The sequence below is a fragment of the Vallitalea sediminicola genome (genome assembly GCF_054408565.1).
The window spans coordinates 1-46,382 of the sequence record NZ_BTPT01000047.1 but is presented as its reverse complement, the minus strand read 5'-3'; the positions used below and the strand labels follow the sequence as shown (position 1 = coordinate 46,382).

The following is a 46,382-nucleotide window of genomic DNA, read 5'->3' as shown; positions in this document are numbered from 1 at the left end:
GTTCAGTTTTCAAGGTTCTGTATTATTTGCTGTTGTTGCTGTGTTTGCCGCCTTATTTGTCGGCGAAAAGAATTATATCATCCCACATAATTAAAGTCAAGCGTTTTTCAAATATTTTTTGATTATTAATTAATATTTATAAATTATATAAGTCTTAATCCCTGTTACAGACTGGCTTTACATCATTTAACAAATGTATAAAACTAATATATATTTTTTCCTATATCAAATCAAATTATGCTATTATTATGCGAAAAAATATTTTTTTTAATAATAAATTTATAGAACCACCTATAAGAAAATCGGATAGGTGGAAAAGTTAAATAACTTTTCCAACCTCCCACGGCAAAGTACATCCGGGTCTAGTATACTACGTCTCCTATTTGTATTTCCATACTTTATTGCATTTGAATGGTTATATCCAAGTTATTTGAGTAGTGCACCCATATCCATCAACATATGCCTGATGTAATTTCAGTTCATCAGAATAGAGATTTGCCGCTGGCTTCCTTCATATTCTTTGTCGCCGAAAACGCTCTTGCATTAATCTATACTGCCATAACACATAGTTTTCCCCCAATAATATAGACAGGTAATTTTGCACCATAAAGGGCATGAATACTTCTCTCATCTATAACTTTTTTAGCTTCTCCTTTAAATAAAACCCTACCATCTTTAATCCCTATTACTTCATCTGAATATGATGTAGCTTGATTTATATCATGTAATACCATCAAAATTGTTATGTTTTCTTCTACATTTAATCTTTTAATTAGTTTCAATATATCTATTTGATATTTAACATCTAGAAAAGTGGTTGGTTCATCTAGAAATAAATATTTGGTGTTTTGAGCTAAAGCCATAGCAATAAACGCTCGTTGTCTTTGCCCCCCTGATAATGTTCCTATTTCTCTATAACGTATATTTTCTAAATCAGCAAGCTTTATGGCTCTATCAACATATGATTGATTATATTCATTAAGTTTATATCTAAGTACAGATGCAAAAGGCAGCCTACCATAACTAACAAGTCTTTCCACCGTCAACCCATTGGGGACATGATTTTTTTGATGTACCATAGCAACTTTTTTTGCATAACTTTTAGAAGAAATCTGATTAATATCGTTACCTTCTAAAAAAATTTTTCCATTATTGACTTTCAAATTTTTACTTAATATATTAAGCAAAGTTGATTTACCAGAACCATTAGCTCCTAATATAGTCGTTATTTTCCCTGCAGATATTTTAGTTGTTATGTTATTTAGAACAATATTATCATCATATGAAAATGTTAGGTTTTCAAATTTCAGCATGCTTATCACTCCTTTTTAAAAGTATTATAAAGAATGGTCCACCAATAACGCTCATAATGATAGCTGCTGAAATTTCATTTGGTATTGCTATTACTCGACCTAATGTATCTGCAAGTAGTAATGTAAAACCACCTAACAACATACAAAAGGGAACCAGTATCTTATGATCAGGACCTATTATTTTTCTTGCTATATGCGGAACAATTAGTCCTAAGAAACCGATAACACCTACAACCGCTGTAATACCCGAAGCCAAAAGCACAGCAACTATTGAAATAATAAATCGTAACACATTAATGTTTACTCCAAGTCCTTTAACAGTTTTATCATTCAACTCTAAGATATTACATGCAGGCGATAAGATTATAGCTCCAATAATCCCAATAATAGAATATATAAAAAGCATTCTCACATCTTCCCATACCAGTTGTGTAAGACCACTAGTAGATATCAAAACGCCTGTTCTGTTAGCCATTCCACTTAATATTTCAGACAAACCTGTAGCTATCGCTGATATTGCTATACCTATTAAAATAATTTTTGTAGGATCAAGACTACCTTTCCACGCAAGTGAATAGATTAATAAAAATGTCAGAAATCCGCCAATAAATGCGATGATAGGCGTGTAAAAATATAAGCTTGGAAAGAAAGTTGAAATAATTAGCGCTGTTAATGATGCTCCACCAGATATACCGATAATACCAGGGTCAGCAAGCGGATTTTTAAGTATAGCTTGAAATAAAAGTCCACTCAGACTTAGGGATGCCCCTCCTAATAATGCTACAATTATTCTAGGAAAACGCAAATTATAAATGGTATAGATCTTTCTATTATACTTGATAAAAAGTCCTTCAAAAATTTCTTTATATGTTACTTCAATACTTCCTAATTTAATTGATATTAATACCAATGTGACAATTAATATTATTAGAATTATACAGCCTATAATACCTTTTAAAATTCTTGTTTTATGCATCTTCTTCTACCTCTTGTAAAAAAGACTCAGGTTTTTCTCCATAAAAGATTTCAATTAAATCTTTAAAAGCCTTTTTCCACTCAAATGTCGCACTCATACCAAATGTATTATAATCAAGTGAATATACTTTTAGTTCTTCGACAGCACGAAAATTCTTCCAAACATCGTTTGTAGAAAACTCTTTAGTGAACATTTCCATCGCCAAATCTGGAAGACCATGTGCAGTAAGCAATATTATATCCGGATCCAGTTCAATAAGCTCTTCAGTATTCCACGAAACAAAATTTTCATTTGTATCTACTTTTACAACATTTGTAGCTCCTGCAAGTTCTATGAGTGAGCCAACATACGAATTAGGTGTACAAGCTATATAAGCTCCCGGAAGCCCCATAAGTACTAAAACTTTTGGTTTATTTAAACCTTCAATACTTTTTGAGAATTCATCTATAGTCAAATTATAATCATCGATTAAACTCCTAGCTTCATCTTGCTTTCCATATTTTTCTCCAATCATTTCTATACTATCATACAATCCTTCAACACTCTGAATATCAATAAAAGTAGCGTTAATACCCACTGCATCATACTTAGGTTTAATAGTTTCTATAAGTGTATCCGGTCCTACTACATCAGATGGTTCTAGCATAGCAATAGCCTCTGAATCAGGTGCCATAGGTGTTCCAATCTCTTGTAATCCTTGATACATTTCTGGAATTTCTTTACTTGTTTTTGGTATTGCAATTAAGTTAATTCCAAGTTTGTCAAAAATCATCAATGTGGCATGAGAAGTAACAACAATTTTGGGTTCTTGAGCCATAACTGTATGTTTATTATGTTCAGTTTTTTGATTTACACAGCTTGTTAATGTTAAAGAAAGTGTAATTAAGCCAAATACACTAATAATCTTTTTAAGCATTATTTTCCCCCCTTGACTCTAAAAAACACTACCAAACCCATAAGTAATACTCCGCTAACTATATATATAGTTGTATTAGAATTCTTCTTATTATTGGTATCTTCATTCTTGCTATCATTTGTATTGATTTGAGTATCTTTATTTTGCTTCATCACTTCCTGTGTTTCTGTCTCAGGTTCTTTATTAGACTGTGTTGCATCATTTTGCTTTTGTTCTTCACTGATTTCTTCTGTGTCGAAATCTTTTTTATCCGATTCATCAGTTTTTATAGTATCATCACTTGTGATTTCACTAACTATGAAATCACCTGTATCAGTATTTAGCGTATCTTCATCCAACAAAATATACCATAATGTTTCACGTCCCATTGGAGTTACGTGCATAGTTGCTTTAATGCTATTAAAAGGATCTTCTACCTTAAATCGATAATCTATAGAATCTTCCATACCATTTTCAGCGATTATATCGTAAGTTACTTGTTCATATTTTTCAAAACCTGTACGATAATAGAAGTTCACATCTTTTGTATCACTTTGAAGTAAAAGGCGAATCGTAACAAAATACTCATCACCACTCTTTTCAATTAGCCCTTCTACATCTGTAGCTGATCTACACATTCCTTCACCTAATGCTGCATTAGCTGTTCCCCCATCATCAATTTTTTCTGTATCAGGATTATAGTAACTAGTATTAACCGACACTTTATAAGCACCATCTTCAATAGCATAGACTGAATTATTGAATCTAACGAACAATACAAGGCTTATTACTAAGGCTAGAAAAAATTTCTTTATCATTAAATCTCCTCCATATTTAAGTATCTACAAATCATAGTGGCTATCATGGCACGAGTTGCACTGCTATAGGGAGAAATTGTTGTTTTAGTTGTCCCAGTTACTATACCTTTAGTATTAGCCCATGAAAGCGCATCAACAGCCCATGATGAAACCTTATTTTTATCTGTAAAGTTTTTTAAATCACCAATCTTTTCTGGACTCTTGCTTATATTATTATACTCGTAAAGCATGCTTGCAAATTCTTCCCTAGTTACATCCTTGTTAGGGTAGAACTCATAATGCTTACCTATTATATTATTTTTATAGCACCAAGCCGCAGCCTTTTCATAATAAGAATTTTTCTCAACATTAGGTAAATCAGTTATTGAAATCTTTGGGGTATCAGCCATTCGATATAATACAGTAATTATCATTGCATTAGTCATGTTTGAACCAGGGCTGAATGTATTTTCATCTGTACCAGTAAATAATCCTTTTTCTACAGATTCTAATATACTATTTCTTGCCCAATGATTAGTAATATCTTTGAATTTATTATCAATTACTTGCTGTTTTTGATCATACGTTTTTTCACCACCAACTACTGCAAATAGTCCTGCACTTCTACTTAAGACAGTATAATCTTTAGATGATGCAGTACCTTTTAATACCGTTTTACTACCACCCTCATTTATACGATATAATTTTAGCTTTCCTTTGTAAGGAAATTTAATCATAAGAGAGCCTTTAGGAATTTGAGCTTGCTCATTATATGTTATCCTAATATTATATAAATCAAAACTCACATTCCCGAGTGCCTTTTTAGCAAGTTTATAATTATTTCCATTTGTATTTTGAGTTATTATAATTTTTGAATCCGGATGTATAATAGTTGAATCTGCACTTATAGAAATACCATATAAATCATCTGTTAAGTCTATTTTTGATACTTTTCCAGTGCTAATAGTTTTATTTGGCATTATTTTATCGGCATTTGTGTTTTCAATTTCATTCCAATTAATACGTAACCTTGCATCAAGATAACCCGTACCCACAACAACATCCATTGGTGTATGGGGAACTTTCATCTTAAATGGTATATATTCTATTCCATCTTTTTTTATATAACTTGGAATTTCTATTTCAAAACTACTTAAATATCTTACTGTATGATTGGCTCCATCATTTTTAGTACCAGTTTCTATAGTATTAATAGATAAAATTTTTACATCTTCATATTTTCCATCTTTTGTTGTAGCATATTTAGCTGAAGTAATACCTGAACGGTATCCACTTATATCTACAGGATTAGTAGCAATTTGCAGTGTATTTTTTATAGGATCATAGAGCGCTTGTGGATTGTTATCTGTAGAAATATTACCCATTGAAGGCTTATCAGAAACAGCATTCCATAAACTAATATGTACCATTTGACCACTCCCAGATGCATTTACTACAACTGATGTGGAAATTAACATTGCGCAAACTACATATAGCGCAACCTTATTCAATCTCTTTGTTGATTTTCTTTTCATCAATAACCTCTCCTCTTATAATCTATAAGAGGTTATCGGTTAATACATTTCAAATATCAATATAATGAATATAACCTAGGTTTAGCAGTAAGCGTAACCATCTCTAAAAATGTATTATTTGACAACCCCTTATATATTTCTTGACATACTAATTTACAATCTTTAAATAAAACCTTCTAAGTATTCGTGCTGCTTCAGCTCGAATTATAGTTCTTTCTGGTGAAATAGTATTACTTTCAGTAGCTTTTACTAAATTCATGGAAAATGCCCATTCCACAGCTTCCTTTGCATAAGTTGATATCTCTGTATAATCTTTATATTCTTTAAGGTTTACAGCTTGCTTCGCATAATTGTGTTTATATTTTGCATAACGATTCATTATTACAACCAGTTGTTCCATTGTTAAATCTTCATTAGGTCTAAATACGTTATCTTTATATCCACAAACAATTCCGTTTTTAATGGCCCATGCAACTGCTTTCTCATAGTATGAACCCTTAACAACATCTGTTAAACTTGCATCTGTTAAATTAATGTTAGGCGAACCTTCCATTCTCCAAAGAACAGTGACAAGCATTGCTCTTGACATATTTTCTTGAGGGGAAAATTCACTTATAGAAATTCCATTAAATAAACCTTTTTCTACAATCTGACTTATATCATCATAATAAACATCACTCTCTTTGATATCAGTAAAAGGATTTTGCCAGACTTTTTTTTCTTTATGGGCTATTGCATATATTGAGAAATGCTTTGTTTTAAATGTAACTGTTTTAGTTTTTTTATTATACGTACAGTCTATTTCTTCGATTTTTCCCTTATCATCAACATGCCACACTACTAAATTATCAGCTTTTTCATCTTTTTTAAGCGTATACGGAAGTGTTATTTCCACTTCGCCTTCACCAAAGTCAATTATTTTTTTATTATTAGCTTCTACTATAAACCTGTAAGCAGGTCTGTCTCCTACAACTGCTTTTTGCTTATTATTAAGTTGAGATGATTTAGCTTTGGATATTTCAACTGTAACTTTATTTGCTCCTGCTTTTTTTGTTATATCTTTAATTGACTTAATATCAAATTTAACTTTAACTCCACTATTATCTTCAACTATAAGTTCTTTTCCTTGTTTAATTAAATTCTTTAAATCATTTTCTTTAATTTTTTTATTAGTTTTAGTTTCAATTTTTTCTTTTTCCGATTCTGACTCTTCACTAGGCGATTCACCCTTAGTTACACCGCTGTAAGAAGTAAGATTAGTTGTAGATGTCTTAGTAAAACTATTCCAATCAATTCTTAACCTAGCATCAAAGTTACCTGTCATCGGAGAACCAGGAACAGTAACCGTAATAGGATAATATCCCTCTTTTGAATTAGTATCAAAAGTAAACTTAGAAATATAATCTTCTCCATTTGTGAGGCTCTCTGTACTTATTATTGTAAGATTATTAACAGAACTGCTAAATACACTACCTAAACCAGCGGTAACATCATCAATTTTAACAGGATTTGTGCAAACTTGAATGGAGTAACTTCCATCATCATTAACATATACTAATGCTTTGCGATTATTGCTAAAGGCAGCATCACCCATCGAAGCTTGATTATTTGATCCATGCCATAACCAAACACCAACAAAATAATAATTTCCTTTTTTAAGAGAGCTTTCTCCTGGTTGTGGATCTTCTTCTGCGTTGTCTATTTTTTTAAAATCAACATACACATTAATTTTATCATCAACTTCTTTATTGACAACATTCGAGCTACTTTCCTCATTAACACCTGACCAACTTTTAATAGTATATCCCTCTTTAGGAGTTACGGTAAATACTACTGTTTTTCCTTTTGGTACTAATTGTCCTTTATTAATAGATTGTCCATCAACATGAGCAACAATATTTCCGTTAATACCAGAATTGAACATAATTTTATAACCATTAATATCATCAATGGAAATTTTCAAGTCTGAATAGGCTTTATTAAGTTCTTCTAGCGTCGCATTATTATTATCATATCCTGCTTTTGCATTTTTATAGTTTTTGCTAAATATATCTTTTGTGACATTCGTTAATCTATCTAAAGGAATTACATCTCCTATATCAATTAGTTGTTTAAGTGCATCTTTTATAGGAACATCCTGTGTTTCATCTGAAATTTTCTTTGCTTCTCCCCAGTATAATGCTAACCATGCATTTTGGTCATTATCTCCACCAGAAATAGCGTCCATTATGGGTACACTAAACCTGACTGGCCATCTATGCTCATCACTAACTAATTGAATATATCCTGTCTTAGGATAATAATTTATTGTGTTTTCATTGTATTGATCTGTCAAAAATGATTCATCTTTATTTCTATAAAAAGAAGTAGCCACAATTGGTTTTAATGTTCCTTTTGGATTTCCAGCTTGAATAACCATATCTTCATCATATAAGTTCATTTTAGACATATATGATTCTAATTGAATCTGCTCAACTGATTTAAAATCTAAATATAAGGTCTTAACTTTATTCCTTACTATTAAAGTAGCATTCTCAACTAAGCAAGCATCAGCCATAGATATTTCATCCTCTTGTGTCATCTTAAAAACACTAACAGGAATTTCATATGTTCCATCCTCTAAACTCTCCCCTGTAACAGTATAATTCTCTGTCTGATAGAGAGCATAGCTTCCAATCGTTTTTGTTTCAATAACAAAATATGAATTATCTCCTATATCTTCTAATCGACCTTTTACATCTGGTTCAAACCCCTTATTCTCACAATATGAAAATAATTTAACCTTATGCTTCTCCCAATCATCTGGAATTTTAAATTTAACTTCAACTTTTTCAGAAAATCTTATCTCTTTTTTATTCTCTTGTATAATATGTAGATTAAACATAACCCTTTTTTTATTTTTCACTTTACTAGTTATTAAAGTATATGCGTCAAAAGGAGATGGCGTATCAACTATATTGGTTGATACTAACTTTGCTTCAGGTAAAATAACATTAGTGTTAGTACTTATTTTATTACCTGTTGCAGCCTCTTCAATTTCTATAGTTTGTTTGTTAGTAATATCTGGATAAATAGTAATATTATCACTGCAAATATATCCATCTTTATTAACTTGAATATAAATAGTTTTTCCCAAGGCAACATCTCGATAATTATTCAAATCGAATTCTACCTGAAAACTATTATCAATCACAGAATTCAGATTATCATTGTTCACACCAACTTTAATATCAGTGAATTTATTATTTATGGAACTATCTAATACAATTTTAGCCACACCAATATTATCAGATACTGTCCATTCTGCTTCTTTAATAAAATAATTATCTATTTCCTCTAGATAGACTTTGGAATAATACAATGAATACTTAATGTTATTCATTTTTTTTATTTGTTCTATGTCTATTTTTTTTGCTACTGCTTCGTTAAAATCTAGAATTCCACAAACTGTTTTATCTATCATATGTACTCTAAAATCCGTTGTTATATTATCAGGGGAAAAGTATATATATCTTATGTTATTTCCACTATTATCTGTTGTGTACGTATACCAATATTTATTATTTTCTTCTATTGCACCTTTTTTAATGTCTTCATGAATCTGACTTTCTTTAACATTGAATCCTTCTCTCCAATTAAGTGTTCCTAACTTTTGTCCCCATGAAGATGACTCCTTGAAATATTTATCTTTTAGGATTGCAAAGCCGTTTACTTTGTCACTTCCCCTAATACCTAAAGTGACTTCATATTGTCCCTCATCAACTTTTAAAAGTGCTTGTTTTTTTATAGAATTTCTAGGACTACACAATGTTGATTCAGCATTTATCATATCTATTTGCCAAGAACTCATAGGAAGTAAATAATATCCATCATCTAGATTCAAATCATTTTCACTACTTGACGTATCTTTTTTAATTAAACTGTCTTTTGCATTTATTAATCTTTCTATAGTGCCTTGAATATATTCAGTTGGAATAGCTGTTGTATCTGCTATCTGTTCCCGTATCTCTTTTAATGCTTTCCAACTCTCCTTAGTATAATCTGCTTCCTCTAATTCATCTATTTCTTTTATTAATTTTATTAATTCTTCTCTTTTATTGATTTCTTCTGTTTTTACCAAACTGTTTTTCGCCTTTGTCAATCTTTCTATAGTGCCTTGAATATATTCAGTTGGAATAGCCTCTACATCTGCTATCTGTTCCCGTATCTCTTTTAATGCTTTCCAACTCTCCTTAGTATAATCTGCTTCCTCTAATTCATCTATTTCTTTTATTAATTTTATTAATTCTTCTCTTTTATTGATTTCTTCTGTTTTTACCAAACTGTTTTTCGCATTTGTCAATCTTTCTATAGTGCCTTGAATATATTCAGTTGGAATAGCCTCTACATCTGCTATCTGTTCCCGTATCTCTTTTAATGCTTTCCAACTCTCCTTAGTATAATTTGCTTCCTCTAATTCATCTATTTCTTTTATTAATTTTATCAATTCTTCTTGTTTATTTGCTTCTTCTGTTCTTCCCGAACTATCTTCTATTTGTTCATTAACAGCACTTTCTGTTGCATTAACAACTGTATTTGCACCTAACAATATACAAGCAATTAAACAGAATGCTAATATTTTTTTCAATTCATATTTCAAATTAATTTTCATACTATCTATTCATACCTCCTACGTCCCTTTTATAATTTTTTTGGGACTTAGAGTTGCAATAACTTTAAATCCCAAAAATTAATTATTCTACCTTTATGATATTAAAATATTACAAGATCTGCAGATGCATTTATTGGCATAATCCAAACACTAATACTCACTTCTACATTAAATAATTTAGGGTACGTAAGACTATGAGTTGTCATAATCAAAGTATCATTTTTACCATTTCCATTAGTGTCTTGTAGTAAAGTTGTTACATTAGGATCATCGCAAGTAAACTTTGTAATTTTTCCAGTAAAGCCTTTGGCCTTGAAATTCTCAGCTATATCAATAGTAATAGTATAGCCTGAACCATTTGATCTTACTGTTGCATCGCCGATAGCAGCATCCCCCATAGATAAATTACTGTTAATACTGTTAACGTCAAATTGTCCATCTTTATACAATCTTGCATCATGGACTGATGTTGATGCATTAGCTGGTAAAGTAAGAATTAATACCATAGCAAATGCCATCGTTACAGCGCTTAAATTTTTTAATAATTTTTTCATAAGTAACTCCTTTCGTCTATTTAGACTCTTGTTAATATAATTTGTAATAATTTTTTATAAAAAATCTAATTACAAAAAAATTATAACACATTGTATAAATGATATCAATAGTCATTCTCAATTAGATTGTAGTTTTTAAATTAATAGTATATATTATAATTGCGAGTATTAGTCTGTAATCCTATAAATCAACTTTTATAGCATTTAATTACAAGAAAATTATATAATTATCCGGACGAAATTATTTCTTTACATTCCCGATTTTGTATCAGCAAAAGCTGTCGGAGAAACTTATAGCCATCTCCAAAAATGGAGTATCCGACAGCCCTACACTTTAATGGAAGTACTTTAAACAATACTTTTAGTAATATCCGTAACAAGCTTCATTAAAAAGTTATTATCATACAGATATCTAGCAACTTCAGACACTTTTAATGTATCAAAAACATTATTCAGATTTGGATTAGTACTCATAAGAGAAATAACCAAGAATAAAATCCAAACTATTATAACTCCTTTGATAGCACCAAGAACCAAACCTCCTATTTTATTTATTTGATTAAGAACTGGTAATTTAGTAACTAAATCAAGTAGATTAATTATTACTTTAACAAGAATAGTAACAATAATGAATACTCCCAAAAATGAAATGATATTAATTATTAATGTAGCAATTAAACCACCTATGTAGTCACCTATACTATTTACATTAAGTAAATTATATACCTCACTATTATTATTAGTTACTAATATATGTTTGAATTGTTCTGGCAAATTCAACTGATTAATAAAATTAATTTGATCTCCAGTCGAAGTAACATTTTCAGTTGCACTATTTAAATTAAATAAACCTATTATAGAATTTTTTATAGACCCAAATACCCCTGTATTCTTAATTAAAAATTCACTTACATGCGGATATATATACATAGTAAGTACAACTGATATAATTAGCGAAACAAAACTAAAAAGAGTTTTAATGAGTCCTCTTTGATAGGAAATAATTGCACAAATAGCGATTATCCCTATTACCACTATATCTAACCAAGTCATTTTATATCCTCCTTATTTTGTTATTTTTACTACTTCAAGTTTATTTTGTAAAACAATCAAGAACGTATTATTACCAAGAGGCATAATATCTTTAACATCACCTTTTACTGTAGATTCCCAATTTATTTTACCGTTATAATATTCTCTTATAAATAAATCGCTTTCAACATAATATTTATTCTCATTTCCTATCAAACCTGTAATTTCAGTATCAAATTCTGTTACGTTCAATGATTTTCCTTCTTTATTGTATGCTACTAGAGTGTTATCCTTATAACTTCCTTCATTCTTAATAGGTCTACCGAATAAAACAAGTAATTTGTCCTCTGTGAAGTTAACTTTGTTTATTTCATTAGGTACTTCTATTTTTAAAATCTCTTCAGGTATTACGTCTACCTTATAAAATAAAACCTGGTCATCGCCTATAGCACTAACGTGTTCATTATCTAAAAATTTGATTTCTGGAATAACTGTACCCTCAATACTGAAACCTCCTGTTACTCTCTCAGCATAATCCATACCAGTATCACTAAAATTAAAGAAAGTTAAATTGGATATCATTGAGTTACCTTTCACAAAAAAATAACTGGTAACCATTTTAGATCCATCTTCAGAGATATCAAAAGCTAAAGGATATCCATCATTTTGGATAAACGTCTCTCTATGTATCAGTTTGATTCCATCCGAATCATATAGTTCAATAATATGTCCTTTCTCTTTTTGTCCAATAATTGCTACTATTCCATTTTCATTAATATCAAACATAAGAATTGGAAAACCCACATTATAATCTCTGACAAAACCATTCTTATCAAACAGATAAAGATCCCTAGCAGATATATCTGCTACTCCTAAATAATCTTTTTCCTTTATTACTTTTGGATTCATCATATTAAATGTCTTATCCCATATGGTTGTCCCCTTTGTATCTATCATAGTAACACCATCTTTTGAAGATCTTACTATGTTTTTACCTAACCTACTTATATGTACTTTATCAGTAGGATTATATTCCAGGCTATTTAATACTTCTAATTTAACTTTTCCGCTAATGAATCCAAATCCTTTAGGTCTAATAACCAAAACATATGCTGTAATGGATACTATAACCAACAGCATTATCAAAAAAATTTTTATCCTTTGTTCCTTCAACAATTTCACCTGCTTTTAATATTTTTAGTAAAAGTTTTTCTAAAAGGAAACATGCTATTTTTAATTTTAACCTTGAATTGTTCATATTTCATCTTTACAAAATAAACTAATATAAGTATAACTTCAAATACACCAATATATCCAAATATAGGATATATTTTACCTACCATATTAGAAAAACCTATCTGAGAAAATATAACCGCAAATAAAATAAAAACAGCTAATTTTATTTTCCCATGTTTGGCAGTAGATAATTTTAACTTGGATAATATACCATATCCATTAGCTACAGCAGTTGTAAACATTGCACAAATCAAAACTACTATATAGATATATTGTAACACTTTGGCATATCTCATTACAATAGCCAGCATTGGAATTTCTATACCTTGTATATCCGAATAATGTACTAATATAACAAAACCCAATATAATTCCTATCATCCCTAATGCTATTCCGGCTAATAAAGAACCCAATCTTGCAATAAATTTACTCTTAACTAATTTATGCAGAGTCGTGAGCACCACAACCGCAGTAATTATATTATAAGATACATAAATTATCGTTGAACTCAACCAATTATCTCTAACAACTAAAAATACTTCAACAACCTTATTCATTACTGTTGTACTTCTAAAGAACCACATATATAATCCAACAATTAATACTCCAACGAGTAAAATAGGTGCTAATATTGAATTAACAGCTATAACTCCTTTTACATCAAATAGGAATGTAATATAACAACAAACTGCCATAACAAGAACTCCTACTTGATATGGTATATGAAATCTCTGCTGAAATAAAGCTCCTGAACCTGCAAACATGGCACAAAAACATACAAACATAAAGAATATAACTGAAAGCTCTAAGATCTTACCGAATGTTTTACCCGCAATAGGATAAATAAATTCTTTATAACTTGTTGATTTGTTGAAAAACAGGATTTCAAGCACAGCCCAACCTATTACAGCAAACATCACCCCTGTAAGCAATAATCCTATCATACCTTTATAACCATAATAAGCAAAAAATTTCATTAATTCTTGCCCTGATGCAAATCCTGCTCCTAAAACAGTTCCTATATATACAGATGCTATCTTTATTGAATTCTTAAAATCTAATTTCAATCAACCAACTCCTGAACATAATGTACATTATATATTTATGTTCACAGAGTGTAGTTAATACCATATTACTATAATTATAATAGGTGATATTCATTTAATTTACAATTCTCTATCTTTCATATTAATCAACTGCTTGTATTTTTCAATATACTTTTTTGCGGAATTATCCCATGAAAATCTTTGATTCATGCAATTGACAACTAGACCTTTCCATTTATCATCATCACCATATACTTCTAATCCTTCTTTGATAGATTCAATAAATTCATTTACATCATATTTATTAAATACAAATCCTGTACCTTGTAATTTTTCTGATTCGAAGGGTATAACTGTATCAGCTAGTCCTCCGGTATTTCTTACTATTGGGACAGTGCCAAATCTCATGCTGTATATTTGTGATAATCCACATGGTTCAAATAGCGATGGCATCAAGAAAAAATCGCAACTAGAATATATAAGTCTTGCCATTCTTTGATTAAAATCTATTATTACCGCTAATTTATCGGGATATTTACTAGATAAGTTCATTAATGCTTGTTCATATATTTTATCTCCTGTACCTAATATAGCAAACTGTATATCTTCGTTAATTAAATCTTCTATTGCTTGTAAGCACAAATTTATTCCTTTTTGTTCACTAAGTCTTGAAACCATTCCTATTATAGGTACTTTTTTCACAGGCAAACCCATTTCTTGTTGCAAGAAATGTTTGTTTTCCTGTTTTACCATTGAAACATTATCTATATTATAATTTTTATATACGTATTCATCTGTTTCACAATTAAATTTATCATAATCTATTCCATTGATAATACCATGAATTTTGTTTTTATTTTGCCTCAAAATCCCATCTAATCCATATCCATATTGAGGGGTTTGAATTTCCTTGGCATATTTATCACTAACTGTAGTGATTAAATCGGAACAGATAATACCGCCTTTCATAAAGGAAATATTACCATAATACTCTAACTTATCGCTGGCATAATATCTATATGACAAACCTAATCTTGCAATGGTATCTTTGTTAAATACACCTTGGTATTGCAAGTTGTGTATAGTATAGACAGTTTTTATATCTTTATAAAAGTGTATTTGGGCATACTCATTCTTTAGTAGAAATGATATCAATCCAACATGCCAATCATTAAGATGTATAACATCCGGTTTTATATTAAGTAAAATCAACATTTCCAAAACTGCTTTTGAAAAAAAGCCAAATCTTATATCATCATCATCATATCCATAATAATTATCTCTCTCAAAATATTCCTTACTTCCTATAAAATAAGTTGTAAGCTTTTTTTCTTCATATATATATATGTGAGCTACATTTGCTTTCCCATCTACTTCTATGATAAAGCTGATGATTCTTTTCAACTCTTGTTTTTGTTCTATTCCTTTATATTTTGGCATTACCCTTATCATGTTAAGTCCATTATCAGCTAAAACCTCTGGTAAACATTCACCCACATCTCCTAAACCTCCTGTTGTACCAAATGGTGCGATCTCGGCTGATACATAGAGAATGTCTAATTTATTTTTTATCATAATAATCCTTTCCTTTAACAGACAATATGAAATATTCAAAATATACATTTAAGATTATACCACAACTATATTAAAATAATTATTAAAGTTTTATTAAGCTAGTTCATATAATCTTTATATCTCTGTTACATATCTTATTTTTTTCAACTTTTATAGTATATAAAAAATGACCATATTATATGCTAATATTTTTTTACAGCTATTATTAGTATTATTGCTTATTAAAAATAGATTAATCTTATTCTTTAATTAATGTTGAAAAAAATTACAGTAAAATTATAGAAACTTTAATCTATATATATTATACTACCATTGAAAGGAGTTGTTATAATATGAGTAAAATGGCAAAATTACCTAAAAGAAATGAGATCAGCGATGATTTCAAATGGAAATTAGAGGATATGATTTCTTCAAAGGAAGAATGGGAAAAAATCTTTACGGAAATTATATCTATGACCGAAGAAATCGCATCTTATTCAGGTAAATTAAAAGATTCCGCAGACACGTTACTAGCTTGTCTTAGAAAAAGGGACCAACTAGGAGAGAAGCTCTCAAGATTATATGTATATTCCAATATGAAATTACATGAAGATGCAAATAACTCTGAGGCACAAAATACAGCTGAAAAAGCTAATTCATTAATGGTAAGAGTTAATAGTAGTATTTCTTTTATTGAACCTGAGATTTCTTCTATACCTAATGATCAGTTAGATGGTTACATGAATTCTTCTAATGGATTAGAACTTTATAAAACTTATATGGATGATTTACTACGCAAGAAAAAACATATCTTAAGTATGGAAGAAGAGTTACTATTAGCCAGAGCACAAGAATTAGCTGGAACACCAGAAAATACATTCGCAATGTTTAATAATGCTGATATCAAGTTTCCAACAATTAAAGATGAAGATGGTAATGATGTTGAACTAACCAAAGGTCGTTATGTTACTTTTATGGAAAGCAAAGACAGACGTGTTAGAAAAGATGCATTTGAAGCTTTATATGCTACTTATAGTAAGTATAAAAATACATTAGCAGCTACTTATAATGGAAATATTAAAAAAGATATTTTTTACATGCAAGCAAAAAAATTCAATTCTACTTGTGAAGCAAGTTTATTTGAAAATAATATTCCAGTTGCTGTATATGACCAATTAATTGAAACAGTACATAGTTATCTACCATTAATGCATCGTTATGTTTCCATACGTAAGAAAATGCTTAATTTGGATGAGCTTCATATGTATGATGTGTATACTCCAATTGTTAAAGACATTGACGTTACCGTTACTTTTGAAGAAGCAAAATCAAAGGTGCTTGAAGCACTTGCTCCACTTGGAGAAGAGTATTGCAATCTTCTTAGTAAAGGATTCAATGAAAAATGGATAGATGTATATGAAAATGAAGGTAAACGCAGTGGTGCTTATTCATGGGGTACTTATGGAGTTCATCCATATGTTTTACTTAACCATCAAGATAATGTAAATCATATGTTTACTCTTGCTCATGAAATGGGACATTCTCTTCATACTTATTATTCATCAAAAACTCAACCTTATGTATATGCAGAATACCCAACTTTCTTAGCGGAAGTTGCTTCAACAGTTAATGAGGCATTATTGATGGAACACCTTTTAAAAACAACTAAAGATAAAAACCAAAGATTATATTTAATTAATTATTTCATGGAACAATTCAAAGGAACTCTTTATCGTCAAGCTATGTTCGCAGAATTTGAAAAGATTACCCATGAATTGGTTGAACAAGGTGAAGCTTTAACAGCTGATACTCTAAGTTCTATGTACCATGATATAAATGTAAAATATTTTGGTGATGATATGATAATTGATAGTGAAGTTGATATGGAATGGGCTAGAATTCCTCATTTCTATTATAATTATTATGTATTCCAATATTCTACTGGTTATTCAGCTGCAATTGCACTTTCTCAAAAAATATTAAAAGAAGGTGAATCTGCAGTAATAAATTATAAAAATTTCCTTAAGAGCGGTTGTTCAGAGTATCCTATCGAAACTCTTAAAAAAGCAGGTGTTGATATGACTACTGCTGCACCTATAGAAAAAGCGCTCAAAGTATTTGAAGGATTATTGGATGAAATGGAAAGTATAATTGAGTAATTTATTTATTAAAATCAACTTATGAATTAAACTCAAAATTGACAGCAAGTAAGTTTATTTCTTGCTGTCAAATAAATCAAATATTATTATTCAAATTATTAAAAATTGTCAATTAATAAAAGTTTTTGTCTAATTATTACTCTTTCTTATCAAGTATCAGATCATAAAATTGATTTATATTTAGAAAAAGGCGAAACAATATATACTACTTACGAAGTAGAAAATACAATAGGAATAGTTTTAAATATCGCATCTATAATAGCAGGTAGCCTCTCGATTCCTACCCTAATAGCTAAGAAATTTCTTCAAGCACTTATTTATAATTCATTACTCTTTATTTCTCAAGGTGAAATTAAAAACTGGTTAGGTATTAACTCAATTAACGCTGAAGCTGTTCGTCATACATGGTATTCCTACGATGCTGATGATCATAGCACTTGCGAAACTCAATGGAATAATGTATATACAATAAAGGAATCAACCAGCAAGCTTAAAGGTCAAGTATATGGTACCACAGAAAATGATATTTATGAACAAGAATTTAAAGCAACATGCTATATGTTATTATGGCCATGTGACTTTGATAATCCTATCAATATTTATTAAGTATACATTGTATCTAAGAAACACTATATTAGTTTTTCTTAGATACAATGTAAATAAAATCATGACAAGGAGATATTATAAATATGTATTTGGGAAAGTTATTAATCTTTATTTTTTCTACTTATTTAATTATATATGGAATACTAATTCTTACAGGAAAAAAAACTATACATTTAGAAAATCATTTATTCAAAAAATATATTACTATAAATAACAAAAATCAATTTATAAAACTTATGGGGTATATTAATTTTTGTATGGGTACTATATTTTTTATACTAAATATTGCATTAATATATAAAAACGATTATTTAATGTATATTACACTATTCCTTCTCATTGTAATACCTCTTGTTTTACTTTGTATATTTATAATGCTTATACGTTTTAAATAATTCTAAACCAAGCATTTTTCACTATATTACAATGGTATATTAATAATCACTAATATACTTAACCCATTATGGTTTTGGAGTTTGATTTCTTGTCCAGCATAAATTTTATGTTTATTTGAAATATCATTCAACTTCTGAATGGTTGGTACCATATCTGATGTATTATAGAATTTCTCACTTATAGTATTAAGACTATCCCCAATTTGCACTGTATAGCTTGTTGGTATATCCTTTGAGTTATGGTTTGTGTCTTTGGGGTGTTATTGTTTCAGAGACAGCCCCTTGTTATTTTGTTCTGTATTGCCTAGGCGATTTACCAGTGTATTTTTTCATCATTCTACTAAAATAGTATGTATTAGTAAATCCTACACTCTCAGCTATGTGCTCGATTGTTAAGTTACTATTCTCAATTATTCTCACAGCTTTCTTCAACCGATAATTATTAAGATGATGTATAATAGTCTCACCTGTCATTTCTTTAAAAATTCTATTTGCATAGTTAGCACTTATTCCTGCATAATTAGCTATTTCACTTAAAGTAAGTTTTTGTTGATAACATTGATAAATATATTGTCTGATATCATATACTATACGTTCTTTTGATAGTGCATTAGGGTAAGATTCCTCTGTATACACTTGATTGATAATACTATATATAATTTCTAATAAAATACTTTTGCATCTCAACTGCCAAAAAAGAGAATGTTGTTCATAGCAACTAAGTAATTGTTGAAAATTACTACTCATCTTTTCATAATCATTTATCATAATGTGATATGGAAAAGTAAATCCATTATTCAAAAACACTTTTGGTCGTATTAGATGCTGTTGCTTAAGATACATATCATAATAGTCTATTTGTTCCTCTTCTGAAACATAAAAAAAATCGAAATGAACCCATATTATATAACTGTCCTTGTCCATAATAAATAATTTGCTTGGAGTATTAGGAGGAATGAGTAAAACAGAACCTGATGATAACGTACTTTTTTCTGAAGCGATTTCTACTTTACCTTTTCCTTTTATGAAATATAACATTTCATAGTCATATAATTTACGAGTATAAGGCCAACCTATTGAACCTTGAAGTCCTGCTCTTCTTATGAATGGATTAATTTCATTACTATCAATATTGATTTTTCTCATTAAATCAACCTCTCGCATTCTGCTATTAATCAACGAACAACCTAATCTTTTTTATTATATCATATAGTGTGATATTGTATAATTAAAAGTGATTTTATGTATTCAAATATTAATGATTCTTTACTTATAATAAAAGTAACTTCAATCCATATTTATTCATACCTAGAGAGAAATAACCAGATTGAAGATAACAATTGTAAAGGTGGATTTAATATGCGAGAAATTATTTCATTAAACAAAAAGTGGCGTTTCATTAAAGGAGATGATAGTTCTTCTCATACAAATGATTATGATGATAGCAGCTGGAATATGGTTAACTTACCCCATAGTATTGATATAACCCCAATCAATAGTAGCGGTGGACGTAATTATCAAGGTATATGTCGTTACAGAAAACATTTTCATCTAGAAAAAAAGGTAAAAGGCGAAAAAGTATTCTTGGAATTTGAAGGTGCTATGCAGGTTCTTGAGGTATGGGTAAACAATGAAAAACTGACAACTCACTACTGCGGTTATACACCTGCAGTCTATGATATTTCTTCCATTGTGAATTACAACGACGAAAATATAATTTCCGTGAGACTGGATAATTCTGACCGAAATGATGTTCCCCCTGGAAAGAAACAACAAGACTTGGATTTTTCATATGATGGTGGCATATATAGACAAGTGAGATTACATAAGGTTAACTCATTATATATTACAAATGCTGTATTAGAAAATAAAGTTGCTGGTGGTGGTTTATTCGTATCCTATGATTCTGTATCAAAAGACACAGCCCAATTACGTATTCAAACTCATATCAGAAATGAGTATATTGAATCTAAGACTTTTACTCTGTGCCAAAAACTATTAGACCAAGAAGACCGTTGTGTCAGTAATACCATTAATACCTATGAGTTAAACTCTTTAGAAGATGCTCATCATGTACAATCTCAGGTAGTCGATAAACCGAATCTCTGGAACCCTCACTCACCTTACATGTATAAATTAAGGACAGAGATTATAATAGATGGTGAATTAATCGACCTTATAGATACTCCTTTGGGTATTAGGGATTTTGAATTTACCAAAGATAGAGGATTTCTTATTAATAATGAACCTCTTAAAATATCAGGAGCAAATTATCATCAAACTTATATACACGTAGGCAATGCTATGCCAGCTAATCTCCTTAAGAGAGACGCTAGAAAGCTTAGAGAGGCAGGAATGCTTCATATACGTTCTCATTATCCTTTTTCAGAGGAGTTTATTGATGAATGTGATTCATTAGGCATTACATTAACAATAAGCAATCCAGGATGGCAATTCTACGAAGAAGGTATCTTCAAAGAGAGAAGCTTTCAAAATCTAAAAGATATTGTTAGATGGTTGCGTAATCATCCTTCCATTATTATTTGGGAACCTATACTTAATGAAAGTGTCATGCCAGAAGATTATCAACTACGAGTTAATGAGATTGTTCATGAAGAATTACCTTATGGTCCATGCTATACTGGTTCTGATCAAGGATTGGGAGATATTTCATACCGTAAATTTGATCCTGATATGCTAGGTCCAAAATCAGAGAACTTCAATCCTGAAATATATAAGATTATAGAAGAACATACTGATAAACCAAGATGGATAAGGGAATATGGAGATTATCCAGATAATTTTGTTGACCAAAGTTGTGCTTGGCGGGTACCTAGAGGTTGGGGTGAAGATATTATGCTCAAGCAAGTTAGACGTATGATTTGGAATAAAAACCCTTGGATGACTAATTACACATATTTATATAATGATACCAAATTATGTGGATTTGCAATGTGGCCTGGTATTGAACATAATAGAGGTTATCATATCAATCCTTGCTGGGGTGGATTTTTAGATTTACAGAGAATACCTAAATATAGCTTTTATTTCTTTAAGAGTCAAAGAGAACCTGATGATTGTCTGGATCTAGTAGATTCTGGTCCTATGGTATATATTGCTAACAGCTGGTCTGAATTAAGTCCAGACGATATCACTATATTTAGTAATTGTGATAAAATAAGGCTTTATCATGATGATAAGTTTATTGAAGAAAGGGAACCTGATAAGATAAAGATAAAGCATCCTCCTTTTACCTTCAAAAATGATTTTTATTATGGTAGAGAACGTTCTGAAATCAGAGCTGAAGGTATTATTAATGGTAAGGTTGTAACTTCAGACAAGCGTTATTCTCCTGGAGTTCCAGTGAGATTACATTTAGAAGGTGATTATATGGGAATTAATCTCCAAGCCGATGGTTCTGACTTATTATTTGTAAAATGTTCGGTTCAAGATGACCGTAATAGCATTACTCCGTTAACACTTGATAGTCATGACATAGTTTTTTCTATAGAAGGTCCTGGTAAAATTATTGGTGATAATATTAAACGCCCAGAATTAGGACAAACAGGTATTTTGATTCAATCCACTACCCAACCTGGAAATATTCGTATTACAGCTGAACTTTTATATCCACAGAAATACAAAAAAATAGCTGTTAACCCTAGCTCAATAGAAATAACTTCTTATGAATCTGAATCTACCTTATAATACATAAAGTATCAATATACATTAAGATAGACTCCGTTTATGAATATCTAAACAGAGTCTATCTTATTTAATCTTATAGGTATAAAAGTTGTACTTTTTTCTAACATTATGGTTTTGGTAATTTTATTTCTTGTCCAATATATATCTTATGTTTATTAGAAATACCATTGATATCTTGAATGCTTGGCACCATATCTAGTGTATTATAAAATTTCTGGCTGATAGTATTGAGACTATCACCAACTTGTACTCTATAACTCGTAGGAATATCAGCTGGGTTAATTGTTTCTGTTTTAGGTGGTATTATTGTTTCTGTACTTGTTTCTCCATAATCTATTATCTGCTCTCCATCAATTCCATTCATATCAGATATCTCTTCACCTAATTCATTATTAACCATAATACCATTTTCATTTTCAATATCTATAACTTCTTTTTTTATATTATTATATTTTTCTGTCATAGTCTTCATAGCGGTCTGTAGATTATTAAGTTTTTCTATATTATTCAATAAACCAATCCCCATAACGAGGCATATTAAAACTAACCCTCCACACAATATAGATAACATATTAATGAATTTCTTCTGATATACATCATCTTTCCTTTGTTGTTCTTTCTTTCGAAATGTCTTGATTATATCATTATCTACATCTATATCTTGCTCATTCTTTTCTTCTTTTTCTGTTTTATTCTCCAACATATAACTATGCATTGATGGGTTTTTATCGTAATAAATATAGTATCCTTTTTTCTCTATTATTTCACCCTTTTCATATACAAAGAATGCATCCTCTTTTTCTAATGGATCAACGATATATAGAACTTGTTTATCATCAATAAAATTCTTGTTATGGTGTTCTTTTAAAAACGAAGTTAATAGTATACCGTAACCTGGTTGGGTATACATCCATCCAACTACACTATAATCCTCAAAATATTTTCTTATCTTTTCATAAACATGATACCATGTTCTTTCTGTTATACACAGATCCCCATTAACTTTTTCAGCATAATCACCTTGAACAGCACCATCTACAATAACTATGACATCACCTTTGTATGTATAGTTTTTCCCTATCAAAAAAGCGATTTGTTCAGATGATTTTTCTTCTAATGCAAATTGATGCAAATAGGAGTATACATAATCCTCCATATAAATCCTATTACCTTCCCTAGCATCACCAATTTGACGTACATTTTTGGGAAGTGATTCAATACTCTCTAGATATAAATTATTATTCTTATAATTTTCATTCATAATTAGCACACCCCATAAATACATTAAGTATATGAAGATAATAGCATATATAAATAAAAAATTTTATCAAAGCTTGTCTGTGAAATACTTTTTTATTCGATATTAAATTTACTTTTTTTGGAAAAAGTGATTTGGTATAGGTATTAATACATTTATTTACCGATAATTGGTATTTATTGTAAATTATTAACAATATCTATTCATTTGGTTTAATTAACTATTTTTTTGCTAAAAATATATATATCAAAAACAACTAAATTAATTCAATTTATCTAGATATATAGTTGTAACTATAATCCATTAAAATTCCAAGAAAGTAGGCTGATAAAAATGAAATTAAAAAGAAGTTCGGAAGAAATTCATTATTATAATGTCAAAGATATATCTTCTATTAGCAATTTTTCTAATACTCTATTTAATCTTATAGAAGTAAACACCGATATTAATACCAACATTATCATTTTATGCATAGGAACAGATAGAGCAACTGGTGATTGTCTCGGTCCAATAGTGGGATATAAACTTAAAAAAATGTTTTTGAACAATGTAACTGTCATGGGAACATTAAGTAAGCCTGTTCATGCTAAGAATATTGAAGAAACTGTAGATCATATTAAATCAACTTATACAAATCCTTTTATAATTGCCATAGATGCCTGCCTTGGTAAAATGGATCATATTGGATACGTAAGCATAGGAAAAGGCTCTATTAACCCTGGTGCTGGTGTTAATAAAACCTTACCTCCTGTTGGTGATATGTATATAACCGGAATAGTTAATTTTTCTGGATTCATGGATATGCTCATATTACAGAATACTCGTCTCAACACTGTTATGGGAATGGCTGACTTCATAGCTTTTGGTATTAGAAGAACCATTAATAACTTGAGAAGGTCTGTTGGATAACAAGCATATTCCAAGATTATAGTTTATCTATATAGGATTCAAATAAATTGGTACTGACATTTTTAACTGTTATATTTTTACCTAATATCTTTCCCCATATGTTAATTGTGTAATTACATACACTTTTTTTCCTTTGAAAATATGTATGTGACATCTTAATTGATTGTATGGAGCCTATTTTAACTATCGATTGTTTTTTTTGAAATCCACTGTAAGACATATATGCCAACTGGTCAGACATACCTATACCAGTATTTTTAAACTCCATATGTCCTAATAATAAGGCTACTCCTAGCAATAGTATACTTATAAACCCATATTGAACTTTATAAGTCACTATGCCTACAATTACTAATGTAAACAAAAGCTTCTTGAATATAAAACGTATATAAGCATTTTGGGGTGCTTTATTTATTTCTCCAGAATAATTAAATTCAGGCATCAAATCATTTATTATTTTAACTCTTAGTTTATCATTACAAAATGGAAATAATACTGCCCTTTCGCCTTTTTCATCTCCATATCCAATACTTTCAATCTCAATAGTACTTACATGAAATAGCTGCATTATAAATTTCTGTTTTACATGGATGCCTTTTACTTTGTTTTTATCAAAGGTATAATTTTTTTTACTTATCAATCCATGACTTATATGTAATTTATCCTTTTCCACGTAAACACTATAATAAGAGTATTTTATACAGTTCTTAACAAAGGATACTATTAAGCAGATAATGAATACACTTAATACTAAACCAATTATTATATATACGCTGAATTGAAATTTATTAATATATTCTAAGCTATCAAAATGAGTGACATCTTCAATATCATCCAAATAGTTATATAATGCAACGATAATAATTAAGCCTTGAAAAACTGAATTAGATGCAATTGAATAGAGAATCAAGTCTTTGAAACTTAGTTTATATTTATATTCATCAGTACTGCTATTATCAGATTTATCAACTGTTTCATTATCCTTTAATAGCTTTTGTTTTATTAACAAGGCTTCTTCCTTAGTAATAGTCAATGTTATCTCACTTTTATCTGCCTTAACATTTTCTGTGTCTATTTTTATTTTTGATATACTGAATATACGTTCAAATAACCCTTGTGAAATATCAATAGTTGTTATCTTTTCTAAAGGAACTTCTCTTTTATTAACATTCAATATACCTTTTTGGTAAAATATCGCATTTTCATTGATGTAGTACATTGTTTTATACCAAGATACTGCACAATATGCACAATATAAAATTATGAGTCCAATAATTATTAAGATAGAAATTGTAGCTCCAAGCCTTTTATTTAAGTAAGTAAAAATCAATATGATTATAACAATTTGGCTAATTACCCCACCAAATATTTGTTTTAAAACATATAAGGGGTGATTTCTCTCTACATCAGTCAATACTTTCACCTGCTTCTACACTGCTTGCTAAATTCTTAGATATTTCTTCTGCTTCCTCGTTAGTCAATGCAGGAATCTCATGCAATCCTCCCGCTGTATTAAGCCTAATTGTTGATAAACCATATCTTCTATGAATTGGTCCTTGATTAACATCAAGAAATTGTAACCTAGATATTGGAATTATTATTTTCTTTCTTACAAAGATGCCGTTAATTATCTCTATTTTATCATTGGAAATACTATACTTCCATTCCTTATACTCAATAAGAGGAAATAGAAAAGCATATAATAGTAAGAAACCATTAATCAGTATAGTAAGTATATGTATTATGTATCTAACCATTGCATTATCAATGATTGGCATTAGAAATCCATAGATCCCAACAAAATAAATTACTGCAAATATCACTAAGAATATTGTTCTAGATATTATCCAAGCTTTCACAGCTTTTTTATTGATTCTTTTGTAACTCATGTATCTTTTCCTCCTAAACAATACTAATACGCTTTTATTTTAATATGAATTCTAAAGTAACTGGATTGTGATCAGTGTATTGGAATTCAAGTTGATGCCCTTCTACACTTACTATATCAACATTTGGGGATACAAGAAAACCATCAATGACACTAAGATAATTCTCACCTTTTTTATACGGAATATCTACCGTTCTATTAGTTGGAACATTCTTGTCGGCTCCCCATTTAAAACCTTCTGGTTTAAAATCATCTGGAATTTCCTTAAGCCACTCTGGCCACTCTTGTTTTGAATCAAATAGATTAGCGTCTGTACCTGGTATAGCATGATTCCAATCACCTGCAACTACAACATAATTACCTTTGTCGTATTCTTTGCTTATGTATTCTTTCAAAAAACCTAACTGTTGTTTTCGAATAATACCACCTTTATCATATGCTGATAAATGGGAATTGAGTAAAACAAGTTCATTGCCATCTTCAACCGGTAATCTACTTTCTATGAAACATCTGTCTAGAAGTGCTAATTGTCTAGGCCACTTCTCTTTTCCCGGATATCCATAACGATTTGTTTCATTTATTTTATATTTTCCCAATGTAACCAAACCAGATTTTACACTGCCATGAGGTTTTGCTAGTGGTACTGGTACCCAAGGGACCTTATAATTAATACAGTAAGTGGAACTATAATCCTTCAATTCTTCTTTTAATTGTTCATATTCATTAATATTATAACTTCTAGTTGCCTTAATATCCACTTCTTGAAGCATAATAAAATCTACTGTTTGGTTTTTAATGAATTCAGTGATACCTGTAAGATTTTCTAATGTCTTTTCTTTGCTTTTTGACCTTGAACCTGTACCACCATCCATAAAAAAGTCTTGTCCTGCATCAAGTCCACAATAACCAATGTTAAATGTTAAGGCTGCTATTGTCGTTTCTTTTTTTAATACTTGCTCTACATTATCATCAACATCAAGTGATATAACTTCTTTTGGTTTATAGTCTGTAACGGTCATAAAAACAAAATATAGAACAACAACTAATGCTAATAATACTACAATGATACCTAATACTTTCAGAAATCTTCTCAACATAACAAAACCTCCATTTTTTAGTAGATTAATCCTTAGGCTTACTAATTATGCTAAATAAAATTGGATTAATACAGTTGGTATTAAATAAATTTTATCATTTAATATTGGTAATGTAAACTAATCTAAAGTTAAATTATTAGTCTTTTAAAAAAGAATGATTAACATACTCATTTATAAGTTCAAATAAAATATTAAAACATTAAAAAAAGTCTCTATTTAATTCAATAATAAACAGGCTATTAAGACCTGTGTAACTAAACAGAGACATTTATTTTTAATATATTAATTTAATTTTCTATTTCTATTTCATTTTCTATCTCATAGTTATTCTCAACAAAGTTTTTATTTATTTCAGGTTCTACATCTTCATTTTCTATAGTAATATCATTTTCTACATACCCTTTGTCTACATTATCATAAGTGTATCTATTATCATCTTTGAAATCTTCTTTATATTTCTTTTCACCATTATCGTCATTAGTTTGAACTGATTTTTTGACTTGTTTCAAGAGTATTATCCCAACGATTATCAATATTATGGGAACAAAGAAACTTCTAATCAATTTTCTTTCATTGTAAGTTAAGGCTCTAAAATAAAAGTTTCCTAATATCTCATTGATTAATATGACCCCTCCTAAAATGATTAATCCATATGCAACATAACTTTTTTTAATCTTGATATCAAATATAGGTTTATCTATGATTACTTCATTGTTATCAATTTTCTTTTTGAGATGATATACATCAAAAAAACTATAAAACCATACCACCAATATTCCTATTGGCATGTAAGGAATCGTATTAGCTAGAGTTATAACACCAAAAAAAGCTAACATCATTAACAGTCCTTGTTCCATGAATCCTAAATACATACGTCCTGTACCTGGTATCAATGAGAACACAAATGCCCAAAACCTATTATAACTATAATTTACATTTGTAGCTTTTATTGATTCGTAACACTCTTCACATAATGTTTTATTACCATCAAAACATGTACACTCGGCACATATTATTTTACCACATTTTGTACACTTGTACTGTCCATCTCTATCTGGATGATAGAAACATTTCATATCAATTCCTCCTTAATAAAATACTTGAAATCTATTAATTACATTTGTTAATATATCATTAAAGTTATAAATCGTTTTTTGAAAACCATCAGCAAAAAATATATTTGTATTCAATGCCAATAAATTAGATACTAATATAAAAACACCTGTACAAATAAGGCTACTGGCCAATTTCATCTCAAATGAATAGTTCTTGCGTTTAGTTGTGATTCTTCCTGGTTCTGATTGTAAAGCAGCTTCCATAATCCTATCTGTCAGATAATTATTCCCTTTAATGGATGGGTGATTGTTAAGCAAATCTATTGTATCAATATCTAGCTGATCATTTAATTCATTATGTTTTTTGCAATTCAATAACCTCACCTCCAAAACCTTCTTTCATTAGTTGTTCTTTTATCTGTTTTCTTGCCCTATACAATCTTGTCTCTATGGTTTTAATTGGTATGTCTAATACCTGAGCTATTTCTTTATAGCTTAACTGATTAAAATGGTATAGTATAATAATAGTCTTATATTTATCCTTTAAGCTGTATACAGCATTATGTACCATTTGCTGCCGTTCTTTATATATAATGATTTGTTCTGTATTATGATTAGAGCTCAATCCTTTCACTGATTTATCCATAATACTGATCATGTTAAAAAAATTAGGTTTGTTTCTTCTATTCCAGTCTAGACAGGTGTTGACTGCTACTTTATATAACCATGTTGATAATTTACTCCGATTTTTAAATGCCGGCAAGCTTCTGTATACTTTTATAAAAATCTCTTGGCATAAATCTTCAGCATCATTATAATTATTAGTAAATTTATATGCCATTGTCAAAAATCTGTTTTGATATTCATCTACGAGTCTTCTGAAAGCTATTTGGTCTTGTTCTATTAAATTTTGTATATAATCGTCCAAATAACCACCCTCTTTTTCAAACTCATTCATTAATTGATTAAAATATCTCCATTATTAGCTTTTATGGTGATTATATTACTAGAATCACCTATTGTAGCTTTTACTGATTTTTGATTATTATCTTCTTTTATATCAAAATCAATTACTGAATCAATATTACCATAATTGGCTCCTAATTCAAAAGTAGCTTGTTGATCATTGGGTATATCAATATTGACATTTCCATATCTGCTTTCAATGTCTATGTTATTAACATTAATATTGTAATTATCTATATCAATGTCTCCATTCTCACTTTTAATCTTTATATTGCTGTTAATCTTTTCTAGTGAAATATCTCCATATTTATTAGATAATTCTATATCTGAATTAATATTTTTAGCAGTTATAGCTTCATTACTGGTTTCAATGTTTACTGTCCCTTGAACATCATCTATTTTAACGGAAGTACCTTCCCCATTTATCTGTAGATTTTTACCAACTATGTTACCATCAATGTCACCATATTCTTGATCTATGATAACATTTCCGCTAATATTATCAAAGTTAGTTTCACTATAACTATTTTTTATATCTAAATCTCCATTTATATTTTCCACATTAACATTTCCATTTTTATTTTCTATTTTAGTAGAACCTGATACAGTATCAACATCTATATCACCATAATCATTTTCAATTGATAATTCATCACCTATATCATCAACTTCAATATCACTATTATTAGCTTTTATAGTAGTTTTTTTATTAACTTTACCTACATAAATATCACCATATCTATTATTGATATCAACTTCAATATTCTTAGGAATCTCAATCATATAATTTATATACATATCTGTACCCCTATGATTAAGAATATTGTTTTTGGTCCCTATAGTTAATGTATCATCTTTTTTCCTATCTATAGAAACTATGTTTTCTGCTAATGCTATAGCTTTTTCTTCCTCTTCAAACGTACTGATGTTCAATACTGCTGTTATTAGAATCTCTTCTGTATCAGTTGCCTTTATTTCTACATTACCTCTGCTATTATCTACTTTCAGGTTAGTAAGATTATTAGCATCTTCAGTATAATTCTTAGTGATTTCATATTCATCAGTTATATTAAATATTCTTCTAAAACCGTTAACCGAATCATTGCTGAATATATGTATACTTGATATTAGAAAAGAAGAACTGTAGATGATTATCAGTAATACAATGGATGTCACACTGACTTTCACTTCCATGGGTGATTGTTTTCTTTTATAATACCAATCAAAGAAAAGAAATTCTACACCAATTAGTATTATACTTACTGCCGAAAGAATTCTTAATGTCATGTTGATATCTATATAAGTAAAATTACTTATGAGAAGAATGATACCAAGTGTTATAAGGGTTATTGCTAAAGTAAAAGTACCCAATCTCTTATGTTTCATTTTATAATCACATTCCTTTCATTAATTAGTATGTATTTTGTGTTGTAATTTTATTTCTGTGTATTGCTTCAAAAACGTATTACATATATTTAGACGTTAATTCAACTGTATACCCTTCAAAAAATATAAAAAACTTAAAATTTATTGAGAAACCCAAAAAGAAACCATCAGATTATGCTTAGTTAAGCCATCTAATAGTTTCTTTAATATCTTGTAATCTTGTAATCTAATTATCTAATTTCATATCTCCATATTTAATCCAACCTATACTCCTAAGACCTTCGGATAAAACTAAAGTCATAATTGCTGGTAGGATTATATGTAATACAATTATCTTGGTAATCAGAATACCTGGCGATTCACTTCCAATCATTGTATCCCATGTCATAATCTGACCAACTAAACCAGATGTTCCCATCCCTCCCCCATAGGCATTATTCTCCATCATAAATACCTTTGTAGAGATTGGACCAAGTATTGCACTAACAACAATAGGTGGTATCCATATTCTTGGATTCTTAACTATATTAGGTACTTGCAGCATTGATGTTCCTAACCCTTGGGCAATAAGTCCATTAACCTTATTTTCTCTATAACTGGCTACCGCAAAACCTATCATTTGAGTAGCACATCCTACCGTTGCTGCTCCAGCCGCTAATCCATTAAGGTTAAGAATGATTGATAGAGCAGCTGAGCTTATTGGTAATGTGAGAATCATGCCCATTAATACAGCAACCAATACCCCCATTACAAAAGGCTGCTGTACTGTAGCAAATTCGATAATGTCACCTAACCAATTCATGAAATCAGATATGGATGGACCAATTATAAGTCCGATACTACTACCTGCTATGATAGTTGTGATAGGTGTAAGTATTATATCTATCTTGGTTTTGCCTGATACTAATCTTCCTATTTCAATACCGACTATAACTGCAACAAAAGCTCCTAGTGGTTCTCCAGGAGTAATCAATATAACATTACCATCAGCAAAGGCTTGTCCGCTAATGATTTTACCAGCATATGCACCAACAAGTCCTGTAACTGCTGAAGAATACATTATTAGGCTTGAAGTCTTTAGTTTATGAGCTATTCCTATACCAATTCCAGCTCCTGTCAGTATACTTGCAATAGAACCTATTCTAGTTAATGTGATTCCTATTACATTATCCCCTATTAATCCTCCAATCTGTTTAATGATCAGTCCCACAATTAATGTAGAGAATAATCCCATTGCCATACCACTTAACCCATCAATGAAATACCTATTTACTAGTTTAGTTAAAATACCTACTTTCTTATTTTGCTTATCCATGTTATCCTCCTGTAAATTCATATGTCTTGTCACTTATGCCTAAAATTTTTATACCAAAAATCCTTTTTTCCCTAGTTCTTCTTCTACTAGTTCTAATATCTTAGCACTACTTGCTTTTATAAGATGGTAATGTTCACCGTTTTTTAGCCTCATAAGTGGAATAGATTCGTTTTTTTTAAGCTTTTTCATAAAATCATCTATATGTTTCCTTGATGATAACATAAGATTAGCAGTTATTTCACCATATACAGGATGTAGAACCATTACATTGACTACTGTGGCACCAAAGTCTATTATTGTTTCTAATTCTTCTCTTATATCCTCTTTAGTATGTTTAACAGCTAATAATTTTGTACATTCTTTTTTGTTTTCATATATCATATAACCATTAGATGTGGATATGATTTTGCAGCCTTTTGCTCTTAATAATGCTATATCTTGAACTATTACTTGACGACTCACTGAAAAAGTCTTAGCTAATCTTGAACCTGTTATTGGTTCATCACTATCAGTTAATAGTTTTTTAGTATTATTCCTTCTTTCTACTCCTTCCATGGTATCACCTCTTTTTATAATATAAATTGTTTATAACAATACTTTTGCTTTTTGTCCTATTATAATCTCGTCTCTTGTTACTAATGAATTATAACATAATATTTTAACTCCTGCATCATTAGCTTTTACCAAAGTCTTTGCAAATATTTCATCGGTAATGTTATTGGGTGTAAATTTATGTATGTTGTTTATCTGTATCAGAAGGAATAAGTATCCTTCGTATCCATTTGATATTGCATGAATCAGCTCTTCTAAGTGTTTGGTACCTCTTTTTGTTGGAGCATCCGGAAACATTGATATACCATCTTTTTCTAAGGTAACACCTTTTACTTCAATAAAACCTTTTGTCTTATCTCTTTCAAAATATATATCGAATCTTGAATTTTTGTATTTTTGTTCTCTTTTTACATAGTTAAGATTAATAAGTTCTGGTACTTTATTCTGTAGAATAGCTTCATGCACAACTTCATTAGGAACCTGTGAATCAATATTTATTAGCATTTCATTTTTATAAGCACTTATTAATGAATATTTAGTTTTTCTATTGGGATTATTGCTTTTTTGTAAAAATATTTTGGTTCCTTTGGTAAGTATCTCCTTACATCGTCCTGTATTTTTAACATGAACCGTTTCTAGGTTATCATTGATTAATACTTTAGCTATAAATCTATTGGGTCGCTCTAGAAAAACACCTTCAACTATATCTTTATAAATCATATTTATATCCTTCCATTATTTTATTAAATAAAAGATAGAAAAAAAACTCACATTATTATTATAACATGATTGTAAATAGCTTGATTATATAGTTTTTACCATTAATGAATATAGATAAATACTAACTAAATAACTAAGAATCTACTGAAAATATAAAATAAAAGGTTGAAGCTTAGTTATAATGCATATATAATAATAGAAATACAACTATTAATTATTTGAATGCAACGTAAATCTTTATTCATAGAGAGGATAATATTATGTTTAGACTTTGGGGAAAAGTGTATAGAAACAGTAAGATGATAAAAGATACTGTAATTGAACTAACTAACGATAGTTTATCTAAAGATGCCCTTACTATTGATTGTTTAGATAAAATTTGTTATGAATTCGACCTTCAACATCCTATGTGGTTGAATGATAATAATAAAGACTATCCTGCCTATGGCAAAACTTCTTTTAAACAAGATCATTTTATTGAACAAATTGATTTTGATTATCTGGAAATAGAAATTATTGATGAAGAAAAAGAAAAAAAGAAAAGAAGAAGCTTAAGAAGATTATAAAAGGAGCTTACGCTCCTTTATTATTGTTAAGATTCATATGCTAATTTTATATCTTTCCTAAGAACTCTAAAGTCTTTAGCAAGTAACATAGATGCCCATAATACTATGATTACATCAATCAACACTGATCCATAATATACCCATCCAATACCATAGAATCGCGGTAATATAAGCATTACTGGTACATAGAATATCAATTGTCTGACTATCCCTATAACTGCTGCTGGCTTACCTCTATTTATAGCTGGATAGAATGTCATAGCCATAAATATGATTGGTAGAATTGGTAATAGAATCATAAATGTTCTAAAATAATTCAAACTGGTTGCATCAAATATCCTATTAGGAAACATTAGACCTAATGGACCTTGTGGAATAATCATTATTATCAGCCAGAATGGTAACATCATCAATGTACTACCTACAGCAAATATTTTGAAGCTCCTGATTACACGCATATTTTGCTTGGCACCATAGTTAATACCAATAACCGGTTGCAAGGCTCTCATTAGTCCAAATATCGGAGTCATAAGCAAAGTGAATATTCTATAGATAGCGCCATAGAGTGCAAGATCATATGTTGTACCATATCTTGATAATGCATTAAAAACTACTACAGCTTGAACTAGACTCATAACAGTCATGATCAATGATGGTATCCCCATATTGAAAATATCTTTTATTATATTTTTATCTCTGCTAATCTTGAATGGATTAGCTTCAAAGGATGCCTTACCTTTTGAAAAGTAGACAAATCCTGCAATGGTATATACTAACATACCTAGATTAGTTCCCCATGCAGCTCCTGCAACTCCCATATCTAAGAGTACAATCAAAATATAATTGGCTATTATATTAACTACAAGTCCAGCTCCCATCATAACAGCAGCTGATTTCATCTTTCCTTCAGCACGTACTATCATATTTCCAGCTAAACCATATACCCAGAACAAAGAACCAATTACAGTTATTTGAAAGTAGGTTCTACCTATGGTTAAAATATCACCTGTACCACCCATCACCCGTATTAGAGGAGTAGATAATATCAAAGCAACTATTATGTACAAGACACTTATTACTATTGATAGATAGTTTACATTTCCTAATATTTTTTTCTGATAAGATTTATCATCTGAACCGAGTGCAATACTTAGTGCCGAACCAGCCCCAACACCTATCAAAGAACCAAATCCAAGTGTTACTTGTGATAAAGGATAGGCTATTGAAACTCCAGCTAGTGCATCTTCTCCAACAAATTGTCCCACAAAAATAGCATCAAATACTGTATTGAGTCCATATAATACCATAGCTAATACAGCTGGCCAAGATATTTTAAGCATAACTTTCCATAGATTTTCAGAAAGTATCATCTGCTTTTGCTTATTATTATCATTTAATTTTTCTTGCAATATAATCACTCCATATCCTTTTTGTGTTAATTTTTTATCAGTTTAACACATTAAGATAAGGGATTCTATCGCGTTTCGTGCAAAAAGGTTCCATTTAGATAATAAGTTATTCAGCCACCTATGACATACGCTTTACGAGTCTCTCTTGGAGTTATTTTATAATGGTCTTTAAATGCTTTACTAAAACTATGATGATTGTTATAACCACAATTCAACGCTATTTCAGTTATACTCTTTTCACTACTAACCAATAACTCTTTTCCTTTTTCAAGTCTTGATTTTTTAATATAAGCATATATACTTGTGGAATATACTTGCTTGAAACAACGCTTTAAGGTATCCAATGAGATATAGAATTCATCGCATAAACAATCAATAGTAAGCTTTTCATCAAGATTCTCACTTATATATTTTTCAATTTTTTCTACTTTCTCAACTACTGTTTTACTATAGTACAATTCTTTTCGTTCTTTGTTGATTTTAAAATTTTTCAATTCATACATGAATAATTCTATAGCTCTAATTCTTAGATTATCTATTTCCCCGTTTTTGAAATTATCTTTAATATCATTAAGTAAGCCTATAGTTGTTAAATCATTTTTAATTACTGTATAATTATCTTCTTCATTAATCTGATTATAAAAATCTCTAAAAATTCTTTTATCCATATGAAATACCTGTTGAAAAATATTAGTTATTGGTTTGGTATAACCAAATAAAGATATACTTTCATATTCATCAAAATGACTTAGCTTACATATATTGTCAACTCCTTCATAATATGCAGTACTACCTTTTGCTGATGTACATAATTTCCCATTTTTATTAAAGGCTTGCATCTTTCCTTTTAGACAATAATTAATTTTGAGTATGGGCTCTGAAAAATGTTGATATTTACCCATTATGTTTAATATATCCTCATTCATACTAAAATTATTAAATGCTAAACTAAACCCTGGTATGATTTTCACAATTATATATGTTCCTTTTCCATATTGAGGTAAAATTGTATATGTAGAATAATCCTTATTTGCATCTGATAGTTTAGCCATTATATTAAGATAAAAAGAATCATTTTTAATATCTTTCATACATCTGCCCTCCTAGATTGTTTATTCAAGTATACCAAAAATTCTTTAGCATTTCAATAATGATACTCATTATCATGTTTTGATTATATAAAAGACTTACTTATAGTAGTCATATTATATTTGCGGATTGTTCCCTAAATATTAACTCTATTATAAGTAAGCCTTATATTTTTATCTATTACTAGATAATATATTTATCATTTTTAGCTGGTCTATTATCAAGCTCAGCTTTCTTTTCGTCATAGCCTGGTCTTCCAAACATAGCATATGTTGCATTCTTACCTTCTTCAACTCCAGGTTGGTCAAATGCATTAATATTAAGTAGTTCACCTGCAAATCCAGTAGCTACTTCAAATAAGTATAAGATTTGACCAAGTGTGAATTCATTTACCTCTGGTAAAGAAATCGTCATATTAGTTTGACCTGATTTCAATAGAGCGTATTCTGTTGCCATTTGCTCTGTTTTAATTAATTTATTGTGAGTTTCTCCACCTAAGAATCCAAGACTTGGGATATCACTATAGATCTTTGGAATATCTAATGTTGCTCTGTATTTATCGACACCAACAAATACTATAACTTTATCTTTTGGTCCTTCTGAGTATAATTGAACTTGTGAATGTTGGTCTGTAGCTCCTAATGCTCTTACTGGAGTTTGTCCTACATTAACAACTTTTTTATCGTTATCAAATTTCTTACCTAGAGATTCTGCCCATAATTGCGCATACCAGTCTCCAATGTATTTCAATGTATCAGCATAAGGCATTATGACTGATATGTTTTTACCTTTTTCCATTGCCAGGTAATTAAGAACTGCATACATTGATGCTGGATTCTTGAATGTATTATCAGTTTTACATAATTGGTCCATATAAGCTGCTCCAGCTAATATTTCTTCAATATCTATACCACACATAGCCGCTGGTAATAAACCAACTGGTGTAAGTTCAGAAAATCTTCCTCCAACTCCTGCCGGTATAATGAAACTTTTGTATCCTTCTTTATCAGCTATTGGTCTAAGATTACCATTTTTAGCATCTGTTGTACATACAACATGTTTTTTAGACTCTTCTTTGCCTAATTTCTCTTCTATTATTTCTTTGATAATCATAAACTGGGACATTGTTTCAGAAGTACTTCCTGATTTAGTTATTACATTGAATAAAGTTTTATCAATATCTATAATCTCAAATAAAGATACTAATTTTTCGGGATCAATATTATCCATTACATATAATTTTGGATAACCGCCTCTTTTTTCTTTTGATAATTCATTATAATAAGGATGGTTAATTGCTTGTTGTACTGCGATTGGACCTAGTGCTGAACCACCTATTCCAAGTACTACAAAAGAATCAAAATCATCTTTAACGCTTTCAACATATGCGTTGATATCCTTAACAACATCTCCTTGATTATATGGTAATTCTCTCCAGTCCATACCACCATTGGCACGTTTTGCTACCATAGCTTTTTCAGCTTTTTCAATTTGTGATTCCAAATTAGCTATTTCTGATTCATTAATACCGTTCTCACCAACATAAGATGTCATCATATTATTAAAATCAAATCTTAATCTCATGCTTTCTTGCCAGTCTTTTTGTTCAAATCTCTTGGACATTTATGTACCTCCTAGTTTTTTTATAGTAAAGTCCATTTCATAATTAGTATTTGCAAAAATGTATGAAACTTTCCTTGTTTTTTATTGTAATTATTCTACCGTTACTTCTACCCTTTTATGACTATATATATTAACCTTAATCATCTATACACTCATTTCAATAAGTACAATATATTTTCCATAATTAAACTTATATCTATAACAGCATAAATTATATATAATATAAGTAGCTTTGTAAATAGTAAATGGCTATTTAATTACATCTATACCTTTTGCTTTATATCTTTCATATATTGCTTCTTTTAGGTTAGGGTCTGTAATAATATAATCCACATCGTTCAAATCACATACTTTTAGTAAGGATACAACACCGAATTTACTACTATCAGCTAATAATATCTTTTTGCCAGAACGCTCAATCAACCTTTTCTGAATGGGAATCGTATCAATCTCAAATTCTGTTGCTCCTTCTTTTAGAGATATTCCACTAACACTTATAAAACAAATATCAATATGAAATAGATTGATATAATTTTCTACAAGTTCACCTTTTAAAGACTTGTCTTTACTATTAACAATACCGCCTAGTAATATTATTGTATAATCCGGCTCATCTACTAATTCATCTACTACCAATATAGAGTTTGTTAGAATGGTTAATTTCTTAAAATTGTTTTTTAGAAGTTTTGCTATCTCTAGTGTTGTTGTTCCATTATCAAGAGCTATCACAGATTCTTCAGATATAAATTGCATTGCATTTTGGGCTATTTTTATTTTTTCTTGATTATGACTTTTTTCCCTTATCTTAAAGTCTATTGATTTTGGGTTTATTTGATCCAGCATTGCACCACCATGTACACGATGTAGAAAACCTTCTTTTTCTAAATGTTCTAGATCTCTTCGTACTGTTTCAACTGAAACACCGAAAAATTCTATTAAATAAGAAGATTTTACGGAATTATTTTTTTCTAATAAGTCTAATATAATTTTATATCTTTCTTCTGCTAACAAAACTCCCATCTCCTCTAATCAATTAAATATGTATTATCTGTTATTTTTTCCATTTTCACTGCTATTTTATCACACTTAAGACTCATAAGCAAAGCAAATATTCCAACAACTAAGCAAACTATCCAAAAAATCATAACACCATTCCAACTGAATCTATCTACTAAAGCACCTGTTATAAATGCAGCAAACCCAGCAGCTAGATAGGAACAAAAATCTAAAAACCCAGCTATAGAAGATGTTCTATTATATTTTGCAAAATGTAATGGAATAACTCCTAGTAGTAAAATGTTAGCCCCGTACATAACTGCTGATATTAAACCCAAAAATATTAAAGCGACTATTATGTTATACGAACCAAATTTTACAAATCCAATAATCATAAATATACTAACTAAAAATAAAATGGTTATTGTACGTTTTTCTTGATACTTTAATTTTTTATTGAGATAACTAGCAAACATCATACCCAATAAATTCATGACAGGTATGAAGATAATGAATTGTGTGGTTTCCTTGATATCCAGATTTTGTGTCTCCATAAATAGACTTGGTGCCCACAATGCAATTGAATCTTTTATTATTCCTTGTACGAAACAGGCTATTACTATATATATCAATTTTGATTTTATTATGACCTTTAATAGACTATATCTATTCTTGTTTTTTATGGTTGCCGTTTCAGTAGCTTCATTAGATATGTATTTATTTATTTCTTTTGGCGTATCTCTAAAAAATGAAACCCATATTATTGAAAATATAAGTATGATAATACCTGGTAACCAAAAAACAAGGTTCCAATTAAATTTTGCAATAATTAACCCAGAACCTCCCCACGCCAGTATATAGCCTCCTACCATTGAAGTTGAGATACCTATTGATACTGAACTTCTTTTTTCATATTCATACCAATTAGTTAAAGATTTTACTATAGGTCCCCATAGAGTTGATTGTGCAAATGCATTAATCACCCATAGAATTATCATGAATATATATGCTGTACAAAACCCAAAACATATATTGCATATAGCTGTAGTAATTAATCCAACAAATATTATTTTCCTAGCTGAAATTCTATCCCCTAATTGTCCATTAATTAACTGACCAAAACCATATACCCAATAAAACAAACTACCAATAAGCCCCATAGCCCCTTTTGACCATCCAAAAGTATTTTGAATCTCTGGAATGGCTACTGATAAATTTACCCTTCCAAAGTATATACTAGCGTATGCTACCCAACATAAAATAAATATTCTTATTTGCGATTTATTTAATTTAACCATAATAATTACAACATCTCCTTAATAGATTTTAACCAAATACACATCATCACTTATATATGCACATAAAACCAATTGCATTTCAATAATTATATCATAGTTTTACATAATATCAAGCTTTTTAACGCCGTATACAATGATCAAAACCACAAATGCACATATTTATCAACTAAATCTACACATTTATTCATATATTATCATTAATATCCTTGTTTTCCCAATAATAATATGCTATAATTTCTAAAAATATTATTTTTGGAGGAGGATATATATGAAAGAAGAATTACGTTTTTTTGAGGTTACACCTAAGATCATACTTTCAGATACAACTACCGAAATTAAAATCAAACCATTGGTAAAGCATGAATTTTTTAACTCTGATACTGATATAGAAGTTGTTTATTATCCTTTAGAACATTTTTCTAATAGGGGAGAATACAATTACCAAGATAAGTACATAGTTAGAGCAGAGGATGGGATTATTAAGCTGACTCAACATTTTGTTGGAGAGCAGGAACATATTATTAAGATTACTAATACCGAGAACAATAAGTCCTATACCTTTAATTTCTATTCTGTCAAATCAGATTTGTTTGATAGAATACCATATAAAGGTGATTTACATATGCATAGTCATCATTCTGACGGTAAAGAATCTCCTGGATTCGTTACTGCATCTTGTAGAAGAATCGGATTTGATTTTATGGCATTAACCGACCATAAAAAGTATTATCCATCCATAGAATGCCAAGAAACTTATAAAGATATTGATGTTGATATACTTATAGCCAGAGGGGAAGAAGTACATCCAGAAAATAATAACGTTCATATAATTAATTTTGGCGGAAATTTTAGTGTAAACGAACTAATGAACCAAGATAAAGAACAGTATTATTCAGAAGTCAGGGATCTTGAAAAAGCTATAGACATTAAAGATGAACAGGCAAAATACGAATGTGCATCTAGTATGTGGTGCTTTGATAAGATTAGAGCGGGAGGCGGTCTATCTATCTTCTGCCATCCTTATTGGTTGATTGATTCAGGCTATTATATTTCTAATTCAGTAATTAGTTTTATGTATGATAACCAACCATATGACGCTAATGAAGTAATAGGTGGATATCACCCATATGAATTTTCATCAAACACTTTACAAGTCGCTAGATATTATGAAGAACGAGCCAAAGGTAAAAAGGTTCCAATCGTAGGTGTAAGTGATGCACACGGATGTGAAGATAAAGATTTATTTGGCTGGTTCTATACTATAGTTTTTGCACCATCCAATGCCCAGGCAGATATCATTAAGAGTATTAAAGATCTATATAGTGTGGGAGTAGAATCCCCAGCAGGAGAGACTGCCCGCCCAGTAGGACCATTTCGCCTTGTTAAATATGCTCTATACCTTATTAGAGAAGTTTTCCCATTACATGATGAGCTTTGCTATGAAGAAGGTCAATTAATGTTAAAACACATAACAGGTGACGAAAATGCCAAGGCTAGGTTAAATAGTCTACAAGGTCAAGTAAATAACCTATACAATAAACTGTTTTCAAAATAGTGTATTATAACTGAATAGTATTATCCATTAACGCAATAACTAGCAGTATAAATTTTGTAGGCTAAAGTCACATTCTTTAACTGGCTTAAGAGTGGTAAATATAGAGAAAATCATATATAGTGATAAGAACGATTTTTACAGCTTGTTGTCATTCCTTTAAAACAGATAAGGACAACAAATGTAACGAGAGTGATTATCACTATATATGATTTCAATATACAACCGTTGTCTGTTTTTTACTTAATACTTTGTCAACAGTCTAAGGAGCTGCATACAGCTCCTTTTTTTTATTATATAATCAATTCATTTATTCAATTTCATACAGATTACCAAATCTGTAACCTTGCTCTTTTAACGTTTTAATAATATCATCAAGTGCTTCTGTATTAGAAGATGATACAGCATGTAATAATGAAATCATACCTAAATGCAATGTCCGTTAGTTAAGGCATTGTTAATAAAAAAGAATTAGAGCAACTGAAATTATTAACACTTTCAGTTGCTCTTTCTTATTAAATTAATATTTTTTTGCACACAAATTAAGCACAAATTAAACTGAGTATTTTTCTCAGAAAAAAGTTTAAGTTTACAGCAATTATGCTACTCTATAAAGGAAGCTTACTGTTGACTTGGTGTTGACTTTGCGAGGGTCTTTACGTCCTGGTTTTACAGGTAATATTGTTGTGGTCAAGCAATACTTCCTTTTTTTATTACGAAAAGCATACTATATTTATCGTTTTTTTCTATACTTTCAAGATAAATGAGCACTTGAAAAGCACTGGTTTTTCAAGAGTTACACAGCTTTTTTCGTCATTTTTCAACAATTAAAAGCATGAATTATTTGGGTGAATTTTTACCTCATGATGCACTTTTTTCTGCTCAATACAAAGCCCTTCCAAAAGCCACTCCACCTGTTTAGGCGTTATCTCTTTAACAGCTTCAGAATCTTTGAGCCATTGAAATGTCATTTTATTCAACAGCTTTTTATTGGCTAGAACAAATCCATTTCTGTCATACCGTAAAACCTTCACAGAATCTCTTCTCTTTTTATAGAAACTGGATACACTAGTTGCCATTTCTTATATTAAATACTTTATCTAGAATTCCTAAATTCCTTAATATCATCTTGTATGTCTTTTACTATATATAGTTGTTCTGTCAATTTACTTACAATTTCTTGATATTTTTTTTCTCTATTTTCTTGTTTTATATCTCTTTTCTCCTGTGACTTTAGTATATAGAATATTAAAATTACTGATAGAGTAGCCCATAACCCTTGAGTAATGGCTACTTTTAATATCTCTGATTCCAACTAATATACCTCCTCCATTCGTTTTCTTAAAGTTTTTAATGCTTTTCTCCTTAATTTGTTAACAGCTTGTCTTGAAACATTGTGAAATTTACTGATTTCCTTATCTGAATACCCATAGAAATACCTATTAATTATCACAGATTTCTCTTCTTTTGGAAGTTCATCAATAGCCATATACATCTCTATGATTATCGGATTTATTGAATCTCTTTTAGGTTTAATATCGATTAAATTTGATGATATTTCGTTTTTGAGTTTATTACTTCTTTTTGAAAGATATATATATTTGTTTTTGACACATTGTACTATGTAATTTACTTGTTTCCCCTCAGTAGTTAATGGAATGTTCTTTATACAAATAATTAAATGCTCTATCAATTCATTTTCAGCATCTTCATATTTCAATAACCTTGAATATTTTTGTATAAGCGGTTTAAATCTTTCTATTATCTGTACTAAATATATTTCATCCCCATCATTTTTATAATTTTTTATTAATAAATGTATATCGTTCATAAAAAATTTCCCCCTTTATAAATAAAGAGGAAATATTATATATTTTGTAAACTTAATTTTTATATGTTTTTCTTTAATTATATATTTAATTATTTATAACGTATTAACTTATAAAAAAAGTATAATTTTAAGCATATAACTAGTATTATATAAATATATTTAGTAAATTACTCAATACACTTCTATAATATATATTATTAGGGCATCAATATAAATATATTAATATCATTCACTTTTATTATCGATGAGATATGCATGAATTGAAAGAGAAACATAGAAAGTAGAAGAATTTTATTGAGGTAAATAACTTTTTGTTTGAATTCTGAAAAACAGTTTTACATTAATTTATATAATACACTATAATTTAAAAATATAATAATTAATTTATGTTATTTATTTAAAAAAGTAATTAATTTTCATTTAGGAGGCATCTACCAAAATATATTTGTTGCTTAATACACTAAACATTTGAAAGAAATAGCATCAGACTTGTTCTGCCAAATTTGGAAATTTTTTTTAGTTTAACCTGTTTACATTTAACTCCCAGAAGGATAATTATATTCTATATAAAAAAATTAATATTCCATAACTAATATATAAATTACTTAATTTTAAAACAAATAAATAAAATATATTTGTATTGTTGTTTATATATTCAAAAAAATATTAAACTAATTAAGAAAATATGATATAATGGTAGAAGATACATAACAACTAGTTCATAAAATAAATGTATATATGTATTTGTTTTTATAGAAAATGATTACTCTTATTATATTATTTGTAGTTTTTACGAAGTGTGTAAAAGTGATAGTGATGTTCATCCAGGTGGCTATCAGACAAGGTATTATTTTCAAACACTTGAGGAACTGGATGAACTAAAAGAATAAAGCGGAATATGACAAAGAAAAAAGAGGGGGTAAAAGTAAAGTGTAAAATTAGAAGAGGGTGTCATTTTCTGATATGTGTCTAACAATATATAAATTATGGGTTAAAAAATAGGAGGTTTATATGGTAAATAAAATTAAAAGAATTATTTATGCTAGCATAATGGTTTGTATTTTTACTCAAGCATTGCCTGTTGCTGCACATGAAACTAATGGCACTGATAGTGTATGTATTAGTATGGAAGTTGATAGTAAAAAAGCATTATTAAACGGTGAACCAATAACGTTAAATAATGCACCTTTTCTTGAAAATGGTACTGTTTATGTTCCACTTAGAGAAATTATCGATCTATACGGTGGGATTGTAGCATATATACAAGACGAACAAGCTGTTTTAATAGCAATAAAAAGGAAAAATGATATGGGTTATGATCAGGGTTATTTTTCAAAAATATGGATAGGTAAACAAAAGGTTCTTACAGATACAGGAGAAGCTTTTATTCATCCAACATATCCAAAAAATTGTGTTCCTATAATAAAAAATAATATAGCTTTTATTCCCGCAGATTATATTGATTTTTGTTTGGTTGCTAATTCATTGTGGGATGCTGAACGAAATAGAATTATTTTTTATGATGGGAGTGGTTGTAAGAGAGTGGATAAATTTGTAATTGGTAGCGATTTTAATTCTCTTAACAAAAATATTAGAAATAGATTTAAAACTACTGGTCGTATTGTAGATCAATCTGAGAATGGTCTATATAAAATTGAGGCTTATTCCGATGGAGATATGGAAGTAGAACTTGCGACTGATGAAGAAAGACCTCCAAAAGATTTAAAAGAGATATATTCAATTATATTAATAACGGATAAGTATAAGACCTCAAGGGGTTTAAGAGTGGGAGATAGTATAGAAAAATATTGGGATTTGTATGGAAGTACGCAATGGGTACCTGATCATTTTGTTGACAAGGTGGATGAAAATGGAATAAAGACTATCCATTATGATTATTTTTTTATAGTTGAAATAGATAATGGAAAGGTATCAAAAATTAGTATCAGATAGACTTTTGTTTTCACGTTATGAAACCCTCAGATTCCATAAGAAATTTGGGGGTTTCATAATTTAATATCTACCATATATAATTATTTTTTGTATGCACATACTGCTTCTCCGAAATAATTAGTACCGCCAGGAGTCATTTTACCTGGGGTAAATCCATTGGTATATCCAGAGGCAACACGCATTTTCATTCCGCGTGACCCATCCATATTAACTGCATAATCGCAGCCTAAATCAAGCATGAGTTTTGCACCAACAGGTAATGATATTCTACCAGGAGATGCACAAACCATGTAAAAAGATCCGTCAGTTGCATGACCAAGAAAAGTTCTATCGAGGTTTCTATATGTTGATCTGCCAATAGATTCATGGTTATAATGACATTTTTCGTCCTTTAAGTCTTTAGGATTACAGATTTTGTATCCACCATCATATTGGTCATAAAGAGTATGTTCAAACACAGAT

The 46,382-nt window shown here is 29.5% G+C and carries 39 protein-coding genes; 7 read left to right on the top strand and 32 right to left on the bottom strand.

The features are described from left to right. Positions 1-548: 548 nt before the first annotated feature. From ACX6CF_RS19660 to ACX6CF_RS19610, 11 genes are all read right to left on the bottom strand, one after another. Positions 549-1,313, bottom strand: a complete 765-nt coding sequence (locus tag ACX6CF_RS19660; protein WP_458787072.1) for an ABC transporter ATP-binding protein — start codon at positions 1,311-1,313, stop codon at positions 549-551. After that, positions 1,300-2,289 (bottom strand): FecCD family ABC transporter permease, encoded by a 990-nt coding sequence (locus ACX6CF_RS19655; protein ID WP_458787071.1) that lies wholly within the window; start codon positions 2,287-2,289, stop codon positions 1,300-1,302. Before ACX6CF_RS19655 ends, ACX6CF_RS19660 begins: the two co-directional genes overlap by 14 nt. Beyond that, on the bottom strand, positions 2,282-3,205 hold the full coding sequence (isdE, locus tag ACX6CF_RS19650; RefSeq protein WP_458787070.1) for a heme ABC transporter substrate-binding protein IsdE: 924 nt from the start codon (positions 3,203-3,205) through the stop codon (positions 2,282-2,284). Before isdE ends, ACX6CF_RS19655 begins: the two co-directional genes overlap by 8 nt. Next, positions 3,205-4,002: a heme-binding Shp domain-containing protein gene (locus ACX6CF_RS19645; protein WP_458787069.1), complete on the bottom strand. Its 798-nt coding sequence runs from the start codon at positions 4,000-4,002 to the stop codon at positions 3,205-3,207. The genes isdE and ACX6CF_RS19645 overlap by 1 nt, the downstream gene beginning before the upstream one ends. Beyond that, positions 4,002-5,516 carry an S-layer homology domain-containing protein gene (locus tag ACX6CF_RS19640; RefSeq protein WP_458787068.1) on the bottom strand — a complete coding sequence of 505 codons (1,515 nt, stop codon included), beginning with the start codon at positions 5,514-5,516 and terminating at the stop codon, positions 4,002-4,004. The genes ACX6CF_RS19645 and ACX6CF_RS19640 overlap by 1 nt, the downstream gene beginning before the upstream one ends. A gap of 148 nt (positions 5,517-5,664) precedes the next feature. Continuing rightward, complete coding sequence (locus ACX6CF_RS19635) at positions 5,665-10,167, bottom strand: S-layer homology domain-containing protein (RefSeq protein WP_458787067.1); 4,503 nt, start codon at positions 10,165-10,167, stop codon at positions 5,665-5,667. 101 nt (positions 10,168-10,268) lie between these two features. After that, the gene (locus tag ACX6CF_RS19630; RefSeq protein WP_458787066.1) at positions 10,269-10,685 is read right to left on the bottom strand and encodes a hypothetical protein; all 417 of its coding nucleotides are present in this window, start codon (positions 10,683-10,685) and stop codon (positions 10,269-10,271) included. Positions 10,686-11,069: 384 nt separating this feature from the next. Continuing rightward, entirely contained in the window at positions 11,070-11,774 is a 705-nt protein-coding gene (locus ACX6CF_RS19625; protein WP_458787065.1) for a CvpA family protein, read from the bottom strand. 12 nt (positions 11,775-11,786) lie between these two features. Next, positions 11,787-12,929, bottom strand: coding sequence for a DUF5711 family protein (locus tag ACX6CF_RS19620; RefSeq protein WP_458787064.1), 1,143 nt, complete (start codon positions 12,927-12,929; stop codon positions 11,787-11,789). 2 nt (positions 12,930-12,931) lie between these two features. Then, positions 12,932-14,056 (bottom strand): YkvI family membrane protein, encoded by a 1,125-nt coding sequence (locus ACX6CF_RS19615; RefSeq protein ID WP_458787063.1) that lies wholly within the window; start codon positions 14,054-14,056, stop codon positions 12,932-12,934. Between the two features lie 99 nt (positions 14,057-14,155). Then, positions 14,156-15,610: a glycogen synthase gene (locus ACX6CF_RS19610; protein WP_458787062.1), complete on the bottom strand. Its 1,455-nt coding sequence runs from the start codon at positions 15,608-15,610 to the stop codon at positions 14,156-14,158. 332 nt (positions 15,611-15,942) lie between these two features. On the opposite strand from ACX6CF_RS19610, the gene pepF reads away from it, so the two are divergent. Together pepF and ACX6CF_RS19600 are read left to right on the top strand one after the other, a co-directional pair. Then, a complete protein-coding gene (gene pepF, locus ACX6CF_RS19605; RefSeq protein WP_458787061.1) occupies positions 15,943-17,748 on the top strand; it encodes an oligoendopeptidase F in 1,806 nt (601 codons plus the stop codon). 105 nt (positions 17,749-17,853) lie between these two features. Beyond that, on the top strand, positions 17,854-18,354 hold the full coding sequence (locus ACX6CF_RS19600; protein WP_458787060.1) for a hypothetical protein: 501 nt from the start codon (positions 17,854-17,856) through the stop codon (positions 18,352-18,354). Between the two features lie 680 nt (positions 18,355-19,034). Here the strand turns inward: ACX6CF_RS19600 and ACX6CF_RS19595 are convergent. Continuing rightward, positions 19,035-19,895: an AraC family transcriptional regulator gene (locus tag ACX6CF_RS19595; protein WP_458787059.1), complete on the bottom strand. Its 861-nt coding sequence runs from the start codon at positions 19,893-19,895 to the stop codon at positions 19,035-19,037. A gap of 213 nt (positions 19,896-20,108) precedes the next feature. On the opposite strand from ACX6CF_RS19595, the gene ACX6CF_RS19590 reads away from it, so the two are divergent. Continuing rightward, entirely contained in the window at positions 20,109-22,457 is a 2,349-nt protein-coding gene (locus tag ACX6CF_RS19590) for a sugar-binding domain-containing protein (protein WP_458787058.1), read from the top strand. A gap of 106 nt (positions 22,458-22,563) precedes the next feature. Here the strand turns inward: ACX6CF_RS19590 and ACX6CF_RS19585 are convergent, their stop codons facing one another. Next, complete coding sequence (locus tag ACX6CF_RS19585) at positions 22,564-23,718, bottom strand: LysM peptidoglycan-binding domain-containing protein (protein ID WP_458787057.1); 1,155 nt, start codon at positions 23,716-23,718, stop codon at positions 22,564-22,566. A gap of 330 nt (positions 23,719-24,048) precedes the next feature. Here ACX6CF_RS19585 and yyaC point away from each other — a divergent pair, with 330 nt between their 5' ends. Further along, a complete protein-coding gene (gene yyaC / locus ACX6CF_RS19580) occupies positions 24,049-24,624 on the top strand; it encodes a spore protease YyaC (protein WP_458787056.1) in 576 nt (191 codons plus the stop codon). A 16-nt stretch (positions 24,625-24,640) separates the two neighbouring features. On the opposite strand, the gene ACX6CF_RS19575 is transcribed toward yyaC, so the two are convergent. The 10 genes from ACX6CF_RS19575 to sfsA form a co-directional block, all read right to left on the bottom strand. Next, the gene (locus ACX6CF_RS19575; RefSeq protein WP_458787055.1) at positions 24,641-26,038 is read right to left on the bottom strand and encodes a PH domain-containing protein; all 1,398 of its coding nucleotides are present in this window, start codon (positions 26,036-26,038) and stop codon (positions 24,641-24,643) included. Next, a complete protein-coding gene (locus tag ACX6CF_RS19570; RefSeq protein ID WP_458787054.1) occupies positions 26,031-26,513 on the bottom strand; it encodes a PH domain-containing protein in 483 nt (160 codons plus the stop codon). The genes ACX6CF_RS19575 and ACX6CF_RS19570 overlap by 8 nt, the downstream gene beginning before the upstream one ends. Before the next feature lie 34 nt (positions 26,514-26,547). Continuing rightward, on the bottom strand, positions 26,548-27,609 hold the full coding sequence (locus ACX6CF_RS19565) for an endonuclease/exonuclease/phosphatase family protein (RefSeq protein ID WP_458787053.1): 1,062 nt from the start codon (positions 27,607-27,609) through the stop codon (positions 26,548-26,550). A 287-nt stretch (positions 27,610-27,896) separates the two neighbouring features. Then, a complete protein-coding gene (locus ACX6CF_RS19560) occupies positions 27,897-28,685 on the bottom strand; it encodes a hypothetical protein (RefSeq protein ID WP_458787052.1) in 789 nt (262 codons plus the stop codon). A gap of 12 nt (positions 28,686-28,697) precedes the next feature. Next, positions 28,698-29,039 carry a hypothetical protein gene (locus ACX6CF_RS19555; RefSeq protein ID WP_458787051.1) on the bottom strand — a complete coding sequence of 114 codons (342 nt, stop codon included), beginning with the start codon at positions 29,037-29,039 and terminating at the stop codon, positions 28,698-28,700. Then, positions 29,020-29,592, bottom strand: coding sequence for an RNA polymerase sigma factor (locus ACX6CF_RS19550; RefSeq protein ID WP_458787050.1), 573 nt, complete (start codon positions 29,590-29,592; stop codon positions 29,020-29,022). The genes ACX6CF_RS19555 and ACX6CF_RS19550 overlap by 20 nt, the downstream gene beginning before the upstream one ends. A 29-nt stretch (positions 29,593-29,621) precedes the next feature. Further along, positions 29,622-31,016 (bottom strand): DUF4097 family beta strand repeat-containing protein, encoded by a 1,395-nt coding sequence (locus tag ACX6CF_RS19545; protein ID WP_458787049.1) that lies wholly within the window; start codon positions 31,014-31,016, stop codon positions 29,622-29,624. A gap of 226 nt (positions 31,017-31,242) precedes the next feature. Continuing rightward, complete coding sequence (locus ACX6CF_RS19540; protein WP_458787048.1) at positions 31,243-32,331, bottom strand: PTS transporter subunit IIC; 1,089 nt, start codon at positions 32,329-32,331, stop codon at positions 31,243-31,245. Positions 32,332-32,379: 48 nt separating this feature from the next. Next, complete coding sequence (locus tag ACX6CF_RS19535; protein ID WP_458787047.1) at positions 32,380-32,886, bottom strand: 3H domain-containing protein; 507 nt, start codon at positions 32,884-32,886, stop codon at positions 32,380-32,382. A 30-nt stretch (positions 32,887-32,916) separates the two neighbouring features. Beyond that, positions 32,917-33,603 (bottom strand): DNA/RNA nuclease SfsA, encoded by a 687-nt coding sequence (sfsA, locus tag ACX6CF_RS19530; RefSeq protein ID WP_458787046.1) that lies wholly within the window; start codon positions 33,601-33,603, stop codon positions 32,917-32,919. Between the two features lie 260 nt (positions 33,604-33,863). Between sfsA and ACX6CF_RS19525 the strand changes: the two genes are divergently transcribed. Then, positions 33,864-34,169, top strand: a complete 306-nt coding sequence (locus tag ACX6CF_RS19525) for a hypothetical protein (RefSeq protein WP_458787045.1) — start codon at positions 33,864-33,866, stop codon at positions 34,167-34,169. 26 nt (positions 34,170-34,195) lie between these two features. On the opposite strand, the gene ACX6CF_RS19520 is transcribed toward ACX6CF_RS19525, so the two are convergent. The 5 genes from ACX6CF_RS19520 to ACX6CF_RS19500 form a co-directional block, all read right to left on the bottom strand. After that, positions 34,196-35,578 (bottom strand): MATE family efflux transporter, encoded by a 1,383-nt coding sequence (locus ACX6CF_RS19520; protein WP_458787044.1) that lies wholly within the window; start codon positions 35,576-35,578, stop codon positions 34,196-34,198. A gap of 110 nt (positions 35,579-35,688) precedes the next feature. After that, entirely contained in the window at positions 35,689-36,669 is a 981-nt protein-coding gene (locus ACX6CF_RS19515) for a helix-turn-helix transcriptional regulator (RefSeq protein WP_458787043.1), read from the bottom strand. Positions 36,670-36,850: 181 nt separating this feature from the next. Beyond that, positions 36,851-38,290: a hypothetical protein gene (locus ACX6CF_RS19510; protein WP_458787042.1), complete on the bottom strand. Its 1,440-nt coding sequence runs from the start codon at positions 38,288-38,290 to the stop codon at positions 36,851-36,853. A 249-nt stretch (positions 38,291-38,539) separates the two neighbouring features. After that, the gene (locus tag ACX6CF_RS19505) at positions 38,540-39,301 is read right to left on the bottom strand and encodes a DeoR/GlpR family DNA-binding transcription regulator (RefSeq protein WP_458787041.1); all 762 of its coding nucleotides are present in this window, start codon (positions 39,299-39,301) and stop codon (positions 38,540-38,542) included. A gap of 14 nt (positions 39,302-39,315) precedes the next feature. After that, positions 39,316-40,584 carry an MFS transporter gene (locus ACX6CF_RS19500; protein WP_458787040.1) on the bottom strand — a complete coding sequence of 423 codons (1,269 nt, stop codon included), beginning with the start codon at positions 40,582-40,584 and terminating at the stop codon, positions 39,316-39,318. A gap of 268 nt (positions 40,585-40,852) precedes the next feature. On the opposite strand from ACX6CF_RS19500, the gene ACX6CF_RS19495 reads away from it, so the two are divergent. Further along, positions 40,853-42,139, top strand: coding sequence for a PHP domain-containing protein (locus ACX6CF_RS19495; protein WP_458787039.1), 1,287 nt, complete (start codon positions 40,853-40,855; stop codon positions 42,137-42,139). Between the two features lie 824 nt (positions 42,140-42,963). Here ACX6CF_RS19495 and tnpB read toward each other — a convergent pair. The 3 genes from tnpB to ACX6CF_RS19480 are packed head-to-tail and all read right to left on the bottom strand — an operon-like array spanning position 42,964 to position 43,967. Further along, positions 42,964-43,215, bottom strand: a complete 252-nt coding sequence (gene tnpB / locus ACX6CF_RS19490) for an IS66 family insertion sequence element accessory protein TnpB (RefSeq protein WP_458787038.1) — start codon at positions 43,213-43,215, stop codon at positions 42,964-42,966. A gap of 17 nt (positions 43,216-43,232) precedes the next feature. After that, the gene (locus ACX6CF_RS19485; RefSeq protein ID WP_458787037.1) at positions 43,233-43,451 is read right to left on the bottom strand and encodes a BhlA/UviB family holin-like peptide; all 219 of its coding nucleotides are present in this window, start codon (positions 43,449-43,451) and stop codon (positions 43,233-43,235) included. Further along, on the bottom strand, positions 43,452-43,967 hold the full coding sequence (locus ACX6CF_RS19480; RefSeq protein WP_458787036.1) for an RNA polymerase sigma factor: 516 nt from the start codon (positions 43,965-43,967) through the stop codon (positions 43,452-43,454). It abuts the gene before it with no gap. Between the two features lie 1,011 nt (positions 43,968-44,978). Here ACX6CF_RS19480 and ACX6CF_RS19475 point away from each other — a divergent pair. Beyond that, the gene (locus ACX6CF_RS19475; protein WP_458787035.1) at positions 44,979-45,920 is read left to right on the top strand and encodes a stalk domain-containing protein; all 942 of its coding nucleotides are present in this window, start codon (positions 44,979-44,981) and stop codon (positions 45,918-45,920) included. Positions 45,921-46,000: 80 nt separating this feature from the next. On the opposite strand, the gene ACX6CF_RS19470 is transcribed toward ACX6CF_RS19475, so the two are convergent. Next, positions 46,001-46,382: phosphodiester glycosidase family protein (locus tag ACX6CF_RS19470; protein WP_458787034.1), on the bottom strand; the 382-nt coding region annotated here is incomplete at its 5' end.

Bases quoted from the DNA above. Each gene is read 5' to 3' on its own strand.
- ACX6CF_RS19660 (WP_458787072.1), bottom strand. From the start codon at position 1,313: ATGCTGAAATTTGAAAACCTAACATTTTCATATGATGATAATATTGTT.
- ACX6CF_RS19655 (WP_458787071.1), bottom strand. From the start codon at position 2,289: ATGCATAAAACAAGAATTTTAAAAGGTATTATAGGCTGTATAATTCTA.
- isdE (WP_458787070.1), bottom strand. From the start codon at position 3,205: ATGCTTAAAAAGATTATTAGTGTATTTGGCTTAATTACACTTTCTTTA.
- ACX6CF_RS19645 (WP_458787069.1), bottom strand. From the start codon at position 4,002: ATGATAAAGAAATTTTTTCTAGCCTTAGTAATAAGCCTTGTATTGTTC.
- ACX6CF_RS19640 (WP_458787068.1), bottom strand. From the start codon at position 5,516: ATGAAAAGAAAATCAACAAAGAGATTGAATAAGGTTGCGCTATATGTA.
- ACX6CF_RS19635 (WP_458787067.1), bottom strand. From the start codon at position 10,167: ATGAAAATTAATTTGAAATATGAATTGAAAAAAATATTAGCATTCTGT.
- ACX6CF_RS19630 (WP_458787066.1), bottom strand. From the start codon at position 10,685: ATGGCATTTGCTATGGTATTAATTCTTACTTTACCAGCTAATGCATCA.
- ACX6CF_RS19625 (WP_458787065.1), bottom strand. From the start codon at position 11,774: ATGACTTGGTTAGATATAGTGGTAATAGGGATAATCGCTATTTGTGCA.
- ACX6CF_RS19610 (WP_458787062.1), bottom strand. From the start codon at position 15,610: ATGATAAAAAATAAATTAGACATTCTCTATGTATCAGCCGAGATCGCA.
- pepF (WP_458787061.1), top strand. From the start codon at position 15,943: ATGAGTAAAATGGCAAAATTACCTAAAAGAAATGAGATCAGCGATGAT.
- ACX6CF_RS19595 (WP_458787059.1), bottom strand. From the start codon at position 19,895: ATGAGAAAAATCAATATTGATAGTAATGAAATTAATCCATTCATAAGA.
- ACX6CF_RS19590 (WP_458787058.1), top strand. From the start codon at position 20,109: ATGCGAGAAATTATTTCATTAAACAAAAAGTGGCGTTTCATTAAAGGA.
- ACX6CF_RS19585 (WP_458787057.1), bottom strand. From the start codon at position 23,718: ATGAATGAAAATTATAAGAATAATAATTTATATCTAGAGAGTATTGAA.
- yyaC (WP_458787056.1), top strand. From the start codon at position 24,049: ATGAAATTAAAAAGAAGTTCGGAAGAAATTCATTATTATAATGTCAAA.
- ACX6CF_RS19570 (WP_458787054.1), bottom strand. From the start codon at position 26,513: ATGAGTTACAAAAGAATCAATAAAAAAGCTGTGAAAGCTTGGATAATA.
- ACX6CF_RS19565 (WP_458787053.1), bottom strand. From the start codon at position 27,609: ATGTTGAGAAGATTTCTGAAAGTATTAGGTATCATTGTAGTATTATTA.
- ACX6CF_RS19560 (WP_458787052.1), bottom strand. From the start codon at position 28,685: ATGAAATGTTTCTATCATCCAGATAGAGATGGACAGTACAAGTGTACA.
- ACX6CF_RS19545 (WP_458787049.1), bottom strand. From the start codon at position 31,016: ATGAAACATAAGAGATTGGGTACTTTTACTTTAGCAATAACCCTTATA.
- ACX6CF_RS19540 (WP_458787048.1), bottom strand. From the start codon at position 32,331: ATGGATAAGCAAAATAAGAAAGTAGGTATTTTAACTAAACTAGTAAAT.
- ACX6CF_RS19535 (WP_458787047.1), bottom strand. From the start codon at position 32,886: ATGGAAGGAGTAGAAAGAAGGAATAATACTAAAAAACTATTAACTGAT.
- sfsA (WP_458787046.1), bottom strand. From the start codon at position 33,603: ATGATTTATAAAGATATAGTTGAAGGTGTTTTTCTAGAGCGACCCAAT.
- ACX6CF_RS19525 (WP_458787045.1), top strand. From the start codon at position 33,864: ATGTTTAGACTTTGGGGAAAAGTGTATAGAAACAGTAAGATGATAAAA.
- ACX6CF_RS19515 (WP_458787043.1), bottom strand. From the start codon at position 36,669: ATGAAAGATATTAAAAATGATTCTTTTTATCTTAATATAATGGCTAAA.
- ACX6CF_RS19510 (WP_458787042.1), bottom strand. From the start codon at position 38,290: ATGTCCAAGAGATTTGAACAAAAAGACTGGCAAGAAAGCATGAGATTA.
- ACX6CF_RS19500 (WP_458787040.1), bottom strand. From the start codon at position 40,584: ATGGTTAAATTAAATAAATCGCAAATAAGAATATTTATTTTATGTTGG.
- ACX6CF_RS19495 (WP_458787039.1), top strand. From the start codon at position 40,853: ATGAAAGAAGAATTACGTTTTTTTGAGGTTACACCTAAGATCATACTT.
- tnpB (WP_458787038.1), bottom strand. From the start codon at position 43,215: ATGGCAACTAGTGTATCCAGTTTCTATAAAAAGAGAAGAGATTCTGTG.
- ACX6CF_RS19480 (WP_458787036.1), bottom strand. From the start codon at position 43,967: ATGAACGATATACATTTATTAATAAAAAATTATAAAAATGATGGGGAT.
- ACX6CF_RS19475 (WP_458787035.1), top strand. From the start codon at position 44,979: ATGGTAAATAAAATTAAAAGAATTATTTATGCTAGCATAATGGTTTGT.